Raw genomic sequence first — 57671 nt, 5'->3', positions numbered from 1 at the left:
TCGAAGGTTGCATCCCAAATTTGGGATGCAACCAAGAATTTTGATTCCTACACGTGTTTCCTATTCGCATGGCTAGAGATAGGAGGGGTACCTCAGGAGATTTTGATGACAACGAGATGGGCGTTGTTGAGATCGGAGGCGACGCCTCCCGTATTGATGATTTGCAACCGGCTTGGTTCACCTGGGGGTGTGTTGAAGACAGCTGGGATCGTAATATTTCCCAATCCTAGCCCCTCCACCACAGATTTTTCATTGAGGGTGATAGAGAAACCGAATCCGGCCAATGTCCAGCAGAGAGCGAGATAGGTATGATCAGGTTTTAGATGGATGATAGAAGAGTTTGGGGTAAAGGAAATAGCTTCCCCATTTTTCGTGATGATTTGGTCAAATACAATGGGCATTTTCACTAGTAAGGATTGCGAATGGGCCGAAACCAACAAATTATCCACCATGGTAGACAGCGCGTGGGTTCCTTGGGGTCCTGTAGGTCCTACATCTCCCTGTTCTCCCTTCGGGCCTGGCGGGCCGGGTGGACCGGTTTTCCCCCTAGGTCCCTGGGGGCCTACGGGTCCTGGATCTCCCCGTTCTCCCTTAGGACCTGGGGGTCCAGGGAGATCATTAGGTTTGGTTTTGAAATTTTGGAGTACTGTACGATTCCATTCCCCTTTGGTTTCCGACGGGTTCGTTGGTTTATACCCCGTCTGTTTTGTTGTTAGGACGAGGTGATCCTCTATTTTTTCCTCGCCTATTCTAGGGCTCATTGTTTCCCTAGATTCGACGGGCGTGGGTGTTGCTTGGTCCTTGGCTGTTCTTCTTCTTCCGATCCGTTGGCCTCCTGCTATGCCCCCGGGTCCGGGTAGTATAGTTGTTTCTGTCGTTTTCGTTGATTTGGTGGTTGGGGGTGGTATACCTAGGATTTTTTTGGATCGTCCAGGATTTGTATGGGTATTTCTGAATACAGTCTCCCTGGTAGAACCTTGGTCTCTTGGGGCCCTCCCTCTCCCTTGATGGAATTCGTTATGGAATTCGCTCAATCGTCCCTCCGAATGGGACGATATAGGGTTCCATCCGGAATTCTCGATTTTTTTGTTCGTTTCCCTGTGGGGTGATTTTTTCTCGGGAGATGGTATTGGAGGATCCATTCTCCGCAATGGATCCTCCAATGTACCCCTTGTAAGGGGGGGATTTTCGTGGGTTCCGATCGAAGAAGGGGTAAGGGGGCCGATGGTACTTGGGGTACTTTTTCCCTCCCCATGATAGGGGGGATTGCTTTTGTCTTCATGGGATGGGTTTGCCATGGTTTTTGGGGGCAACGGGTAGGTGTTTTCAGGGATGGTTTCCTTTTTTTCCCCAATATGTTCAGCGGAATCGCTATCCCCGGGGGGGTTCTCTTCTTTGCAATTTTCTTGATGGGCGGCGGTCTTGTGAATTACGACATCACTTAGGTTATTTTCTACAGGGGGGACGAATACGTTGGCCGTGGAATCTTTCTCTCTTTTTTTCTTATGAAATTCTATATAATTGATCAATTCTAATAAATAATCATCTGTAGAAGTATCAACATTATTTTTTTTGTTGCTTTGTTCCTCCTTCCTTTCTTCCCCCATGGATGGGTTTATGGATGTATTCGCTATTTTTCTGTCCCATGTGCGAATGGGTACGTCTTCCTCAATTATCTTTTTTTTTCTGTAGGTGGGGGGATGTCGTTGGGGGTCCCGGTGGGCTTGGCAGAGTGGGTGGAATTTTTCTTTTGGGATGGCGATGTCGATGTCGGGGTGGTGGAACGGTTGGTTGTTTCCTTGGTTTTCGGGTGTTTCAGTTCCGTTCGGGTAGGGTGTGGTGTGGATACTTTTGATGGTTTGGTTGTGTGGGAGGGGGTCTTTGGAAAGGGAATGGTTTTTTCTTGCAGGGTTTCGGTCGATGGTGGTTGATTCTGTTTTTTCTTTTGCAATGGTGAATCTGTTGTGGTACATTCCCCTCCATCTCCATCTACGATGAGCGTATCCTCCTCCTTTGCGGATAGATCATTTTTATATTTTGATATGATGTTATTTTCTGCTGATTGTTCGGTTTTTTTGGGGGTTATATTTCCTTTTTTCCCTCCGTGGTGTGGGGGTATGTCTGGGCTAGGTGGTTTTGGTTTGGGTTTCTTGTCCCTGGAACATCCGCATTCCTCCTCATATTCCTTGGATTTATGCAGATCAGTGGTGGGTTGATCTTCTCCAAACAAGGGTGTTTTTTTGGTTCTAGGGTGGTGGCTGTTTCTGTCGCCGCTGTCCCCCCTTTTTCCCGCAAGTGTTGGTTTAGTGGAGAGAGAGAGATTTTCTTCGGTTTCCCCAGCCTTGGATGATGGATCGGGACGATGATCATGAAGGCCCGCTGTTTTCTCACCTTCTGTTGTGTTCTTGGTACTGGTGGATTTTTTCTTATCTTTTGTAGTATGGGTGGAGGTTCTGTGTTTGGTTTTCCCTGTTGTGGCCCCTTCAGAATCCAATGGTACGGATCCTTCCCCGTATTCCTCTGTTTTTTTTCCATGTGAGGGATCTTCTTCCGCCCTCTTGGACTTTCCCCAGGTATTTTTTTCCATCTTCGCTTTGGTAGGAGGGGTTGAGTCTCCTGTGTCCAATATCAGGGATCCATTTTTAGATTCTTGTGAATTTTCTTTCTCGAAGGATAATTCGGTCCCCGTGTATTTTTTCGGGTTGGATTCCTTTGCCTCGGGATTGTGTTTTTGGGGTGTCTCTTCTCTCCTGTTTGGGTTGTCTTTGGTAAAGGATTTTGATTTGGATCCTGATTTCTTTGTGAGGGATTGCGCACCTTTTTCCTCTTCTGTGGATTCCTTTGTGGGATTGGATTTCCGTTTCATTTCTGAATGGTTTTCCAAAGGGTTCCCCTCTGTTTCCGTTTTGTATCCATGATCGACCGTTTTTTGAAAATCATCCTGGGTATGTTTTTCCCTAAAACTAGTATTTTTGTCTTTTTTATCAAAACGTTCAGATAGTATTCCCTTTTCCGACACCTTTTCTGTTGATTTTGCTTTTTTCGTGTTTCCCGTGGTTCCTTCTTCCCGTCCCCCTGGAGAATAGGTTCTCCTTTTTTCTCCCTCACGGGTGGGATCATGATCCGTATCACGCGTTTTTTTCACCGGGTGATCCTGATTTTCTGTTTCTCCGATTTCTTCCCGTTCGTTTGTTTTATCCTTGTTATTCGATTGTTTTACCGTTTTTTCTTCATTATAATCTGTTGTTTCATTTATTACATCCTTCTCATTCACCGAATGGGTGTGGGGCGTGGGGTACTTGCCTTTGAGGGTATCTAGGAGTTGACTCAGGCGTGTCCTGGCCTTCAATATGTCCTCCACTGTGATCGGTGTTTCGGTTATTTCTGAAAAAATATCCACCAATTTTTTTAGTTCCTGATTCTGGTTTTCCAGCATGCGTTTGGTCAAACCCAAATCCTCCATAATCAGGGGGGCAATGAGTAAGTTGACGGCTTCTTCACGGGAGAGAAAGGGGGGGTGTAATCCCGGTATTTCGTTTTTTTCCGAAGAACTCATAGGTGTACGCTCCTTAGTTTTATTGTGAACAATGCTAAAAAATATGGGAAGGGGGGACAGAATACGTGTGGGAATGTATTTTGATTGTTTGATTTATAAAAATCATTATTTTTAAAATTATGTATAAATATTTTTATTATTACAATAATTTTAACAATTGAAAAGGGGATTCAAATGGATTGCATGACATGGATGGGGGTACGGAATGGAGATAGAATATGGCATGGCTGCAACATTGGTACCGTATCATGGTCCTTTTTGGGGGAATGTACGACATTCCTAGGAATAGCGGGGGATGTTCCTATGTGGTTTGTTTTTTCCTTAGTACAATTTCTTCCCCCTGATCATGATAGCGTTCCTCCTCCAGAAGTTGATCATGGATTCTGGATATCTCCGTACGACTAGGCTGGGGTATGTTTTTGGGGGACCCATGGGGGTTCTTCTCATTCGGTTCCTGAGTCACGGGTTAGAATCCTAATATTTTAAATTATAATGATTATGTATATAGGGGAATGGCCTTAGAAATGGGAAGGGATCGTTACCCCGGTTCCCATGGATCGATGACCTGGTGATTTGGCCGTCAGCAATGCTGTTGGAGCTATGGTGGAACCATTTTCTTTTGTTTGATTTGGCGTCGTCTCTTGCGTTTACCAGGTTGTATTCCCAATGGTTTTTTCGTTTTCGTGTTCAGTTTTTTTTTATGTATCATAAAATAAGGCGAGTCTTTCTATCTATGGGAGGATGTTCTACATAGGGGGGAGGGCTTTGCGATACCAAAAAGGTGTCCATGCGGTGATCATAGGCGGGATGGCTCTTCTATTGCTTTCCCATCCCGAGCCGGCCATCCAGGGTTCTCTACACGGTATGAGGTTGTGGTGGCAGGTGATTATGCCCTCCCTTTTGCCCTTTATTGTGGTGGCGGAGATTTTATTCCACTCTGGGATTATAGAAAACCTAGGTCGGTGGGTTACCCCTATTTTTCGCCCCCTGTTGGGCATTCCTGGATCCGGATCCCTTGTGTTGCTTCTGGGGTGGATGTCGGGTAACCCCACAGGGGCTCTACTTGCAGCTCGTCTGCGGAGGGAGGGGTGGGTTACTCAGTCGGAGGGGGAGAGAATCCTTGTAGCTTCTTGTACTTCTGGTCCCCTATTTCTATGTGGTGCTGTGGCAGCGGGTTTTTTCCAGAGGCCTGAATTGGCTATTCATTTACTTGGTGGACATCATCTTGGAAATTTACTCCTTTTGTTTCTTCTCCGCTGTACCCTATGGCGGACTACTCGCAGGGAACCCTCGGTGTCGAATTGCGATAGGCAGGACGACGGTGTTATGGCTGTTCTTCGATCCCCTCAGCTCTCCCTTGGCGCTGTTCTCCGGGAAGCAGCCGAACGATCTATGCAAACCATGTTGGTTTTACTTGGTATACTCACCACATTTTCGGCTATTCTTCATCTTGTGAAATTCGTAGGTTTTTTCTCATGGATCCACCATGGGTTGGTTCAGCAAGATTCTGCCATGGCTTCTTTGGTAGTCCCTGTTCTTGTTGGGGGCGTGGAAATGACTTTGGGAATCCATGACATAGTGGCCCAGCCTGTTGATTTGTTGATTCGATTGGGGGCTGTAGCGGCGGTTGCTGCTTTTGGTGGGTTTTGTATCCATGCCCAAGTGGCTAGCTTATTGGTAGGTACGGATCTTCGTTATCGTGTTTATTGTCTAGCGCGTTTGGGACATGCTTTTCTTGCTATTTTGTCTACTGTGGGGCTGGCCCTTTGTTTCTCCCTTCCTCCCGTTGTCTTGCCTGTTTCTTCTCCCGTTCCAAGTACTGGGGTGGTGGAATTTCATGGGGCTCATTATTTATGGATTATGATTGGGATATTGTGGCTGATGGGTTTGCGGAGGCGGTATTCATGGGTAACCCGCTAGCGAGTGGTTCTGCGTTCTCATTGTTGAAATTTGCTTCGGAGCGCAGTTCCTACATGGGGGGGAACGAGGGCGTGGAGAGGTGCCCCATATTGGGCTACCTCCTTGACCATTCCTGAGCTTATATAAGAGTGCTGACTGTCACTCATCAAAAATAGGGTTTCGATGGTTCCGCCAATCTGACGGTTGAGGGAGGAGATTTGCAACTCATACTCAAAATCCGAGGTGGCTCTTAGACCGCGTAGGATGACTCGGGAGTTTTGTCTATGAACGTAGTCAACGAGAAGTCCTTCAAAGCTGTCCGTTTGGACACTAGTCCAGTTCTTGACAGCCTCCGTTAGCATTTCGAGACGTTCTGGTATGGAAAAAAGGGGTTCCTTTGCGCTGTTGACGGAAACGGCCACAATTAGTTTTTGAAAAATCCGGGAACCTCTCATGATAATATCCAGATGGCCGTATGTGATCGGATCAAAGCTACCAGGATAGATGGCAATATGCATGGGATCATTCCCCCTGGCGATCTATTTTTTTAGTTTCGGTACATGGTGAAAACAGAGGAACCGTATTTGTGTTGTGCTCGAGCATGCAGGGAATGGATTTGCTCCGGTAGGATCTGATCGTGTGCGTGTTCCGCGACAACTTGTCCCCTCGGGGAAAGTAGGGGGCCGGTTGCTATGGTTTGAAGTAGAATCCTGAGTAATGGGGAGTTGTAGGGGGGGTCCAGGAGAATGAGGGAGAAACGATGGGGTGCACGGGATAGTATACGTAGGGCCTTCCGTGCGTCATAGGGGAGAACCGTTGATCGATGTTGGAATCCTGTGGATTGGATATTGTGAAGTAGAATTTTACATGTGCCTGTATTGTGTTCAACAAAGATGGCTTTTTCTATACCCCGACTCAGCGCCTCTAGGCCAAGGGAACCGCTGCCGGCACAGAGGTCGAGTAGGGTACCACCGGAAAAAAAGGGCCTAGGATATGAAATAAGGCCTCCTTGACACGGTCACTAGTGGGACGCACATTCTTAGGAGGGCATTGTAGGCGCCTTCCTTTAGCGGTTCCCGCTATGATACGCATGAGTACATTCCCCCTATGCAGTTGGAGATAGGATATGAACCATACCCTCACTTAGCATAGAGTAAGGGGAAAGGAGGCACAAGGGATGGACGGAAGGATTCGCGGCTATCTACTCTGTCCCAGCGGCATGGGGTGTACAGGTAGGATAAACACAGGCTTTTCCTGTGCAACTGGGGAATCCGTCGTGAAGGTGCCTAGCGGCTGTTGATCGTCGCTAGGTCGTAAAGAGCCGAGAGATATCGAGGAGCCTTGCCACACAGGGGGGACTGGTTCGATCTGATTCATCTAAAAGACTTCTGTTCGTCTGCCGGTCACTGGTAGGCGGGGAGCAACACACGTAACATAGAAAAAATTTCCCTTTATTTACAAATTACAATAAATAAGGTAAAATATCGTCGAGTCATTTGTCATCATCCATTGTCTTATTCATAAAGTCTTAGATTCCCCTGAGAAAACCATAGTAAGAAGATAATGGATCTATTTTCACATCCTGAAACATGCATGGGAAGCAAACCCAGTGTCCCACACACATGCCGTGTAAACCAGGCATCTAAAGCATCAAGTTGCTGTTATCCTCGCATGCTGGAGAAGATTCGATTACTCAAACGAACTACTTGCAAGCATTACAATGTCAGTCATGTTACCCAAATAATGACGAATCATGACAGAACACTCGATATGCCAGCCAGGGCGGTCTATATCCCCAAGGCATTTCCCAATCCAATTCTTGAGCCTCTGCCCCCCAAAAGCAAAATCAAGCACGCTTTCTTTCTTACCCCCTGGCTCACCACTCCGCTCACAAGCTCCTCTAGGGGTGGTGAGCCAACTTACCATAAGCCCGGAAATATACATCCTCTTCGGAAAAATAGGCAACACTTTCCACCATCAATGCACAAACAATCTCTATCATGCCCTTACCATGAGCCGCGCTGGGGTGGTTTGGAACCTACCACCGATCGATCGGTTTTAGAGAGCCTGCTCCTTCATCCTTTCTGTACCCAGCCCAGCTTGGCACACAGTCTCTCAAGTTCTATACAAGGACCTAAATCGGGTCTATCTCGTCTATATACCGCGTGTCACCGAGGTAGTAAATAGGTCTCCTCCTTCGGTTGATCCCGAATCTAGATTGCTGACATCGGTTTTGACATGGGCTTGTGACTTTCAATGCGTCATCGAACGGTTTGCTTTCGCTGATCTCCCCGATTCTTACCGGACAGGGGTGCTACCCTACCTTTTCTTGACACACGTCAGCCGGTCATTTGGATATGCCCACTTCAGTTGACCCGACATCCCAATGGTGAGTTGTATGCTGAATATATGGAGGTAAGCAATGGTAAAATTATATAAAGATATAGATAGACAAAGGGAGCCCTTAAAACCGGATTGGGTAATACAAGAGATGGCCGTGAATACAACAATCGAAAACCAGGAGAAGGGACAACAACCGGCTTGGTGTGAGGATCATGTGCAGGAGCTCCGGCGGAGGGTATTGATTTCTTTACTAACTATTTCTATTATTTTTATTTCAATTTTATTATGTTCGCAGTCTATTTTACCAATATTTTTGGAGTTTGCCTACCCTAATTACAATATAATTACTCGTAATCCTATGGGGGGATTACAGTCTAGTTTGCACATTTCCTTCATCATAGCTTTTTTAGCTGCTTTACCTGTAGTGCTTTGTCAGACTTGGAGATTCATTGTACCAGGTTTAACGAAACGGGAAAGGAATTTGGCCCTTGTTTGGGTACCTACCGTGCTTGGTTTATTCTTCTTGGGTTGTTCTTTAGGGGTTTGGTTTGTCTTCCCATGGGCACGCAACTACTCTGGCGAGTACAATCGCTCCAGCGGTCTGCTCATGCAGTATGACATTGAACATGCTTTGCGTTTTTTTTTCATGGTTGTGGTGCCTTGTGGTCTTATTTTTGAAATTCCTGCCCTCGTATGGATTCTTGCCCGCTTGCGAGTTATCACAGCGGCAAAATTGAGGCGGATGAGAAAAATCGCATATTTTTTGTTGCTTATTTTTTCCGCGGTGCTATCACCTGGTGACTTTTCATGGTTTAATTGTATTTTTATGATGTTTTTATTCCTCTCCTATGAAGCCAGTATTGCCTGGTTGAATTGGATGGAATCAAGAGCCAAGAGAGATAGCTTGCCATGGGAAGAAAGAGAGAAGTGAGTGTGTAGTGCAGACAGGGGGAGGCTGGAACTATCCCAATTTTTCTGTATAACACTTTTGGGTTGCATCCCAAATTTGGTGTAGGGGCCTTTCCTGCGTCGTCTAATGATCCATTGGGTCTTGGCCGCAATCGGACCTGTGGGTTCGGTCTCGGGAGTGGGGGTTGAACCATTATTCGATAGATCGAATGTATCGTGATAGGATCCTATGTTTACATATGCCTAGATTTTAATTCTATCCTTGGTGCTGGTGCTGGAATTAAAAGTCAGTTGATTTGGTTTTTTCCGATATTAATTATATTTCAAAATGATATATATTGATTGCTATTAGTTAATGAATTACTTCTGTATAATATGTATGGATAATTTGTAATGTAAATAAAAAATTGAATAGTATGAATGTTTTGATCTAGATATGTGTGAAACGTAACGATTATGGTTGTATTTCTACTATAACCATGGAAACTCGGTTTTTGAACCCATGATCGCGGAAATGAATGCCTTATTCCGCACATCTTGGCACGCCAAATAGACCGGCCTATAGTTCCGATTATTTTATGAATTTTTTAAATTATTAGATATGCTCATCACGATATGGCTTCTCTCCTTCTTATTCTTATAAATTTTACTATATATTCGGAGACTTGAGATGTGTTATACGCTACACACTTTGCGAACATTGTCAACCTAGCTCTTCGTTCACCACGCACCTTAAGTCGGCGAGCTCCGTAAGCATTTTTTAGTGCGGAGCAAACGCCCTCAATGGCCGCACGACTGTTCCCTGCTTCCCTATATTTTGTCTCCTCCAATTGATCTCTTTGCTCCGCCGCCGAGTACGTTCGGTCGGTTAATCTTATGGTTCTTCCCCCTGTTTTGTTGAGTTTGCCAATGCACTGATCCGCAAAGGGGCACTTCTTGCAATCCTCCCCGTTGAAATAAGCCACACTGGTCCCGCTCCCTGGTTTTCTCCCTGGTTTGTACTGGCTGTTCTCGGGTTCCTTGTTTGCCACGCACCGTGTAATTTCCTTTGTTCTTTTGTCTCGCACAAACGTGCTTGCCCTCAATTTATCGGGGTTCCCCCTTCGGCCCGTCATATTGGTGAAGCATAGCGAAATACCCTTTGATTGGGCAAGTTCGCTTATCTCATGGCTGTAGTACCCCCCATCGGCACACAACCGCATTCCATCATGGGGAACCCATGTTTCTATGTACTCCTTCGCAAAGGCCGTATCTGGATGAAGGGAACCTTCCATATCAAAGAAGGAAATTAGGCTTACTCCCTTCTCTCCATCACGATCCTCTACGATTTGGCCGGAATATCCCCCTGTTTGTTCTTCTTCCTGTACTGAGCATCAGGATCATAAGGGCTTTGTAGACTACCAGAACGCACCTTGGAGAGCATCCTGAGATTTCCTTGTTCATCCTCCTCAGTTTGTTCCCAGATCACCCTTTCCAGCAATGCATACTCCTTGGTTGATCTGATGTTGTCATAGTGGGAGACCTGTTCCCTTACAGCCAAGCAAACCCCAATTAGCTCTGCAGTCCTATGATCCCTTGCTGTTGCCCCTTTTTTGGGGGGAAGGGGAGGCTGATAGCCCAATGATTGCCGACTATCGATGTCTGTTAGTTTACACCCCTTCTCCAGAAAAACCCCCCACTCCGCGGGGAGGGGAATCAGGAGTTCAGCCGAGATACAAACCACATTTTTCGCCACCAGATAGATCACGTCATTACGGGTCAATTTCCTTATGTTGCTGTTGATTAGCGTGCTATCCATTCTACGGCAGGTGGATGTCATACCTACTATTGACTTTTGGAAGGTGGTGAAGTGCTGAAAGGAGTCCTGTGTAACATTGCATTTTGTTTTCTCCTCGTATGCCAACAACCGTTTTCTGCCTTCGTATAATGTTCTCCTACCTATAAGGGGCTTTCCTTTTTTGCCCCCCAGAGCTTCAAAGAACACTCCTTCCCGTGGAATACGTTCGATCAATTCCCTGTCTGTCCACCCAAAGGTTTCTTTAATGGACTCCAGGATTATGGTAAAAAGGATATCCTTGCAGGGTTGACCGATAGTATTATGATAATCGGCATATGTTTCCTTGTACCATGAAGCATGTTTCTCATAATACTCGCAAAGGGTTGCAAGTTTAATTTCTTCCTTGGTGGAACACCAGCGCCACTTATTCGCGAAGCATTCAATCCATTCCTCTACCCCTTCCAAGTTCGACTGTTCTATGGTACAATACCCTGAGACCATCTGTTATCAACCTCCCTTTATAGTGGGTATAAAGAGGATTGTATAGGAATAACAGATGGTCTTCAAGTTTCTTTGAGGGTATTTTTCAGGTAATACATATAAAGTTGTTTCGAATGTACGTAAGGAAGGTAGGGTCATATCCTATTTTGACTATATATTCGGAATATTATTATAATATCGGTAACCTAACCATAATTAGGGAACCGAGCTTCTATAGATAGTATGATTTCATAAAATTTTATGTAGTTATTTTTATGAATCCGCAAAAGCCCACTTTCCATTTTTATTCGAACCTCAGGAAACAATTGTGAACCTTTTTAACGGCACCAGCACCATCCTTCTGTATTCCAAGGTATTCTAGAGGGAACATAGTAGGACATATACTTTATTTTTATAAACATTCAATCTTTATATGTTATAATCATGGGCAACCCACTCCCTATTAGGGAATAAATTATGTATCCAAAATTATTGAATGTATTTTTATTTTACTTTATGTGTATTAAACACTATATTAATCTTATGAAATATTCCAGCAATTTACCCCCTGATCGTTTTCCAGGTGGCTATTGCAACATACGATAGCAAGGTTCTCATAGTTCCTCCAAATCCAAACCCAAAAACATTGGCGAAAGTCAAGCTTGGTGGCACAGTTCTTTCCCTCTATAAGAGCATGGGTAGCCTTGTCTCCTCGATGGTAATTTGCAATGGACTGTTGCTCCTCTGTAGGCTTTCTGCACCTTTTCTAATGTTCTTGTGGTCGTGCTGTAATCCTACCCTGATGAGAGCGTGCAGATTTCCAACATCCTCTATAAACTCGTAGGCTTCCCCAAGTTTATGCTAATTTGCAAGATGAAATATTTTTTCCAGGAGTAGCCTCTTGGATTCAGCGGGTCAACCCCCTATTTTCAACCCACCATGGCAAAATAGCCCTACCATCCGTCTTGTGCGACACAAAGCAAGCCGATGCCCCATTTTCTTCGTAATGATTCCCAAATTTATAAACCATTTTTATGATATTACTTCATATAACCCCCGACTCTAGCCCCATTCGTTCTCATCAGGTCCGATTTTCTGAAAGTAATCCAAAGTAGGAAATTGCCCGCCGAAACCGTAGGCAAAATGTAATTTATAGTGCACCCCGAGCCAACTTTTCGATACACCCAAAACCGAAAAAAGCGATCCAAGGGGTAGGTGCTAGGTAAGCCCTCGGCCCCGCTGGGAAAAGCAGCCTATTTCAGGACGAAACAGACTTGTATTTATGGATTATCATTCAACCACTAATTTTTGATCGAAACCAATGACCCCATTTATTACCTGTTGTAAAAAACAAATCATAAATAATAAAACAAATCTCATTAACATTTATTACCTAAAATTAAGTATATAAATTATAAAAAATAGATGAAATTGGCCTGAAATCGGGATTTTTAAACGCAATTAAAGACACCATATACTAACATTATAAAATATAATAAAAAATGTATTATTATATTTATCAAAATTCGATCTTATTAGGGTAGATTATGCAATTGGAGTGAGAAATTTATATAACCTTAACAGTCCTGATTAGACCCTGGTTTCGGGGGTCCTTTATGATTTTCCTGTATTCGTGTGGTGTCAAATACCCCAAGCTTCCATGACAGTACTCCTCGTTGTAATGCCTTACGAACGCAACATGTTCCTTATGGAATTCCTCAAAATTGCGAAACTCAAACCTGTCATAGAGATCACTTTTTACAATACTATGGTAGGATTCAATATGCGCATTATGGTTGGGTGATTTATTAGGTATTCGTTCATGATGGATTTCTTCCGCCCCAACGAAACCATAGAATTCATGACTAATGAATTGGGAACCATTATCTGTTCGTATTACAGGCTTGTTCTCCCCTTTTCCAACATATTTGTTTAGAGCCATCTGAACCCCTTTCACTACATTCCTTGATTTACAGGACAGATAGCTATCAGAGAAGACAATACTTCTGTCAAAAACATCTATGATGCTAAAAACTTGAACCATGGTATGATCCGCAAGTCGTTTATACTGAATATCCATCTCCCAGAGTTGGTTGGAAGCCGTTATTTTCCGTTCATAAGCTTTGTTGGCTGGTAGGGAGGATCGACGCTTTTTTCCCCGGTAGCGAAGGATTCCTGTCTTTCCTCTTTAACCCACCTACTGATTGTACTGATAGCAACGTCGCATTGTCTGGACACTTGGGCAATATGTTGTTCACTTTTGACCTGATCAACCGCCTTTTGCTTGAATTCTAACGAGAACTTTTTTCGAGCTGCTTTCATGTTTACCCCCCATGGGGAACATGCTCCTGTTATGCCGCTCCAGGTCTATTATACCAGGGGGCCTAATAGTCAGGAAGTAACCCTCTGTGTTTTTTCTTCAGGGCGTCCTTTACGAACCCTTTTTTCGAGTTCCTTATACATACAGTCCACCCATTTCCAGTGCAGATGACAAGACAAATGCCAGCGGAAAACAAAGAAATCATGGGGGAAGAATTTCTCTTTTTTCTTGTAAAATGCTAACAAATATGTAATATATTCATACTTATTCTTTAATTTTTCCGAACAACTAAGTAATTCATTAAGAATATTCCTCTCTTGATCGGAAAGTTCTTCCCGATAATTTTTCCATAGTAGGTCAAGTAACAATTCCTTTATGGTGGGGGCAAATCGCTTATCCCTAAGAGTGACTCTCAGAGGAGGGTGTAAGGTAAGATCCCTTATATTCTTGATGATGTGAAAGCGATCCAACACAATAAGCGCGTTGGGGAATTCCGATAGAGCAAACTTAGTATAGATAGGGGCTCGGTCCATGGCAATAACCGCTGGATCAAGTTCATATAGGTGGTGATTTTGCCTCTGGTAGTCCATAAGTTCCTCATATTTTCGGCCTTTTATCACAGCCAATACAGACCCAAGTTTTGTATCATAGATAATAGCTTGTTCCTTGTCGATGTATCATCTATACTGATGGTCAAACAACGTCCCTGTTCCCTGGCCTGCCTAATGGCCTTTTCCTCGAGTTCTTTTCTCTTTCTAGGAAGAAATTCATCAAAAAATAGGGTATAATCTGTTCTCACCGGTATTCCATGTAACCTTGCTGCTTTCGCTGCTGAAGATAGTACTGCCGTTGACGAGAACATTTCCCCACAAAAATCTGCATATTTTTTCCCTTTCCCAACAAATGCATACACATGATTGAATTTGTTCTCGCAGTAGGTACATCTCCATCGTTGGGGTTTCATAACAGATTCAATTTCCCATAAGCCAAGGATGCCGTGTTTTATTTTCCGTTTCTTGTCGAATCCCGCTCTTACAAATTTTTGTCCCAAATTTCCCGAATCCTCACAGGAACACCTGATTCCCGGGGATGGACGGTTGACAATGGACTTTAGGATATAACGAATTCTCATTTTATCTGATCCTGTGGGTCCTAATTTCTCTATTTTCATGATTTTCACTTCGTCCGAAAAAGGGGGCCTTGGGAAATCTAGTTCTGTTTTCATCTCGACAACCCCTTATTCCCTGATAGAGGGTGAGTTGCCAATTATTATAACATATAAAACTTAAATTTTATAAAAATAACGCATATGTACTACTGTGTTCCCACAAGAATACCTTGGAATACAGTGGGGGAGAATCCGAATCTAGGCAGATGTAGACACAGAAACCTACCACGATACATTTGAGCTATCGAACCATGGTCCAGCCCCCACTCCTGAGACTGAACCCCCAGGTCCGAAGTTTGGCCAAGAGCCCTTTTTCCGACAATGAATCGTCAGGTTCGGTATACGGCCAAGATCCGATCGTTTGTGCGAATGGCTGTTCTGGGGCTAGAAATTATGTATGTATTTTTAATTATTTATTGCTATTTTTTAAAAAAACGATAGATAGGTATCATTAGTTAATACATAATAATACAAATAAATTGTTCATCACGAAATATCATGCCGATTTATTTCCTGCAGAAGGGATTGAAATGAAAAAAACAAGTACTATCAAATAACATTGATATATTTATTGAATATTATTTTTATTTATTATATAATATGTTGTACGAACACATAAATTATATTTTTTAAAAAGAATAATTATTTTATTGTAAATTTATTGATTTAATTTACAATAAAAAATGCAACGGGGGGGTATTAATATATGAATTCAATCCAGAACAAGAAAAATGCCAAAATCCTAGCTCTCATTATGAGTCTTTCTCTAGCAACCCCTATTACTGTTATTCTACCCGCTAGGGCCTCACAACCATTATCTAAAGGCTTATCAACACCTACGGTCAGTAAAGGGAGTACTGTTGGAATATCAGGAGGAAACGAAGATAGTTCATATAAAAATATACAAAATTATAGTATAAATTCAAACCAGAAAAACGAAGTGAATAAATGGAATACAGAACCTGCTAACGCTAGGGAACTGTACTCCTATGGAGAACACATGGCAGAAAGTCAAAAATCAGAAAACACCAGGGAAGGTTTTACTGGGATATCAAGGGAAAACAGAAACAGTTCATCTAAAGATACACAAAATTACTTTATAGACCCAAATCAGCAAAACAGAGGAAATGAGGGGGTTGTGAAGCCCGCTAATACTGGAGAGTTATATTCCAGTAGGGAATTCACAAAAGAAAGGGAGGAAGTACAAAGGTTCACGGATCGTATTGTTAGAATATCGAAGGAAAATGGAAATAATTTACCCGAATCAGAAAAAAATTTATCAAAAATAGATACAGAATTAAGTAAATTATCTGATGTAATATTTGGTAATGAATTGAAAAGTTATCCAGAAAACACTGGGGAGGAATACACGGAAAGAACACGTATAACAGAAATAAAGGAAAAATTTAAAGATAGAATAAGGAAAATTTATATAAACAATCCATCGGAACTGCAGAATCAACTTACAGTAAGGAAGGAAGTTAGCAAGGTCCTATCCGAATGTAAACGAATTCAACAGGGCAATGCACACGAGACGAACCAAGAAGGCACGAATGAAAAGGGGGCAACCAACCCACAAAAGGAAGAAAATGCATCTGACCAGCAGAAATCGGGGGAGAGTACTGCGACAGGGAACACTAAGTCGGTAGAAATTGCCAAGGGGGCAGCTAAAAATATCAACGATTATCGCATAAAGAATGGACTCCCCAAACTTGAAATTATTACGGAAGGTCCTGGACAAGAGAAGGCAGGTTCTATGGCAAAAGCAAGGAACATGAGCCACGATGTGGGAGGATCAGGTGGGGACATCCTAAGAAAAAATGGTAAATCCTCTAATCCATGGGGAGAAAATATAGCCCAAGGACAAAATTCTGCTGATGCCCTAGCCAATACGTGGATCAACAGCCCCCCTCACAGGAAAAATATATTGAATCCATCCTTTAAAAAATTATATATAGGGGGTAACGGTGGATATTATGCCAATATATTCTCAGGTTAATGGACAGGAGGGGGCAGCATCCCATTGGGGGTGTGAATTGGGGACGGTCAGATCTTTCTGTACAGAACCTCTGTACGTCAAAAACCCTGCTCCAGCAAGGAGCAGGGTTTTATTTGTTTAAAAATGTTAATTGGGAATCCAACCCAAATCCTGTATCTATCTATTCAGGACCTGTTTATAGTAATTTTATATCTATATTAAACGATGATATTGTTTGTTTATTATAAAATTTCATAATTTTTTTGTATAAATAACATCGAATTACGAAAACCATAATATTCAACCCTTGTCAAGGTAGATCTTTGCAATTATCCGTGAGGCCAAATTCATATAGAAATACGTCTTGCAAAATATAATCTTACAGTGTATATTGTAGCAAATGTTCGCTGTTATTACCGAAATGATGGTAAAGGGAATGGGAAAAAACATGGTTCGCAAGAAATCGCACACAAAAGAGTGCCCAAATACTTCACACCCTATTGTCTAAGATATTCAAACCCACCAAAGTCTAAACATACTTTCGAAAGGGGAGGAAGAAATGAGCACTCCACGTCATTGTACCACAATTTCCCGAAAAGACAACCCGTCAAGCCAGCCCCTTTTTCATGTTTCACCTCTGCAGTACAGCTATGGGGACTTCATAGCCAGCGGGGATCCAACGCAATTGAAATATATTGTTGAAGAGGCAAGAGAAATAGAGAATTCCCCGCTTACTCCTGTTGAACAAAGGGATAGGGTTAGGAAAGTAAGAGAATCCCTCTGCGCGTTGTCAGAGGAATTCGAACGTGAGGGAGCACCCCCCTCCCGGCCCAATGATCGTAAACAGGGTTTTGAACAGCAACAGTCGAAAGAGGGGGAGGACCCTATTGCTGAAAAATGGTGTCCAAAGCCCAACAATGAGTCATTGAAAGAACAAAAGGAGGAAAACAACGCTAAGAAGGGGGGATCCAAAGCCCAGGGGGAGAGAGCAGCGGTAATCTGGAAGAGAGACCAAAAGCTCTTAAGGATATTATCTACAGATGCAATCTACGGATCAGACGACATAACAGTGTCTAAGGAGGAACGTGAGATAGCTTCCCACCTGGCAAAAGCCGCTAAAATTTGTTTAGGGGATAACGACATGGCTGTTCGAATGCACCAGTTTATTACTACATATCCCAAACAATCAACAAGGATGTTTCTCTCTACGTTCATCAGAACCCCACTAACGAATCATAGGGTGGATGATATTGAAGAGGAGTTTTGTACAAACGGTTTAAAGCACGCTATAGAGCTAGGTTTGTGCTTTGAGCAATGGTATAACCATGGAATGATGCCCGGAAACTCTCGTAATGGGTTCACCATTCGTGAACGAAACGGGTTGAAAATACGCATTCCTCAATTGCGTGAGGCCGTTACCACTCAAATGATTGGCGATTCGGGTATTTTGGGATATCGTGATCTCAAATTAGTGGAAGGTTCTTGGATAAGAGGCATATCATTTCAGAGTATATCCGAACTCTTGTATGAGGCAAGGGGTATCGAGATCTCGCCATCCACTCTAAAATCCCATATCCAACCTCTTTATAACAGGCTAGATTCTTTTGGTAACCAGGATTTGAGCGGTTATAAATGTTTTGGCATCATGTTGGATGCCTCCTATGATCACACTGACATCATCACCCATAAGGGTAAGAGGAAAAAGAAGCGTAAACGGGGAAAACCCGTACTTACAGCCCTCGGGATCTTCATAGATGACGAGGGCATCAAGCTGGTATATTTGGGTTGTAAGAGCGTGGACAGTGAATCTACCGACAATTATGCCCTGCTTGTTGGGGAACTGGTGAAGTGGGGTTTCTCTACAAAGAATGTGGAGTTAATGTTGAGCGACCGTCATCGGTCGTTCGCCGGTTTACGAGATAAGATATTTCCGCAAGCCAAGCTGCATTACTGCGGTGTCCACCTCACTCGTAACCTAGGAAAAAAGATCCCGAAATGTTTGAAAGGACCATTGGGATCGGTGTTTTTGAAGGCAGCTTACTGGGTCTTAAAAGGCACCACCAAGGAAGAGGTTTGGGAAAGATTTGGGCTTCTCAAGTCCGCCCCCGAGTCCACCTACGGTAGTGAAATGAAAGACGCTATAGAATACTTATGTGTAAATATAGAATCACATACGAATGTTGTCAAGTTTTTTAGTAATCCAGAAATTATTAGGGTTTTATTGAATACTAATAGGATTGAGAGTATGAATAGGCTCATAAGCCGCTGGGCTGATTGGAAAGGTGGATTTCGCAGCACAGAGGACCAAGAGAGAGCAGCCCACATAGCTGGACTGAGGATGGAAAAATCCCCCTTTATTTTCCCATTCAAGGAAGGGGATCTAATCTTTGATGAAGAAATTTCTGATAAGGAAAAATGTTTTGAGTTTAGAATAGGGCGTGTCGAGAAAAACTGTCGGAGTCTTATGGAGATATGTATAAAGGGATGGAAAGGAGATTGCCAAGAATTGGGGAACATCCTTGCCTCGTTGGCAAAACAAACTATTGAATGTTGCAATGGGATATTATGGATACGGCATAATCAGCTTTTGTTATAGAAAATGGCTACAATGGTTTGATACGTCCTGGTGGTATCCGGCTTACCACCGTACCAGATTCCCCGGTGTCCTCTTAGCCCACATTCCTGATCCCCTCGGGGGAAGAATCTAGGGGATCCCGTAGGTGATGTACGGAATTCCTGAATGTAGGTTCGATTAGATTCCGGGGGCGTCACTGTGGGTACCCCTGTTGGTCCCCCGGTTTATCAAGGTCCCATGAGTATACAAGGATCTCCGAAAACAGGTGCCACTGCCTCCCTGGGTTTCGGATTCCCCGCGCAAGGGTCTGTACAATTTAGGCCCAGTCCTGATCCGGATACCGCAGCTGTTAGCGATTTCCCGCTAGTCTCTCCCTAGGTTCCACAAGGTCTGATACACCACCGGGGTATGATATGGGTGCCAGTGGAACTTCCCAATCCCCTGGGTCTAATGGAAGGGACGGAATCCCTAACACTGCAATGCAAGTGTGCAAGTGTTACCGGGCCTTTGGGAACCCCCAACAAGGTTTTACAGGCCTCACAAGTACACATTATGGGGATCATCATCATCTGAATCTGACACGATAGGGGCAATCCTTGTATCATATTCATAATTATAAAATAAAAATAACAATATAAATGCATTTATGAATATATATTAAATCATACCCAATGAGGCCTGAAAGGTATAGAGAAAGATAGATACAAGGGTTCGGGTTGGATTCCCAATTAACATTTTTAAAAAAATAAAACCCTGCTCCTTACTGGAGCGGGTTTTTTGACGTATGGAGGTTCCGTACAGAAAGATCTGACCGTCCCCGTTTTTTAATCTAAGGGCATGGTACGAAATGGCTCTGCCCCCAACTCACCCAATCCCCATTGTTACGGCGTTTTTTAGGGGGTTCCCCTCTTTTCCCCACGCTGGTTCGAATTCATGGTGGAAAAAGGGAAGGAAACTCTATGACTATAGGTAGTAGCCTGGAAGGCATAAACTAGGAACAGATAATAAATTATGTTGTTCATTATTTTGTCCAGAGGTGTGACTGGATTTATAGAGGAGGTATGTTCCACACAGGAAATCGTACGGTTCTTCAGGGGGATGGTTGGCCCCCCTAGGAGAGGAACTTTGAGAGCATGTCTTTGCATAATTTCGCTATTTCGGGTGAAATACTACCCAGGGTGTGATCTATGATTATGCTCCCCTCACTTTTCATCAGATCCCCAAAATATCCAGCGAATAAATGATCCTGTGGTAGGATACTAAGCGATAGTGTACTTACAACAGTTATACCCAAAATTTTTATATTATATTTAAATTTATTTTTTTTCATACCAGATCTGCCCCCCTGTGAACGTCTTCTAAATGTCTTCCAGGTGAGTTTAGATATGTTACTACCAAATTATATACTACGTGTTTTTAAAAATAATAATCCTCTCATCCTTTTGTTTTGGAGCAATACCAAAGTCCTATGCCCCTATATGCCAATAAATCCTCGCAAGTATACGGGATCCAGTTACGTTCTCGATGGGAGCCAGAGTTTCCGTGAGGGGTAGGGATCATCGCAAAGGAAGGGTGTTCCACCGCCATGGATAAGAGGACCTTCTGTTCTTTATTGTTACTGCGGTTGTTGTGATTGCTGTTGTGATTGCTGTTGCGGTTGTTGTTCGAACATTCCTGAGATAAGTCCCATAATCTTTTCTTTGACCCAGTCCGTTATATGGGTTACAGATATGTTGCTCCCGGTTAGTACCATGTCTCGGAGCAGTCCCTCTGCAAATAGATGATCCTGTGGCAGGAGGCAGAGCGATAATGTACTTACAACAGTTATACCTAAAATTTTTATATTATATTTAAATTTATTTTTTTTCATATCAATTATTCCACCTCCGGGAGAGAATTTTAATAAATACTTGTCCTTATTTATCTCCCTTATCATTTGATATATGATAATGATAGCAAGGTTATAATTATAAGATGATCGGATGATCGTTTATTATAAAAATATAATTTTATTATATAATAAATAATATAAATAAATTGTAATATACATCTTGATGTTTTTGCAAGTATACAAATTAAGGTTTTTTATCATTGGATGGGCGTGGTACTATCATTTAGTAGGTCCCTGGGGGTCGGAATCCCCCCAACGGGATCCTTTTTGTAGGACTTTCCACTTGATCCTTCCGGAACCAATCTGGCGGGCTGTTCTTCTTTGCTCCATTTCCATTACGAATTTTCATAGCTACACGATCCAGTCTGTTCCTGTGTGCGAGAATCTCCGGTATCTCTTGTTTTTTTCACGATACGGGGACGATCGGCCTGCTAGACGTTTGTGTGGCTGCGTCCCCCTATTGTATGGAAGAGAGCCTGGATTCATTCCGACCGTATACCATGTGCCACTAGCTAGGATAGTAGATAGGTTTTCTTCCATTCCATGACGTAGTAAAATGTGTGGACGATTGTTGTTAGGCGCAGGGGAACCAAGGGGGGATACCGGGTACCTCTGTATATAGAGGACAAGATGGTTCTTGGTCGCGTATGCTGTAGTGGGGGGGTTAGGGGTTCCGCCCACCTGATCTATATTTGGAAAGCCCCATTCATTGGGCACCTTAGGTAGAACATGCCAAGATACTGAGTGGAAGGGAAAAGAATTGGTTTTAACTCCTATATTTATAAAAAATAACTATATTTTATTGATTTAGGTTCAGAGGGGATCTCCTTTGGGTACGGTGAACCTCTAAAAATCCCCGGAGGGACTTCCCTGGGGATTTTACGTACGTGATCGAATGCAATCTATCGGGCGATGGGAGAGAGTGGTTCGATGATTCAACAGATATTCGTTTGTGGAAGAGATAACTAGGATCTATTGGGAGGGCATTCCCCATGAAAAATGATACGGTTCCGAGGGGTTCTTTTTATATTTTTTTATATGTAATAATCATAGTTTTAAAATACATATAAATAGAAGAAATGTACCCCTGGGGGATTCCTTTCGAGAATCCACACACGAACCCGGGGGCCATCGGTCCTAGTAGACTCATAGAGGGGCTAACAGCCCCCTTATGGGTAATAAAATTATGATCGATTCGGTACGAGAAGGGGAATGTTTATATTTTCTCTTGATCTTTCATTCCCGAATGAAATGGAAAATTCCCCTTGTGCTACTACCAATAAATCGTAGTTATTCAGTAGCAAAGGGGGCGGATGATAGGGACAGTGTTTAGATAATGGATAATTTTTTATAAATTAGCCCGTCGTCGTCGAGTACTGGTTCGTCGTCTAGCCAGGGTAGGGGGTTGTTTGTTGATGCGGGGGGATTTGGGTGTATAAGGTTCTGGGTTGTTTTCTGGCAACGTTTGGGGTTGCTCGGTAACAGGTGAAAATGAATTTGGGTTACGATAGGTAAAGTTAGCACCTGGTTCATTTCCTTGATTAGAAGGTCCCTCACCCTCCCAAGGAGGAGTCCATGCGCTCTCGGTTCGTTTTGCTCCCTTGTTGTACCCACTAAAGGGTGTTACAACACCGTGTCGCTGTAATTGTGATTCTACCTCCTCGCGGATCCAGCGGCGGAGTCGTGCCGTCGTTGTTTCGGTTACCAATCGTTGTTTCACTCTGGGCATTCCTGAGGCCTCTCTTTCTCCGTGTACCGCTTCCCCATATAATCCATCATGAAGCTGGGCCCCCAACAGCAGCGGGTGAAAAGGGGTACACGGGTGACGTGTATAAAAATTACCAACGCATTCTTCGTTTTCCATTGGCTTTCTTGCCGGTATGTGAGGTAAGCATTTTTTGTAACATACGGGCCTCCCGCGTATTGATGATTCCCTCCCCCATGGCGATACGAATAACGTTATTGGCTATTTCCGGAAAACGCACGTCATATTGTAATTTCTCTATTTCTGCAGGGGACATGAAACGACTTGGTATCCCCTGTGCAAAGCGCATCAATTCCAATTGACCGTACGTCCTTCGTACATGCAAACATTCCTGTGATAGGGTTTGGAGGGCGGATACAGTGACAACGGGTCTCCCGATGATACCATTCACAGACCTCGCAACGGATTGGTACATATGTTCACGTGACAATGCCTTCACCTCCCCTGTTGTGGGGAATGGTTTACTATATGCATAGGGTATGGGGTTTGTTCTCTCGCCCCTTACGTATCCTAAGGGGGTATGGAGGTGTTTCCCTCGTGGTATGTCCGCTCGCATTGTGTATTTAGAATACTACAATAAATTTTTAATTATTTTTTTATTATTCCTAACGGTTTGTCTTATCTCTAACAGTACGGTGAATGGTTTCTGGTATGAGCAGGGTGTGTCTCATTCGGACCTATAGGGTTATGGTTTTGATCCTATGTGTGGATGGTGTGGAATCATAAATCTTATAAACCATGTAGCTCAGGCGTGGCCCGGGGGAAATGGCTTGATACAAATCCTATGGTACGGGATGGTATGAGCCTCCCGTTCCTATGCATAGGGGTTTTCCAAAATCTTATGGGAATATGATTTGTGTTTGCAACGGTGGATGGGGGGTACGTTGAATTTTTGTGTGTATGCGGCTACAATGAGTCTGTTGGCTACCCAATAACTCCGGTTTCGCATGCTACCTTTTCCATGGAAAGGAAATTTTTAGATAGCAGTTTGTCCATACGCGCTTTTTCTGAACAAGAGGAGGGAGTAGGGCATGCGGATCGTCCTCCCGGATGGGTCAATGAGTGCCCCACAGAAGCATCAGGGTGTAGTGACGTTGGATGCCCTGGTGGATGATGTCCTAGAATTGGTGTCGCTGCAACCTATTACCGTAAGGGCGGTGGGTGTTCGATGCAGGGACCGCTTTCGTGTGGATGCGAAGCAGGAAACAGTTGCTGAACTTTCCTGTGCACGTTGCCTTGGTACATTTGCAAGGCCACTGTGTTCTACCTGGTCGGAGTCTTTCCCTGGGGATGAGAAGGGGGTTGATTTGACGTCGCGGGTTCAGGAGGCGTTGCTGCTAGAGTTGCCCATGATCGCAATTTGTCACAAGGATTGTCCGGGACTTTGCATCGCATGTGGGGAACGTGTCACGCGTTGTTCGTGTTCAGGGGAGGAGGAGGGACCGGATCCCCGCTGGAGGGATTTATCCTCATGGGAGGGGGTCTGAGTCCCCCGTTGGACCGGGTGGTTCCTCGACTATGGGAGGGAAGGAGGTGAGTGATGATGGCTGTACCTAAGCAGAAGCTATCACGTAGTAAACAACGCAAGCGCCGTACGCATTGGAAATTGAGCCCACCTGCCTTGCGAGCCTGTCCGAATTGCGGAGAACTGACTCCCCCGCACCGTATTTGTCGCGGATGTAGGGTTTATCGTGGCCGGAATTATGGTAAGCAGAAGAGGGCGGGAGCTTAGGGGAAACTCTGAAGGAGAGGGGGTCTGTTGTGGCATGCGTTTGCTTGTAGATGCCCATGGGGGGGATCGGACCCCTGAGGTAATTTTGTCTAGCGTGGAGAGGATGGCTAGAGAGTTGCCAGGGGTTACCCTGTTGGTTGTTGGGTTACCGGATCTTCCTACTCCTAAAATCCCTAACGTGCAGCATATCGTAGCACGTTCTGTTATTGAGAATACGGAGAGCCCTGTTCAAGCTGTGCGCGGTAAGCCGGAGTCCTCTCTGGTTCTATCTTGTTCTCTTTTACAGAAGGGGAAAGCGGATGTTTTGTTGAGTGCCGGTAATACGGGGGCTCTTTTGGTTGCTGGTTCGCGTCTTGTGGGCCGTATCCGAGGGGTATCTCGACCGGCGCTCTCTCTGTGGTATCCCTCTCTTATGGCAGACAATGCTCCCCCGAAGTTGTTGCTTGATGTGGGTGCTAATCCTGATGCCAGACCGGACCATTTGTTCCAGTATGCCCTTCTGGGCAGTTTTTACGTTTCCCATGTCACGGGTTGTAGAAATCCCCGTGTTGCCCTCTTGAATTTGGGTACGGAGTCTAACAAAGGTCCGGAAAGAATTCGTGAATCCCATCGTTTGTTGGCGGCGGAGCCTCGAATCCGTTTTGTGGGCAACATTGAGGCGCGGGACGCAATGGAGGACGTTTGTGACGTATTGGTGGCGGATGGCATGAACGGCAATGTCCTGCTTAAGACTACCGAAGGTGTAGCCCGTGTGGCGGTGCAGCGTTTGCAGAGGGAATTGTTGGGTCACAGTACCCTATGGAGTCGTTTAGCCGTTTTCTCTCTGCGGAATCGTCTGCGTGCCCTACAAGAGGTTATGAATTACCATCAGTACGGTGGAGCTCCCCTGTTAGGGTTATCCGCGCTGATCATCAAGGTTCATGGTTCTGCCAATGAGCAGGCTTGGACAGCGGCTTTTCAGCAGGCTTCTCTTCTGGCTGAGAGGGATGTAATGCGGGGTATGGCCGATGTCCTCGCGACGGCGGGGGCTGTTTCATTGGGTGGGTCGTGAGGTTGAATGTAGCGTGGATGCAGAATTCCATGCGAAAGGGAGCGAGCTATGCGAGCGGTTGGGATATGGGGGACAGGTTCTTATCTACCTGAAAAAGTTCTTACGAATAAGGACCTAGAGAAGTGTGTTGATACTTCCCATGAGTGGATTGTTTCTCGTACGGGCATTCATGAGCGGCGTGTGGCTGCACCGGATCAGGCCTCTTCTGATTTAGCGGTGCCGGCAGCCCAGAGAGCAATGGCTGAGGCCGGAGTGGAGCCCGACGAGATTGAGCTGGTCATCGTTTCTACAGTGACGCCCGATATGATTTGTCCAGCGACCTCCTGCCTTGTACAGCATCAGTTGGGGATTTCTAGGGCAGCTACTTTTGATTTGTCTGCTGCATGCGCTGGGTTCCTTTACGGCATGGCTACGGCTTCCCAGTTTATCATTACGGGTATGTATCGGAATGCACTCGTGATCGGTGTCGATTGCTTATCCCGGATTACTGATTACACGGATCGTAGTACTTGTGTATTGTTTGGTGATGGTGCGGGTGCCGCTGTATTGGGTCCTGTAGAGGATCAGTATGGTTTTCTCGCGCATACCCTGCATGGTGATGGATCCGGTGGACATTTTCTTCAAGTTCCCGCGGGTGGTTCTAGGCAACCTCCTTCGTTGACAACGGTGGAGAGGGGCCTGCATTTCCTTAAAATGGATGGTCGTGAGGTCTTTCGTTTTGCCGTGCGTTCCATTGGACCCATGATAGAAGAGGCGTTGGAGAAGGCCTCCCTACGGCAGGATCAGGTTGACTTTCTTGTTCCCCATCAGGCTAATATTCGTATCATCGAATCTGCTTTGCATCGATTTGGTTGGACGGAGGATCAGGTTGTGGTCAATTTGGATCGTTACGGTAATATTTCCTCTGCTTCGATTCCAGTTGCATTGGACGAGCTAGTAAGGAGCGGTCGTTTGCACAGGGGTCATCATGTTATCTTATGTGGGTTTGGTGCTGGTTTGACGTGGGGGGCGAGCGCTATGCGTTGGGTGGATGTGAAGAGGGGGCGGGTAGATTAGTATGGGTAATTGGCTTGCCTGGCTTTTCCCAGGGCAGGGTGCACAGTGTGTGGGAATGGGAATAGAGGCTGCTTCTGTTTTTTCTGAGGCGAGACTTATTTTTGAGGAAGCCGATGATATTTTGGGTGAGCCCCTATACCAGTTGGTGAGGGAGGGTCCCGCAGAGAAATTGACATGGACGGTTCATGCGCAGCCGGCGATTTTGACGGCCAGTTACGCATTGGCAGTGGCTTTACTACGACGCCTACCGAAGCCACCATCATGGCTAGCAGGTCATAGTTTAGGGGAATATACGGCGTTAGTTGTGGCCCGGTCCCTCACCTTTGCGGATGCTTTGCGGATTGTTCGCGCGCGGGGTGCTTTTATGGACGAAGCGGTTCCGTCCGGATTGGGATCCATGAGTGCGATTTTGGGGCTGAGTCGCAATAAAATCATTGCTCTTTGTGAAGCCGTGAGTCGTGAGGGCTATGTGGTGGAGGTGGCTAATTACAACAGCCCCACACAGATTGTGATCTCAGGTCATGCAGCGGCAGTGGCCGCAACAGGGGAGCGGGCACTAGTAGAGGGTGCTAAGAGGGTGGTTCCCCTTCCCGTAAGTGGTCCCTTCCATACCACACTGATGCGGGAGTCCTGTCGTCGATTGGCTGATTTTGTGCGTGGTGTGCGTGTAAGCAGTGCCGTAATACCTGTGGTCTCGAACGTTACGGGAAAGCCGATGCGTGGGGCGCGTACGATTCAGGATTATATGGTGCGGCAGGTGGCCTCACCTGTTCTTTGGGAACAAAGTATGCGCTATCTCCTCCAGCGCGGGGTGCGTTGTTTTACGGAAATAGGTCCACAGTCCATTCTTCTACCGTTGATACGACGATTGGATAAGGGAGTGACAGTTTACCCGGTAACAGATTCCACAACACTGCTGCAAACAGCGGACGCGTTGTATGACCCTCTCAGGAAGGAGGAAATGATGCAAAGAACCATCACTCAGAGCAAGAATGAACAGAAGCGTCAGGCCGTTTTCGATACTATCTCGGGGGCGTGGAAGGAGGATAGAGGTAAGGAGGGAAAGAAGAGGGGGGGAAATCCCTAGAAAGTTTGTTTTTTAGTGACGCGCCTTTTTTCAAGGTACCTTATAGGACCGTTGTATCCCTCCTTTCTTAGGGGGTCGGCTATTCCCTTTTGTGTTTTATCTATTTTATAGAAATAATATTATTAATATTTAAAAATTTTGGGACCGTGCAATTTCTTGTGGGGAATGCCCTATCTATGAATCTAGCCTCACCTTTTTTGGTAAAGCAATTGAGTAACATAATAACATTTTGTAGTAACACTGTTCCTGTTTTTGTATCTCCGAGGTATTTATCTTATTTCATATGAATTTTTACAAAATTTTTACTAGGTCCTTGCGCGGAAGACGAACATTGTGTTGTAGTAAGATCTATTCTGTTTATGGTACGTACAAAAACAACAAAAAACCCGTAATGTTGACAACATTACGGATAAGATGGAACCTTGTTCCATTACCATTATTGTCTTTATCTTCCGGGCTTCTCCTTGCGAAATAGTAGCGAACTCCTGAAGGAAAGGTTCAATCTTTGGACGTCCCCGGAAACGCTTTCGCAGTGGCTGCAACCCTATTACAACGATGCTATACAATATTTCGAAAGGGATCTTAGCACGACAGTATATACAGCCGTAGGCATGGATACCCTCTTTGTTCCCATTCGGGAGGAGGGTCGTTATGTTTCGAAGGCGATCGCAGTCAGCACGGGTATCACGGCAGGGGGGAAGGCGGGATATAGTAGGGATCACCCCCTCGCCTGATGAGAATGTTGAATCCTATGATCAGCATATAGGGAAACTAAAGGAACGGGGCCTGAATGTCAACGATATACGTATCGTTACCACAGATGGGCATAGGGCTTTTCCCTTAGTTGTACGCAAGCATTTTCCTCACCATACGGTTCACCAACGATGTTACGTTCACGCGATTCGTAACATCATGAATGCAGCTCCTAAAAGTATGAAGAGGGAAATGGCTAAGGACGCTTCTTACGGTCTGGGGATATGGGACAGGCACTAGAACGGTGGTCCGAGTGTGCAGAGAAGTATCGGTTTGGAAATAAGGCAACATGCGAAGCATGGGAAAGGCTCAGAGTCCTAAAAAAATCTCCCTGAGCTTACAAGCGGCATTCATTACTCAAAACCCCATACTTCTGCCCTATATACTGTTCACGAACTACACGGAATTGCTGAATGCTTTGTTTTGTGAGAGAACGAATAGCAAAAAATGTGGATTCGTTGGTCTTGAGGTAGCGATGAAGGAATTGATGCTTACCACTTTCTATTGGGTGGGGAAACAAAAAGAAAACCCCAACCCATTGCCTGTCGGGGATCTCCTTTCGATCCCTGCTGACTACGAGTCCGAAATTTCGAACGGAGAACCTCTCCCCACCACGGCTTATGACTTTCATCCCCTCTTATGCACGGAACAAGGGAAGGGGGGTTGTGTGGACAATATCCATACCCTTGATTTCTAGCTAGCACCTTTCGGGAAAAATCCGTCTAAGACGCCACGACGATTTTTCCCCGGGAAACTCCATCCGACGAGTTTTCTCACGGAACGGGGATTCTGTATTCCCTCTCAAGAATCCCACTGCCTAGTTCCGTGGTAACCTCGATCCCCCCAGCATCGGACTGGGTATCCGCCCCATCTCAATATCCATTACACCCCTGAATCCCGCAGTGGTAGAGTTCTGTCCTGCCCATTATTTTTTGAATTTACAATAAATTAATGATTAAAGGAACCTTTATAAATATAAGATAAATCTCCCGGGGATACAAAAACAGGAACAGTGTCATGACAAAATGTTATTATGTTGCTCAATTGCTTTACCAAAAGGTGAGACTAGATTCATAGATAGGGCATTCCCCACAGGAAGTTGCACGGTCCCGGGATCTGGGTAGGCCCTCGCGGATTCGGGAGCCCCACTAGGGGCTTTTGACCCGACATCCATTGAAAAATGGATGGGTTATTTGACATTGTGTATCAAAAAAACTATAATTTGGTGAGGGTGTCAACCCCTACTAGGGGGTAGAAGTATGTACATCCTAAAAAAAACAAGAAGGAGAGTGTAGGTAGTTATGATAAGAACAGTAAAAATGAGCATTCTATTCGCCTCTACCAGTCTACTGACCTTAACAGGGGGGAACAGTATCATTGCCAAGTCGATAGGGTCTGGGGAAAACATAGCATCAAGTAGAGATGTTAATTCATTTACAAAAAATTCATTTACAAAGAAAGAAGAAGAAATATTGTTAGCATGGAAGAAAATGGATAGTAAATATGAATTATTACTGGAAAAGTCGATACAGAATCCGAGTGGAATCTCTGAGGGGGAGTTGAAGGGGCTCGTAGATGAATTTAATAAAACTTTTTATGAAATTAGTGATAAATACGGACATCAGGATGACAAGATGACTCAGGATGATGAAATGACCACGGAGAAATTGCGTTCGATGCTGATGAAGGATGTAGAGGATGCCCGCAGAAACCCATCGAAGCGTTCGGATATGAGAGGACTCAAGAACCAATATCAGCTATTGCTTGAAAAAGCAATACGAAATCCAAGAGAAATAACTGAGGAGGATTTGAAGGGGTATGTAGATGAATCTAATAAACTTGATAATAAATACGGATCCCGATACGGATCTTCATCTGAACTGACTCAAGAGAAATTGCGTTCGAGACTGATGAAGGACGTAGAAGATGCTCGCAGAAACCCATCGTTGTATAATAAATTACAAGAAGCATGACGAAAAAGGAATTGAAATAAAGAGATTACTGAGCCGACATAATAAATTTAGGGAGGGTTCGAGCAGCCCTCTCTCATTTATATTTATTAAGTAATGGTGCTACCGCAATAAAATTCAATAAATATAGCTAAGGTTATTGGGTAATACTTTTCCTTTCGTCCAATGTCTCCTCAGAAATATAAACCAGCACGGTATTTTATAACAAACAGTTTATTTGTATTATTATGTATTAATCCATGATAATTACATTTTATTTATTTAAAAATGGTAAAATGTAGTGGAAAATTTCTTCTCCATTCATTTCATCCAAAGAACAACAGAATAAAATGGCAAAGGGTCATCGTTGTGCGACACCATGGAGGGGATTGGTTCTTCTATTAAGGAATCCCCGTTTTTAGGCTGCTAAGGGGAAGGTGTGTGGTGGAGATGGGGGTGGCACAGGCCCATGCCGGCAAAGGGATCGGCTCATCATGGATCCTAGGTCGTTCGTTATCTTCAAAAAGAGATCCAAAGGGGTAGAAGAGGGTCATCCATAACTACATATTATATAATAAAATTATTTTTATGTCGGGTTGACTTGGATGTGCACAAAAGGGATGAGATGGGAACCAGCTTCTGTGATCCCTCAGTGATTTCGTGGTTTTCAATAGAAAATCTGATTGTACTAAATTTCCATGTGCACTTCTACAAAAAGGGGTACCTATCAATCATAAATGAATTACGCTGGAAACACTTACAAGGACTGTTTTTATAATTATTAAAAATATAAACATCTTCTCAATATATTATTTAATTTTACGAAAATATTCTAATAAGTTCGATCTTCTTTTCGGGGGAAGCACCAACAATAAGAAAAAACATACTGCTTACAAAAATAAAATTTACTTGTTATAATATAAATAATAAAGCAATTAAGACTGCATGCAAACGATACGAAACGGATCGGAAGGGAATCTTTCACCATGTCAATAAACAAGGTTTGGGGTAGTACTACTTGTAGACGTAAAGGAGAGAGGGTTGTTTATCTCCCTTGTTGTCTAGGGCCAGCTTTCCTGTTTGTTCTTCTATAGTCCATCGATACTGGTTGAGTTCCCACTCTCCCTCATCCACTAGGATATTACGGATACAGCAGCAGGGAGAACATAAACTTTCTGGTTCTCTCTGCTCGTATTAGGAAGTCAGCAGAAAGCAACGGGAAAAAAGCCATGCGAAGGGCGGGTTGATTACCTTATAATGTTCTGAATAATAATATTATATATGTTTTATTATATTGTTCGTTATAATAAATAATATTAAAAAAATATAAAAAAGAGCTTCTTAGATGATGCTGGAAATGGGTATATCGGGTTCGTTGTTCTATATAATTCATAAATATTTATATAGTAATAAATTATGGGAAACCGTAGAATCCATGAATTTCACTGTTTGTATTCTTTGCGAACAAGCTAGGACGGGTTAGAAAATACCCTAGGGGGCGGTTTGCGAGCAAGGATAAGGACCCTAATATTACCTATTTTGGGGTACATTGTGTTTAGAATACAATCCATTCTATATAGTAGAACACAATATCCATCCCCCATCAAAAATTATATGATCTAGGTAGCAATCCCCGGGGATACAAAGTCAGGAATAGTTTTATAATAAAATGCTATGTTTATAATTTATAAATTTTACCATAAATATGCAACTAGGTTCATAGGGGGGGTTCTTCCCCGCAGGAAATTGCACGATTCCAACATGGGGTGAGAGGAGTGCGATGGTGTAATGATGGGGAAATTGATTCGGTGGTTACCCCAATGGGGAACGAAGACGTTGCAGATTTGCTTGGGATTCGTAGTAGGTATTGGTATTGGGGGAGGCATTGAATATAACCCCTATTTAGGGAATCACACCTATGCTCAGGGGGTCTATGGTGGGGGAGAGTTGACTCCTTGTGAGACGGGGCCTGTCCCTGTTTATGAAATTGCTGGTACCTATGAGCCGGAACAACGGGATCTAAAAGGTCACATGCAACTTCATGTACCGGCCAATCTCCTCGAGGCCCAAGGGGATTCTGTTTTTCTACGTCTCTATCCTAATGTATTTTATCATTGGAAGTATGAAAACTCTCTACGACCTGCAACCCCCGGTTTTTTGACCCCCCACAATGTGAAAATCAATGGGCAAAATGCTGCTATAAAATTATATCAGGATGGAACAATCCTGCAAGTCCACTTGCCACAGCAAATAAGGGGAACCACGTTGAATATAGAAATGGATTATCACCTCCGCATCCCTGAACGAGGAGTACGGTTGAGCCAGGATGGGAAAACTGCCATTTTATCTGAATGGTATCCTATGCTAGCTGTCCGTGATCAAAATGGTTGGCACCTGGATCCCTATAAACCTGAGAGTGAATTCTATACCCGAGCAGCCGATTATCATGTTTCCCTCAAGGTTCCCTCCGGATACCGTGTCATTTCCACTGGTAGGAACCCGGAACCTAGTGAAAACGCAGCACGGATCTCATCCTACCGAACGCGCGATTTTATAGCAGTGATTACTTCAGAGTACCAGGCACTTACTAGTCAGGAGGATGGCGTACGCGTCCATCTATGGTATCAACCCAAATATCGGGAATTAGCACAATCATTGCAACATACTGTTGTTTCCAGCTTGTGTTTCTTTAGCGAAAAATTCGGGGCATACCGTGATGAAATAACCGATGAATTGGACATTGTGCTTGACTCGTCGAGGACCAATCCTGGCAACGCTGGGGGTATAGAACATCCGGGATTGAGCACCGTTCACACCCGGGTCAAACCAGAAGGCCCTCTATCCGATGTAAAAACTGTGCTTTCGACGAACGCAGCTCACGAGGTAGCCCACCAGTGGTGGTATGGATTTGTGGGCAATGATCAGATACGGGAGGCATGGCTTGATGAGGGATTAACCAGATTTTCTGAGGCCCTTTACATGAAGAACGTGGAAGGTAAAGAAAATACTCTAGATTTTATACGACAAATGGTCTCCCTCGCCGATGAAAAAGGAGCCGGCAAAGAGGAAGCACCCACCGGGGATCCGTCTTTCGATAAATTAACCAAAGAAATCATGGAATATGACAGACCTGCGATGATGATGTTTGATTTGGCTACTGCAGTGGGGGGTATGGATGAATTATTGGGTATATTAAAAAAATATCACATACAATACCGCCATAAGATTGCAACGGGTTGCGACTTCATTCGATTTGTAGAATACAAATCAGGAAAAGATTTAAAATATATTTTCAAGAAATGGTTATATCGTTTACCCAAGGGTTGTTCATTAGAGAACGAAAAACAGTAGCAAAATAGGAGAAATAAGTTTCCGAGAACAGCAGCTCATCCAGCGACCTGTATAGCCTTTTCCTACAGAAGCTATAGTGGCATCCGATGCCTAGCCCGAAGCTATGTGGGAATAACGCGAGCAATGGGGCCATAGGATGGGCTCCCTCCTTTCTGGGGGAGTGCACCTGAAAATTTCGCACGATCCCGGTTATTTTTTGTTGAATTTCCTGATGGTCCCATTGTTCCGCCGTTGAATAGGACGGCTCCGTGGTGCACAGGACCCTTTCCTCTTCAGGGGTTTGGCAGTGCATGACTTGGCCAATTTACATCCCTCGCGGGTCCCCCTCATGGAAGTGGACTACCATCTTCTTACCCCTGCCCTTCTCCCCGGGTTGGTATACGGAGAGGTTGGGGGTCTTGCCACCAGGAGGGCACTGATGGATCTTTCTATCCTCTCCCCTCTTGAACCAACTTACCCTTCTTCTACTGGGATTTTTCTTTTTTTCCCATCCTATCCGGCGGGGTGTATATCGATAGTACGTTTCTTAGCCGCCCCTCTTACTTCATGACAGTTGTACCCTCCGTCGAAATACAAGGTCTTGTCGTCCTTTGGTGCATGGTTGGATATGTAGTGGACCCTTGGGTATTCACGCGGGTGATCCTACTCAATTCCTTCTCCTCATCACAGGCTTCGACAAGGTTACCAACGTACCTTCACACAATTGCTTACCCTTGGACTTGGGCGTCTGGATCGATTGGTAGACCGCCAGATGGTAGGCACCATAAGTTTCTTTTGCCCTTCCTGTTCAACACCCTTGGTTTGCTTTCCTACTATCCTTTGCAAAATAGTATATGGGCTGGGGTGGATCGAAACTCCTTATACTGGTTCCCAAAGTGTTCGGGAGGGCTTTAGGCAAGTTTCTAGCAACATTGCCCTCCGCTTCATCTTGTCCGTTAGGTGATCCCGCCGGAAGAAGGGAAAGGGGTATCTATGAGAACGGGCCTGGGCTCTGTTCCCATCTGCCATCCTGCCATCAGGTTGCAAGAAGATCTCCCTCTTCGGAAGAAAGAGGGCACATCGTACGAACCGCAATCCCAATCACCGGGAAAATCAACATATTGCGGTTTCGTTTCCTGATACGGCTGTTGATAAGGGTTGAATCCACTCTCTGAAAACTGGGGCTTATATCCACAATTCCCATCACAAATTGGGTGAAGTCGGAGCAGACCTGTTCCTTGACCCTATAAGCCTGTGGTTTCCCCATAGACATTGAGGAGATTTTGACTCTCAATAGTGTTCTTTCGCCTACGAGTGGTCTGCCTTTTGTATCACCCAATGCCTCAAGGAGGGGGTCTTCGCGTGGAAGTTGATTGATCAGTATACGGTTTCTACATCGTAAAACCTATCTAATTATGTCGAAAATAAATTTTATAAGTGTATGTACGCATGAACTCCCTATGGTATTGTGGTAACCAGCGTGTCTCTCCATGTATGAGGATGCATATTCGGTGAAGAACAGGCCAGGGAGGATGTAAACCAATTCCACATCGGAAGGATGATTCGGATCCACCGTGGATCATAGACGATTTCGCAAGGAAGTTTCCTCTTTTTCTATTTCCCCTGTTTCGTAGTTATGGGGTATTGTGTTACAATCTTTGGGGATCATCGGTCCTCTTGTCTCCTTATATTTTTTTATAGGGGATAAGGAAGATTATATAACAAGGATAGATGGCTTTTCCATTATTCCTTACCATGTTCTTTAACCGAAAATATGTAATTACCATAGGTTAATACATAATAATATAAATAAACTGTTTATTATGAAATATAGTACTGATCTTCTTCTTCTGGAGAGGCATTGAATGAAAAGGCAAGTACTATCATATAACTTTACTATATTTATTAAATTTTGTTATAGGTCGAGGAGAGAATCAAATTTTGGGAACCAATGTTCTGGGCAGTAATTGTCGGATCGTTCCTTTCCACGATAGCACCATTATTCTTAAAAAATTTGGCGGGAGGATCCTTCTCTTTTGGGGACTTGTGATCCTACGCATCCTAAGTTTTAGGAAGGCCAACTAAAGGTTGCTTTTGCTTTTCTGTGGAAATGGGGCCATATTTGCTTTATAATTAGGTCTGGTCGGGGAAAATTAGGTGGAGGTTATTCGATAAAATCTAGTTTTACGGTTGCAACCATCAACTCCCCCTCATTGCACTATTATGACATCGATATATGATGGGTTATGTGCAGGTGTTTTTTCGTTTATGATATGCCTGAACAGGGGGCTTGCCTCCCCGTTGTTTGATTTTCAGGGGGATGATGGGTGGTTGGTCCGGTAGGGGAGAGACTAAGGGGGAATGAACGGTGAGTTCATTTTCATCTTCAATCAAACGTGAAATTGTACAATCCATTGGGGGGCGAGCCTGTTGTCAGCGTGCCCTGCTTAGCGCCCTGGTAAAAATGAACGGGGACATAGTTTCAGAGGGGGGGTCTACACTTAGAATCAGTACGGAAAATGCAGCTGTTGCTCGTTACCTCTTCCGATCGTTTAAGGATAGATATGGCGTGGCCCCGGAAGTCGTTGTTCGTCGTAGGATGCGTTTACGAAAGAATCGAATTTATCAGTTGCAATGGAAACAAAATGTAGAACATGTTCTCCGTGATTTGGCCCTCTGTGGACGCGGAACATCCCTACAGTTTGGGGGTGGGGTGAGTGTGGTTCGGGGGTTGGTGAAGAAAGGTTGTTGTTGTCGCGCCCACATACGGGGGGCTTTTCTAGCGGGTGGGTCCGTGAGTGATCCTGAAAAGGGTTCTTATCACTTGGAGATCATCGTATCGGGGTCCCAGTATAGCCGATTCCTCTGTGAATTGATGGTGAGACTGCATCTTCATCCCAAACAAATCCGGAGGAAAAATGCTAGGGTTGTCTACCTTAAAGAGGGTGAGAAGATTGGGACCTTTTTACGCTTGGTGGGTGCGCATCCTTCCCTGTTGACCTTTGAAAATGTCCGTATTCTTAAAGGGGTGCGCAATTCTGTCAACCGCACGGTCAATTGCGAAACCGCTAACCTTAATAGGACGGTGCGGGCCGCCATGCGTCAGATTGACAGTATTGGTAGGTTGGATCAGATGATAGGTTTGGAGAAGTTACCGGTACATCTACGCGAGGTGGCTGAATTGCGACGGGAACATCCTGAATTGAGCCTCGAGGAAATTGGTAAATTGTTACCAAGTGGCCAGGTAAGTAAATCGTCCGTCAATTATCGGTTGCGAAGGTTGGAGGGTATGGCGAGTCAACTGTAAGATGGTTGGTGGTGGGAAATGGGGATGGCTATTCCATTTGCGGTTTCCTCCGTTGATCGTAGGGTATGCACCTGAAATCGAAGGGATGGAGGGACGAATGATTCCGATATCATCATGAGTAGTTTCGTATTTCCGTTTCCCATTATGGATATGGTACACTGATTCCGGTGGATGGGGGAATGGGTTGGTTGGGTCTGTGGCGATGTTCCAAAGGACGAGAGGGAGTATGTCCCCCGTGTTAGGAGGGACTGTGCCCACCACTGACGGGAATGTATAAGCTATGCGAAGGTGAGGTACCCTAGCGACAGTATAGGGGGGTTCACTGATGAAGCATGCTTTTCCTACATGGAGCACAATAGGGGTAGGATGTTCACTCCTGATGTTAGCCGGGGCCGGGTGTACTATGAGGAGGCCATCCGATTTTCGTGGTAGCGACAATATTACCGGCAACCTTTCCGATATGAAGCGCTTGGTTAGTCTTGGAAAGGCTGCAAAGGCCGTAGATGGGGTTGAGGATGTTGCTATATCCATGTTTTCCGGTGGTACATCCGACAAAATGGGACAGGGGACCAAGAAGCTATACATTGTTCCTGAGAGAACGTTGGATTCAGAGGTTTACGACCAACTTAAGTCCACTGTGACAAAAAGAATCCGTACGGCCGCCCCTGATATACCCCTGATGGTAGAGGTAGCGCAGGTGAAGCGTACGGACGATGCCCTGGATCGATCGGGCCAGAGTGATACTTCTAAGGAGGATTCCCAGGATTCCCAAGATTCCCAAGATTCATCTGGATCATGAGGACATGGTACAAACCCTGCAGAACCCGGGATGGGGCCTTACTGAACTTTGATGTCAGAGAGATACACCAGGGCAATCCACGAAGGCTACCGCGGGGGGCCCTTGGATCTCATACAACATAAACATTGGCCACAATGTTTTTCAGTAGGGGTCATCCGGTTCGTTTTGTAGGAGAGAGTACATTTCCTCCACACAGGACTTGCTGACGACCTTATCGCGATAACGAATCGTTTCTTCGATTGTACCTGTGAAAATGCAAGTGGGTTCGTATTTTTTCAACACGATGTGTTCCGCTTCAACGTAGATTTCCAGCGCGTCTTTCTCACTGATGCATAGTGTTCGTCTCAGTTCGATTGGAATGACAACCCTTCCCAATTCGTCCACTTTACGGACAATCCCCGTGGACTTGAGCATACCTAACCCCCTTCCAACTGGGCACTCAGAAAACCTTTCCCGATGAGGAGGAATATCCGTGTAAAACGGTAGGTATTCCTCCCTTTGGTGTGCCATCAACCGATTGCAACCATCAAAACGACCGCGGTGATCGGGCTGCAATCCCCAAGGGATATAAGTGGGTGGTGTAGTTGCTGATGTCAATATAACGGGATGTGGGGGTAGCGCGAATGCAACTGGGAGGGATGCGAAAGCGGATGCACTCTCAGGGCAGAAGAAAACCCATCCTACCAGTGTAGACAAAAGAACCATCGTAGGATATCGTATCAAACATTCCTATACCGATCAACTACTTCCCGCAGGGTAAATCAATGGAATGGTATTTCTATTGTAATTTTTTTTATAATTTATTTTAAACTTTGAGGACCCCCGTTCCCAGAGTTGCAAAATGTACAAACATAGACCCCCACGAATGTAAGATATCATACCAAGTATTGCTATATCTGTCAACTATTTCCCATTCGTTCGATGGAAAATGGCGATAATTATCTTAATTTTATAACTGATAATTTATTTTATGAAGCTGGTTTTTCTTTGTTTATGGGTATAAAATTTACGATAAAGGGTCAATGTAAACATTTGCATACGTTTGCATACATTTTTTGGGATTGTGTTCAGGGAGGGTGATAGGGTCATGTCGTTTCGTCCATCAGTATCCCCATTTACAGAGGATTTCTCTTCTCCCCCCTCGCTGTCCAACCAGTTGCGGGAGATCAATCAATATTTGCTGCAGGAGCAAAAGAGGGTGAGGATGGCTGATATCAGGGTTCGTCTTCAGGAAATGGGGGGATTGTTTCCTCTCGTCCGTATTTCATCCCCCGTCTATCGGGAATGGTTTCAGGATCGCGGCTTGGTTGCTGTGGATGGTTCCTTCAACACCATCCCTAGTTCCTCGAATAAAAAAATTTTTTTATTTCAAGCTCTATCCAAATTCACGAAAGGTGGGGAGATCTGGCGCAGGGAGGTGGTGATGAAGGGTATGGAAGAAGGTGATGAGGATTTCAATCCTAGTTCCTACATGTTGGATATGGAATTGCAGGTTGCCCGAGAATCGGTTCATAAATGGGCACCCAGGGTTGTTATGATGGACGGAACTCTATTATATTTTCATCGTCATGCAAAACAGGCAACGGCCTCCCTCTGTAGGATGGCGGAGGAGCGGCAAACCTACCTCCTGGGCGTTGGCGAGGAGATAGCGAGTCAGCAATTGGCGCAATTGTGGCCCGATCTGGGTTGTTTTGAGGACAGGGTACTACTCTATGGTGCGCTCCGACAGGGGGAAGCTTGGAGATTTCCCTATAGTGATCGTTGCAACGACCTTTTCTGGCGGACGGCGGTTCGTCTTTCCTCCCATCCTCAGCCTGTAGTGGTTGATGGTTTGCGGGGGCAGGAGGAGGAGCGGGGCTTTTTGCTTAATTTTTTGCAGAATAGTACACCGGAGCAGGGAAGGGGTATTCCCTATTGGTTGGATATTGTGGATTACCGTGTTCGTTTGACCCATTGTTTCCTGAAAATGTTAGCTCATTCCTTTCTTGATCCCGATGTATGTCGTCGGTTTCTATATCCTAAGCGTGCGGATCGTTTTTTGTAATTTTTCCTGTAAAACTGTCCATCCAGTTGATCGGTATCGATGCTTTTCGATAGGGAAGTCGTTGGTTTTTATTCCCCGATAGGCATTCGTGTACGTTGGTGGGGGAGGGTAGATGGACATAGACCTCTGTGAACCATCGTGACCGGTGTTTTTCTCAATATGGTACGATTGAGTGTTTCTGTCCTGCTTTTCAGCTTATCTCTTTTATAAATTATATTATTTCATTATATGAATTTAGGATACCATGGATAGTGATAGAAAATGGGTAGGGGTGGACGATAAAGAGGATCTTGCCCATCGGGATCCTATAAGAGGTATAAAGGCCCTATTGGGTGAAGATGTACATAATCCTAGTAAGGGAGCAAGATTTATGGGGCTTGGGAGAGGAAGGTTTCCCAATTCCCAGGTAGAGGGGTGGATTCGGGAGGGTTCCCTTGTCCAGTGCGAGCGAATGGGGGGGTGTTTTTTTGCAAGTAGTTGGGATTACAACGCCCTTTGAGGCGCATGTTGTTTCTCGTCAGCATCGTTTTCATATTCAGGAATTCTTAATCCTGGAGGATCCACGTTTGGATCATCCTTGCGGGGAGGTGATAGAGGCCTTTTCCTATAATCCATTATTACCTATGGATTGGGATAAGCCGGTGATGGACAAGCAAGTTTTAGAATCATTGCTTCATCTGGGGTATGACGTAGGTTCTGATGAGGTTCATGTAGCCAAGGTACGACTACTGGTTGCAGCACCCCGACCGATTCAGACGGGTTGTTCTGTTCGTCATCCCGCTTTCCCGGAGGTGAGGTCCCTTCTGGTTACAGCTCTTCCGTCGGATGGGATGGTGTTAGGGGAGATACAGGGGACACAGTTTCTCAATTCTTCCCTCTCGGAGGAATGGAAGCAGCAGCTGATGATCCGTGAGCCGGCAGGTGATTTACGGGAACAGTGTGGGGTGCCCTTTATTTTCGATGCGCGGACGTTGTCACAATATCCCCACGTAGGTATTTTTGGCGGTTCCGGATCGGGGAAATCCTTTGCCACTAAGGTAATGTTAGAGGAGTTTATGAAGCTATCCATTCCCTGTGTGGTTCTGGATCCCCATTTTGAGATGATTTTTTTGGGGGAGGAGGGGGTTCCTATGACGGGTTCCATTTCTGATTCCTCTATGTACGCCACCCAGTGTCGACATTGGATCGCGGGTAAGGATGTCGGGGTTGACTTTACTTCGCTTTGTGCGGGTGATTTGTCGCAGCTGTTACAGGCCGCTGGGGGGTCTTTCTCGGAGGCTATGGTGCACGTGGTTCAGGCGTTGCACCGCAGGGGGGATTCGTTAACGTCCTTTTCGGATCGGCTTGCAAATCTAGTACAGGCATTGGAGGAGGGTAGACAAGGCCTGGAACGTTCCTTGGGGAGTAGTGACCCGATGGAAGCCGCACGTGCCCGTGATTTATACGCCCTGTGGCAACAACATTCCTCCCTTCCTCTAGCCTCTATCCACGGTGTCCATTGGCGATTACGGAGACTGGAGAGAGCGGGTCTGTTTCAATCAGGTGTTGGGCCAATCGTGGAGGGCTTGGAACAATGCCAAATGGTTGTACTACAAGGTAGTAGTTGGTTATTGCAGGTTTTTGCTGCGTATCTTTCGGGAATGCTTTACAAAAAACGTCGTGATTACAGGGATGCTCCGGGAGAAAAACCTTTTTTCCCTCCTTTTGTGATTGTAACGGATGAAGCCCATCGTTTTGCGCCCAAGGGGTGGGAGTCCCCCTCCAAGAGCACGTTCCGTGAGATAGCGCAGGAAGGTAGGAAATATGGTGTTTTTCTTGTTCTAGCCACGCAGCGTCCGACGTTATTGGATGAAACGATAACGGCCCAGTTGAATACGAAATTCATTTTTCGGACGGTCCGGGGGAGTGATATCGCCACCCTACGGGAGGAAACAGATCTGACAACGGAGGAGGCGCGACGGTTACCCTATTTACGTTCGGGTGATGCCTTTGTTTCCTCCGCCGTGCTGGGGAGGACCGTTTCTATTCGAATCCGTTGTGCCCACACACAGTCTCCCCATGCCACAGATCCCTTTGCTGAGCTTAGGGAGAGGAAAGCGCTAGCGGGGGAAAAATATTGGAAACGTGTGGTGCCCTTGTTACCCCTGCGTGATGCCCATTTATTAGGGGTGTTACAAACTGTGGATCCCAGTTGGAGCGTAGATCGTTTGCGCCAACAGTTGGACCAATGGGTGGCAGATGGACGTTTGCAAAAGAAAACTACACCACTCGACTGTCTTTATACATTGGTTTCTTCATCCCAATAGGGGGGTAGGAATGGGGTGGTCAGTTGCATGGGACTACCAGAAGATGGTACAATGGACGACGAGCTTAGTGTGCGATGCGGGTGGCCCTGTGAGGGTCCGGGCGATTGATTGGTTTCCTGTAGCTAGGGATGCGGCACAGGGAATTTCCCATGATGTGGGGTGTGTGCTGGGTAAACGGGAGAGGTTGTTCTTTCCATCTCCGTGGATGCGGCAGTTTTTGTATACCAAGGATGGGGGTGGTTGGCTCTGTGGGGGGAAAAGGGACCTACTATATAACCACGCCGGTTTATTATCCCAATGCTCAACTGCATATAGGCCATGCGTATACAACCATAGCGGGTGATGTGCTAGCTCGATTCAAGCGTGCACAAGGATACGATGTGTTCTATTTGACAGGCACGGATGAGCATGGGCAGAAAATTGCTAAGCAGGCGGCCACCGTAGGTGAGGATCCGCAGATCTTTGTGGATGAAATGGTGCGCGGGATCCAGTCCACATGGGAGATGCTGGATATCCAATATGACGATTTCATTCGTACGACGCAGGAGCGGCATCGAAATGTGGTGCAGGAGGTATTTGCTTACCTAAAGGAGAAAGGCGATATTTATCTGGGCGTTTATGAGGGTCGTTATTGCATTTATTGCGAATCTTTTTTTCCTGATCGATCGGGCTTGGAGGGGCGTTGCCCTGATTGCCATCGTCCGGGGGAACTCATTCGGGAGCCGAGTTATTTCTTTCGCCTGAAGCGTTATGAGGATCGGTTGCGCGATTACTATCGTGAGAATCCCGATTTTCTTCAGCCTAGGTCGCGGCGAAATGAAGTTGTTGCCAATTTTCTCAATCCCGGTCTTACGGATATCAGTATTTCCCGGATTGCTCTCTCGTGGGGCGTTCCCGTACCTGATGATCCCAAGCATGTGGTTTATGTTTGGTTGGATGCCCTGTTCAATTATCTGAGTGTGCTTGGATACAGGGTAGGAGGGTCGAGGGAAGCTGGGAGGATGCGGTATTGGCCAGCTGATGTACAGTTGGTTGGGAAGGACATTGCCCGCTTTCACGGTGTCTACTGGCCCATTTTCCTCATGGCGCTCGATTTCCCCTTGCCGCGCCGGGTTTTCGCCCATGGATTTTTTGAGGTGGCTGGGGAGAAAATGTCAAAGTCCAAGGGAAATGTGGTTCGACCTAGAGCTCTGGTGCGGCGTTATGGTTGTGATTCCCTGCGGTACTATTTGCTTCGTGAGGTCCCCTTTGGTGATGATGGTGTTTTTTCCCCCCAACGTTTTTTGATGCGGATCAATACGGATTTGGTGAATGATTTTAGTAATCTGTGTCATCGTACGATCACCATGGTGGATCGTTATTGTGAAGGATGTTCGCCCGATGCCCCTGAGCAGACGGAGGGGCCGTTACGGCGGGAGGCGGATCGGGTAACGAAGGCCGTGGAGGTGTCTCTGGACAGCCTCCAGTTTTCGGTGGCTCTGGTTTCCATTTGGGATTTGATCAAGGCGGCCAATCGATTCATTGAGGTGCAGCAGCCCTGGAATCAGGTGAAAACGGGGGGGCGGGACCTTGTTGCTGGTACGTTGTGGTTCTTGTTAGCCGTTTTGCGCCGACTTAGTCTATTGATTCAGCCCTTTTTGCCAGGTACGGCTCGGAAAATCCGTCAGCGGTTGGGGTTGACAGAGGTAGCTAGTTGGGAGGAATCAGATCAATTTGTGGCTCCCCCCGTGGGAACCAAGTTGCTTTGTGTAGAGCCTTTGTTTCTTCGCCTGAGTTTACAGGAAGAGTCGGAGTATCTTGTGCAAAATTTATCCCAGGACGGTTGAGGAGATGTCGTCCCTCATGATGGGGCTCGGGGTGTGTGGTATGTTCAATCGTTGGTTTTTACAGGCTTCCCCATGAAGAAGAGTTGATTTTGGTGGATGGGATGTTTTTTTCACCGTTCGTGCTGATGATCTCTGGTGGGGTTGTTTTTGTTACTTACCGATCTGGGTATGTGGGACCAGTTTCGTTCCTTCTGTTTCTATACCCTGGGATAGTGTGAGCCGATCTGGAATGTCTTTAGGGGGTGCAGTTGATTGATGGATGTATTTTATGACTTTGTTGTAGTAAAAAAGTATGGTTGTTGCATACTAGGGATACCTGAGGAGCAGAGTAGGAATCACGGGGAGGATACCTGGGAGGGTATTTCGTATGGTAGGGGTATAAGGATCCCATGAAAGGGGGGAAACCTTTTCCCTTTCTCCTCCTTGCGATCGTCGGTGTGTCCATCGTTGTGATTCGGCTTTATGTAGTTAGTTTATTTGTCGTGGATGGTCGATCTATGTTTCCCACTCTGACGGGCGGTGAACCAGAGGGGGCGTCCTCCTTCGGCATCGTACGATTTTTTGAGGGTATTTTTCATCCCAGTAAGGAGAGGGTCCTGGTTAGTCGTCTGTCGGATCCTGAGCGCTGTGACGTGGTGGTTTTTCATCCCCCAGGGTCAGCGGGTGATTTGAGGGACGAGGATTATGAAAAGATGGATTTCGTTTCAAATCTCTACTATAAGCTCCCCTTTATCGAAAACCACCGCTTTTTTATCAAGCGTGTTCTGGCAGTGGGAGGGGACAGGGTTGCGATCCGGGATAGTAAGGTGATAGTGAATGGGATTGAGCAGGATGATTCCTATACAATGCCGACGCGGAAGCGGGAGAACGCCCCGGAACGCGAGGTTCCTCAGGGGCATGTGTTCCTGATGGGAGACAATCGTGGTAATAGCGTGGATAGCAGGCAGTTGGGTTTCATTCCCTTGGAAGAAGTGCAGGGTGTAGCACTTGCTGTCTTTTGGCCTTGGGATGATAGGTTTGGGAGTCTGAGATCCAGTTGTTCTCCTGGTTGATAAGGCTGTTGGAGTATAAGGGGGGGTGCTGAATGCAACCCTGGTTCGACAGTCACGCCCACATAGCGGATGAGAAATTTTCTACGGATCGGGAAGCAGTGATTCAACGGGCTCGTGCGGCAGGCATGATGGGGTGGCTGGAGATCGGCTATAGCCGTACCACAATCCCACATGTCCTGCGGATGGTACGGGAGGAAGGTGGTTGCTACGCGGCCCTGGGGTTTCATCCCTGTGAGGCAGATTGTACTACGCGGGATGATCTAGTTTTTTTGGATAAGAAATTAGACGAGCCCCGTGTTGTAGCCTTGGGGGAGATCGGTCTGGATGTGAAGGCGCGGGCCCCCATGCATAGGCAGGAGGAATTGTTACGGCAGCAGATTTCGGTAGCCAGGGAGCGTGCTCTTCCCGTTGTGTTCCATTGTCGCGGTGCCTATGATCGGCTTTTGTCCATTTTGAGGGAGGAGGATATAGGACAAGTTGGTGGGGTGTTGCATTGTTTTTGTGGGGGAGAGGAGGATTTGAAGGAGGGACTTTCTCTGGGGTTGATGATAGGGATTGGTGGTATCGTTACCTTTCGTAATGCCAAGGGAATGCATGGGATTGCCTGTAGGGTGCCGTTGGATTCCCTGTTGTTGGAAACGGATTCCCCCTATTTAGCCCCTCATCCCCATCGGGGGAAACGCAACGAACCCTCGTTTCTACCGTGGGTGGCCCAATGGATAGCGCAATTGCGTGGGCTGGAAGTGGATGAGGTGTTGCAGTGTTCCACGCGCAATGTTTGCAGTCTGTTGAGGGGAATTCAGGGGGAGGCTATGGATGGGGAGTGTCGATGATAGGTGAAATTATTGTGGTAGAGGGGATTCGTGATGCTGCGGCTGTACGGCGTGCTATAGGTGCGGATACGTTGGTCGTCCGTGGTGTGAGGATCCATGGCTCCACCCTGTCATCGATTCGTCGGGCGCAGACGGTTCGCGGTGCGATTGTTCTTACCGATCCCGATCACGCGGGCAGGTCCATTCGGCGGAGGATTGCTGATTGCGTAGAGGGTGTCCTCCATGCCTATCTTTCACAGGATGAGGCGCGCCGCGGGCATAAATTTGGTGTTGAGTACGCTTCCCCTGAGGTCATACGTTCTGCCGTGTTGCGGGCCCGTTCGGAATCGGGAACGACGTCGGTTAGGGTAGCTACGCTTAGTTGGGAGGCCTACCGTGGGTTAGGTTTTGTGGGTTCCCCCCGTTCCCGTCGTCTACGGGAGAAGGTAGCCGAGCTATTGCGGATCGGTTATGGTAATGGAAAACAGTTCTATGGGCAATTGTGTTTCTTGCGCGTGAGTCGGGAAGAATTGATGCTAGCTTGGGAGAAGGCGAATTCATGTGTTCTCTAGCGAGACGAACACGTGCATGGTTACAGGTATTGGATGCACCACGGAAGTCATTGGGGCAGAATTTCCTTATACAGGGAAATACAGCGGACCGTATTGTGGATGCGGCGGAGTTAACGTCTTCTGCGGCGGTGTTGGAGATAGGACCTGGTTTGGGTGCTTTGACAGACCGTTTGGCACAGAAAGCGGGTTGGGTGGTGGCTGTGGAGCATGACCGTCAGTTTATACCCATGCTAGAGAGGTTGTTGGCACCGTTTCCCCATGCGGTAGTGGTTCATGGTGACGCCCTACGGATTGATTTGTCCTGTTTACTGGTTCGACATGTGCCAGTAGATACCGTCCATACGCGTGTAGTTGCCAATCTGCCCTACAATATTGCTGGGCCTCTGCTTGTGCGTTTGTTGGCCTTACAACGTTGTGATACATGGGTTGTAATGCTACAGAAGGAGATGGCCCAGCGCTTGATGGCAGCACCCCGAAGTAAGGCCTATGGTTCCCTGACAGTGCTGGTGCAGTGTGTAGCTTCTATAGAGAGAATTGCCCAGGTCAATCCAGGTAACTTCCTTCCTCAACCGCGCGTGGTTTCTATGGTGTTGAGGTTACGAAGAAGGTTGCAGCCATTGTTTACCCTACCCGATGAGGTATGGGGGAATCGCGTGGTGCGGACTGTATTCGCCCAGCGCCGGAAGCTGTTGTTGAATGCTCTGTCGAATGCCTTGCCCGATTTATCCCGGGATGAATTGATACGGGGTTGTATGATGGCGGGCTTGGGAAGAGGAGAGCGCCGACGTGCGGAAGAGTTGGATGTGCCTACCTGGGGGCGTCTGTTGGAGGCACTTTATTCGATTCTCTGATGGTTTGATTGTTTCGGTGTGGTTGTAGGCAGATGGGGGGAGGGGCGTGGCCATCCTTTGTTCCTTCTCTATTTGTCATCCTCTATTAGGTGATGAGAGGTGGTTAGGACCCATGGGGAAGCATACACTCTCTGACATTAAATTGACATTGGATAGCTATGTTGGCCAGAAAATTCGCTTGAAGGCAAACAGTGGTCGCCGCAAAACGATTGAACGAATCGGGGTGTTGGAGGAGACATATCCTTCTGTTTTTGTTATCAAGTTGGACGAGGATCAAAGTGCCTTCGATCGGGTTTCTTACAGTTATGCTGATGTTTTGACAGAGTCGGTGGAATTGGCCCTTTATGATGCGGAGGGTGATTCAGTTCCTATGATGGTAATGAAAACTCCAGGCTAGGGGTGTGTACGGGGATATGGTTTTTGCAGGTATGGTGACTGGAGTGGACTGTCGTCTGGAAATACCCTCGTTTCTGTCCAAAAATGGGACAAGGTGGGGTATTTTTTTGTTTGTTTTATACATAGGGTGTTATCCCGGAAAGGAACAGCTCGATCAATTCCCTCTCATAGCATCCGTTCTTGGGATTTGGTTATCCTCTTGACTTTCAATGAGGGGCCGTGCAGTTTCTTGTGGGGAATGCCCTATCTATGAATCTAGTCTCACTTTTTGGCAAAGCAATTGGGTAACATAATAACATTTTGTCATGACACTGTTCCTGTTTTTGTATCCCCGGGGGATTTATTTTATATTTATAAAGGTTCCTTTGATCATTAATTTATTGTAAATTCAGAAAATAATGGGTTGGACAGGGCGCTACCACTGCGTGATTTAGAGGTGTAATGAAATAGGTTATCTCGGAATTAGGCAGTGGGATTCTTGAGAGGGAATACAGAATCCCCGTTCCGTGGGAAAACTCGTCGGATAGAGGGAGTTTCCCGGGACCGTGCAATTTCTTGTGGGGAATGCCCTATCTATGAATCTAGTCTCACCTTTTCGTAAAGCAATTGAGTGACATAATAACATTTTGTTATGACACTGTTCCTGTTTTGATATCCCAGGGGTATTTATCTTATATTTATAAGGTGTTTCCTTTAATCACTAATTTATTGTAAATTCAGAAAATTATGGGCTGGATAGGCCGTTGCGAGATTTAGGGGTATAATGGATATTGAGATGGGCGGCGGATACCCAGTCTGATGCTGGAAGGATTGTACCACATAGGTTACCCCCAGAACTAGGCGGTGGGATTCTTGAGAAGGAATATGGTATCTCCGTTCCGTGAAAGAACTCATCGGATGGAGGGAGTTTCCCGGGGAAAAACCGTCGTGGCGCCTTAGACGGATTTTCCCCGAAAGGTGCTAGCTAGAAATCAAGGGTATGGACATCGTCCATACAATCCTGCCCTTGTTCCGTGCATAAGAAGGGATGAAAGTCATAAGCCGTGGTGGGGAGAGGTTCTTCGTTCGAAATTTCGGACTCGTAGTCAGCAGGGATCGAAAGAAGATCCTCGACAGGCAATGGGTTGGGGTTTTCTTTTTGTTTCCCCACCCAATAGAAAGCGGTAAGCATCAATTCCTTCATCGCTACCTCAAGACCAACGAATCCACCTTTTTTGCTATTCGTTCTCTCACGAAACAAAGCATTCAGCGATTCCGTGTAGTTCGTGGACAGTATATAGGGCAGAAGTATGGGGTTTTGGGTTATGGATGCCGCTTGTAAGCTCAGGGAGATTTTTTTAGGACTGAGCCTTTCCCATGCTTCGCACGTCGCCTTATTTCCAAACCGATACTTCCCTGCACACTCGGACCACCGTTCTAGTGCCTGTCCCATATCCCCAGACCGTAAGACGTAAGAAGCGTCCTTAGCCATTTCCTGGTGCTGGCGCGGTTAACAAGGTTCACAATTGTTTCTTGAGGTTCCAATAAAAATGGAGAATGATCCTTTGCGGATTCATAAAAATAATTATATATACTTTTAAGAAATCATATTATCCATAGCAGTTCGGTTTCTAAATTACGGCCGGGCCATCGATATTTATAATAATATTCTGAAATATATACACAAAACAAGATGTGATCCCTTTCTCCCATGTACATTCGAAACAACTTTTATGTTTCACCTGAAAATTACTGCCAAAGAAACTTGATAACCATCTGTTATTTCTATACAATCCTCTTTATACTATAAAAAAGGAGGTTGATAACAGATGATCCCAGGGCGTTGTACCATGGAACAGTCGAATTTGAAAGAGGTAGAGGAATGGATGGAATGCTTTGCGAATCAGTGGCACTGGTGTTCCACCAAAGAAGAAATTAAACTTGCAATCCTTTGCGAGTATTACAGGTAACATGCTTCATGGTACAGGCAAACATATGCCGATTATCATAATACGATTGGTCAACCGTGTAAGGATATCCTTTTTACCCTAACCATGGAGTTCGTTAAAGAGACCTTCGGGTGGACCGACAGGGAATTGATCGAACGTCTCCCACGGGAGGGACTATTTTTTGAAGCTCTGGGGGGGAAGAAAGGAAAGCCCCTTATAGGTAGAAGGACATTATATGACGGTAGGAAACGGTTGTTGGCATACGAGGAGAAAGTAAGATGCAATGTTACACAGGGTTCCTTTCAGCACTTCACCACCTTCCAAAAGTCAATAGTAGGTATGATATCCACCTGCCGTAGAATGGATAGCACACTAATCAACAGTAACATAAGGAAATTAACCCGTAATGAAGTGATCTATCTGGTGGCAAAAAATGTGGTTTGTATCTCGGCTGAACTTCAAATTCCCCTCCCCGCGGAGTGGGGGGTCTTTTTGGAAAAGGGATGCAAACAAACAGACATCGATTGTCAGCAATCATTGGGCCATCAGCCTCCTCTCCTCCCCCAAAAAGGAGTAACAGCAAGGGATCATAGGACTGCGGAGCTAGTTGGAGTTTGCTTGGCTATAAGGAACTACACCTCCGAATATGACGAAATCAGATCAACCAAGGAGTATGCATTGCTGGAAAGGGTGATCTGGGAACAGACGGAGGAGGATGAACAAGGAAATCTCAGGATGCTCCCCAAGGTGCGTTCTGGTAGTCTACAAAGCCCTTATGATCCTGATGCTCAGTACAGGAAGAAAAACAAACAGGAATGTTGGGGATATTCCGGCCAGATCGTAGAGGATCGTGATGGAGAGAAGGGAATAAGCCTGATTTCCTTCTTTGATCTGAGAGGTTCCCTGCATCCAGATACGACCTTTGCGAAGGAGTACATAGAAACATGGGTTCCCCATGATGGAATGCAGTTGTGTGCCGATGGAGGGTACTACAGCCATGAGATCAGCGAGCTGGCCCAATCAAAGGGTATTTCCCTATGTTTCACCAATATGACGGGCCAAAGGGAGAACCCCAATCAATTGAGGGCAAGCACGTTTGTGCGAGACAAAAGAACAAAGGAAATTACACGATGCGCGGCAAACAAGGAACCCGAGAACAGCCGGTACAAACCAGGGGGAAAACCAGGGAGCGGGACCAGTGTGGCTTATTTCAACAGGGAGGATTGCAAGAAGTGCCCCTTTGCGGATCAGTGCATTGGCAAACCCAACAAAACGGGGGGAAGAACCGTAAGATTGACCGACCGAACGTACTCAGCGGCAAAGCAAAGGGATCAATTGGAGCAACCCAAATACAGAGAAGCAGGGAATCGTCGTGCGGCCATTGAGGGCGTTTGCTCCGCACTCAAAAATGCCTATGGCGCCCGCCGACTTAAGGTGCGTGGTGAACGGAGAGCTAGGTTGACAATGTTCGCAAAGTGTGTAGCGTATAACACATCCCAAGTCTCCGAATATATAGTAAAATTTATAAGAATAAGAAGGAGGGATGCAATATAGTGATTAATATACCTCATAATTAAAAATATTCATAAAATAACCGGCACTATAGGCTGGTCTATTTGTCATGCTAAGATGTACGGAATAGGGCATTCCTTTCCACAAATATGGATTCAAAAACCAAGTTCCCATGGTTATAGTAGAAATCTAACCATAAGCGTTACGTTTCATTGTATCCGGCCCAAATCATTCATACTATTCAATTTATTATTTACATTAAAAATCGTCTATACATATTATACAGAATCAATTAATTTACTATTAGAAATAAATACATACTATTTTTAAATACAATTAATACCAGAAAAAACCAAATCAACTGATTTTTAATTCGCGCACCAGCACCATTTCCTTCTTCATACTTTTAGGAGCTGCATTCATGATGTTACGAATCGCATGAACGTAACATTGTTGGTGAACCGTATGGTGAGGAAAATGCTTGCGTACAACTAAGGGAAAAGCCCTATGCCCATCTGTGGTAACGATACGTATATCGTTGACATTCAGGCCCCGTTCCTTTAGTTTCCCTATATGCTGATCATAGGATTCCACATTCTCATCAGGCGAGGGGGTGATCCCTACTATGTCCCGCCTCCCCTCCGCTGTGATACCCGTGCTGACTGCGATCGCCTTCGAAACATAACGACCCTCCTCCCGAATGGGAACAAAGAGAGTATCCATGCCTATGGCCGTATATACTGTCGTGCTCAGATCCCTTTCGAAATATTGTATAGCATCGTTGTAATAAGGTTGCAACCATTGCGAAAGCGTTTCCGGGGACGTCCGAAGGTTGAATCCTTTCTCCAGTAGTTTACTACTATTTCGCAAGGAGAGGCCCGGAAGATAAAGACGATAAATGAAATCTTTGAGGGTATTCTTTGCACTCTGATAACGTGGTAACGAGTACGGTGAAAATTCCCATCTTGTCCTAGGAACCTCTAGATCTAGTTCCCCAAACAGTGTGCTATATCCGCGATGATAGACCCCATTCCCCTCATCCTGGGGATATTTCAGACAATGGAGGGTTCGATCTACACGCATGCGTAAGTTACATAGGTCCTCGACAACGGGTTTCCAATTCTTTGGGTCGGTTAAAGGGTCTATCTCTGGGATCCATGCGTTTTTTAACAATCCAATCAGCGCCTGCACCAAAATACTACCACCGTCGTGATGGAACATAAGGCTAGTAACGTCATTCAGGAGAAGGGAATCCTTCATTTTTTCCTTGTGATTCGATGGGCAACACAATAATAGCAGTTTCTCAATCAGATGCCTAGATTCCTCCCACTCCTTGGGACCCCATGAGGTAATTCCCTCCTTGAGATCATCGAAAAAACGTTGAGCACGTAAGAATCGATCCCGAGTTTTTGGATCGTGCAATTGATGATATCCATCCCCTTCGGATCGTGCATTCCCCGGACCTTTATCTTTTCCGTCACGCAAAGTTATGGATGGAGAATCCTCGATCAGTGGGTTGGGTTCCGTTTCTTGGGGGGCAGAGGAAGGATTCGTACTATGTAATTTCCCAATCTCACCGGCTACCGCAGACCATTTTGTGTCCTTATTCCCTGCTGCCATTGCCGTTGCCTTGTTGGCTAGGGCCAGCTTCTCGTTTGCCATTGCCATTGTCTCGTTGGCTAGGGCCAGCTTCTCGTTTGCCATTGCCATTGTCTCGTTGGCTAGGGCCAGCTTCTCGTTTGCCATTGCCATTATGGTCCTATCGGTTATAATCAGTTTCTCATCTATTAAGACATTATGGCTATGACAGAAGGGACACGTACTTTTCAGTGTTTTTCCACAATATGGGGAGTCAATGGACCGGTCGCCTGTCTTCATCGAATTTCTAGCTATCCATGACTCTTCTTTTTGGATATTGATTTTTCCTGATAATGTTGTATTATGGGTGTGGATGCTCATATTTTCCCTCCTCTGAGTTTATTGTTTGTTGGTGATCAATATTCTATCAGAGGTAGGGGGCGTGAGTCATCCCCTTTTTACATACATAACGCTTCATTCTTTTTCACTGCAGATCGTGCGATCGTGCCCTATTTGTTGATCAGATCGCTTTGTCCATGGTAATGGAACCTTGTTCCATCTTATCCGTAATGTTGACAACATTACGGATTTTTTGTTGTTTTGTACGTACCATAAACAGGATGGATCTTACTACAACACAATGTTCGTCTTCCGCGCAAGGACCTAGTAAAAATTTTATAAAAATTCATATGAAATAAGATAAATACCCCTGGGATACCAAAACAGGAACAGTGTCATAACAAAATGTTATTATGTTACTCAATTGCTTTACGAAAAGGTGAGACTAGATTCATAGATAGGGCATTCCCCACAAGAAACTGCACGGTCCCGCCACCCCCATCGGAGAGGATATTACTCATAGGAATGTATAGTTTCAGTAACGAACCAGTACTATTCGTATTTATGACCTATCATCCTGTGGTGCATATCTTCCATTTCTGTAGTAATGATATACTTTACTGTTTTCATATTAGGTATTAAGCTTGGTATACGGGGCGCCAAGGTTGATATGGGTATTCCCTCGTTATATATAGAAGAATGTTAACGCTTGAGATACTCATTGTCTCTGTTTTGTTCTTTGTATGGGCCCATCCTGATTCATGAGTAAGGAAGGGTACTCCCCCTTGAAAGATTTCCCCCATGGATGGGTTGATCTTGTCCCCCTCGCTGTAAGAATTGTGCAGAGCGGCCTTCCTTCATCTGTTGACCATGTTTGAAACATCATGGATACTTCATTCAATACCTATTACTATTTAGATACCAATATACCCCATAGGTTCCAGTTAAAGATAATATCATATTTTTTTATTGTATAGTAAAATATACATGTAGGATATCAATTGCAATTCTAATTTATAACTAACAGAGGGAGGAAAATGTAACAATGACTCATTGTTGCGGTGCCTGTATGACAGGTGCAAGGGTGGTTCTACGTCAGAAGGAAATTCTGATGCGTGATGTGCCCATACTTTGCTGTCCCGCCTGTCGTAGGGTTGAGGTACATCCCTTGGTAAAAAATATACTGGAGCAAGTCATAGAGAAACAGGGGGAGAATGAGGACCTGGTTACAGAGATGAATGTTAGTGAGGTAGTAGATAGTGAAACGGTAGAGGCCTGGCAGAACCACGGTGTGTCGTTTGGTGATGTGGTGGATGCAGTGGCGCTGCTGAAGGTACAAATTGATAGGTCGTTGGAGTTGTTGCATATTTCTAAATCGTTGCGTGATGCCCAGTGGACAGCGGAGTTGAATACGAGGTTAAGAGTTCTTTCTATTCATTTGCGTCGCGAGGTGGAGCATGCGGATGCCGCCTATGAGGGTGGATGAAGATTTTCTAACCTATTAGTACACAATGGGGGATATTTCAATGGGGCGCTGTATCTATATAATTAAAAATAATAATACTATTATTAAATAATCATTCATTGATCCAGAGAGATGATTGCATTTCTGGAGGCAAGGGGGATTTTCAGACCCTTTGCCGGTTTTGGATACCTAGGCACAAAGAAGACCCCACGCGACATTATGTACGCGGAGGTCCCACTCCAAGAATGTTCTCTGGTAGATTAGAAAATTTATCCATATGTTGGTGGAAACATTCTGCCAATTTTCGTGCTTGGATGGCATAGCTCTCCCTGTTGGGCCAGTTTTGTTGCGGTCGCAGGAAATTTTCCGGCACACCAGGACAGGAAACGGGCACGGATAGGTGAAAGAAAGGTTCCCTTGTGTGGGGGGAGTCGGCTAGTTTTCCCTGGATCGCGGCATGCACCATATTTCGGGTATGTTTCAGATCGACACGCTGACCTACCCCATAAGGTCCACCGATCCAGCCCGTATTTACGAGGTAGGTATGTGTTTTATGTTGGGCCATTTTTTCCCCTAGCAGTTGGGCATAGACGGTTGCGGCACGGGGTAGGAAGGGTGCGCCGAAACCGGGTGAAAATACGCTTTCCGGTTCAGCTATCCCTTGCTCTGTACCTGCTAGCTTACTTGTGTATCCAGCAAGGAAATAGTACATGGCCTGTTCTGGATTGAGCCGGGATATAGGTGGGAGAACACCAAAGGCATCTGCTGTGAGGAAGATAATGGTTTTAGGATGGTTTGTTACGCTGGGTAGGATTGCATCAGGGATGAAGGAGAGCGGATAGGCCGCACGTATATTCTCTGTGATGGATCCATTTTTGTAGTCAGGTATGCCTTGTTCGTCCAAAATTACATTTTCAAGTATTGCGCCGAAGCGGATGGCTTGGTAAATTTGTGGTTCCCTTTCCTTTTCTAGACGAATGCATTTTGCATAACAACCGCCTTCAAAGTTAAAAATTCCTTGTGATGACCAACCGTGCTCATCATCACCCACTAGGGACCAGGCGGGATCGGCGGACAACGTAGTTTTTCCGGTACCAGAGGAACCGAAGAATAGGGTAACTCCATGAGTGGGGTCTTTGCTGGCGGAACAGTGCATGGGTAGTACATTTCCCTCTGGGAGGAGGAAATTCAGGGCGGTGAATATCGATTTTTTTATTTCCCCTGCGTAGTGCGTGCCTGCGATAAGAACGACACGTTCGGCAAAATTCAGCACGACCACGGTTGGGGAATGAATGGGGATGGACCTCTTGTCAATTTGTAGCTTTGGTGCGGATAGGATGATGAAGGGGTCTCTTGAGGAGAGGGTGGACTTCCCGGTTTCATCAGCTTCCTGTGTTATAAAGACACAATGGGCAAAGAGTTGATGCCAGGCCAACTCCCCGAAAACGTGAACGGGTAGGGAATAGGCGGGGTCTGCGCCTGCATAACCTGCGAAATGAAAAATTTCTCGCTGGCACAGGTATGTTTCCACTTGTTTTAATAAATCTTCAAAGTACTCACCCTGAAGGGGTTGGTTGGTCTCCCCCCAAGCAACCGATCGTTTTGTCATGGGGTCGGAAACGATATAGCGATTTTTCGGCACACGTCCTGTGAAGGTACCTGTGTTAGCGCAGAAGGCCCCTGTGTTTGAGAGATGTCCCTCCGAGCGCTGTAGTGCTATTTCTACGAGTTTGGGTACAGCCAAATGTTCATGGATGCGTGTACCAAGCCGAAGGGATCGGCCGCTCGCTGTTTTGATGGTCGTATCCATGAAATTTCGTTCGCCTCGCTTCCGCCTTTTTGTCTGGGGGATTTGGATACTTTTCCCTCCAGGCCCACTTCTCATTCCCCATTTTACGAAAGAAAGGCTGAAAATGCAAGAAAAGGGGGGCGAATCGTTGGTTCTGGGCTATAGGGCGTAGTTCCTGTACTATTACCCGCCAGGGGATTCGTGTGGTGGTTTACATGTTGTGTACTATATCGTACAATGGAGCGTGGTTCCTTGTGTTTTGATTTTGTGGGGGGATCGCAGGATTTCCCCACCATGGGTTATGATTCCCGTGTATGGTTTTTTAGATGGAAGCCTTGTCCTCGGAAGTTGGCTTTCGAATGGGGTAAGGCGAGTTTTTCAAGAACGGTCGGTGAGTGGTGGATTGGCAAAACAAACAGAGAAAGGAAGAAGCTACGATAGGGTCAGGCCGGGTTGCCTGTTGTGTCTACAAATTCATAGGTTTCCTTCCTCTGAAAACGTAAGATTGTAGGGGCAATGGTGATACACCTGATTGGGGCGTAGTGAAGTTTTCATGAGTGAGTTGAAAAAAGGTGATGTTGTCCAGGGTACGGTAGTTTCGGCAAAGCCATTTGGGGCTTTTGTAACACTTACCTCTGGGGAAACAGGCCTTGTGCATATTTCACAGATATCTAGTAATTACGTAAAACAGGTCGGGGATGTGCTTCAGGTTGGGATGGAGGTAAAGGCCAAGGTACTCTCTGTAGAGCCTACCGGTCGGATTTCCCTGTCCATCAAGGCATTGCAGGCCCCGTCGTCGGATCGTCCTGAACGAGGGGGATGGGGGGGGGGTCGTGGCGATCGTGGCGATCGTGGCGATCGTGGTGGACGTCGGTCGTCTAAGTATGGCTCCACCGGAAATGACTTTGAGGATATGATGCGGCGGTTCATGAAGAGTAGTGAGGAACGTCTCAGTACATTGGCTGCTAAACAGAAAAGAAATCGTTGATGGTTTCATTTGCGTCGTATTCCTACCCATAGTGAGATCAGGAACAGATGGATGTAGAAGAGGAAAGCAGGGGGTTTCGGTAGCAATCGATCCCGCTGTTTTTTTAGCTTTGTTTTTTCTCTCCAACCGTGTATTGGGTCTTTCGGTTTCTTCTCAGTGGATGGGATGGTACGGACGCGGGGTAGCTATCCGAGTGAGTATGTGCATTTTTCCAGGGTGGTTTTTGATCCTAATTTTTGGCCCTTCGGTGTATTTCCTTGCACGTTACTTGCATGTTAACTATAATTTTATTTTTAATTTTTATAGATAGAAAAAAATACGTTCTTGTTTTTCATTCCTATCTTAAATCTGTTTTCAACATAAATATATTTATATTATCAGGGAAATACTATTTATTTTAATCATGCATTTAACATTCAGATCATCAAGCAACAAGTTATAAAAATATTGAAAATTTTAATTTTTCATAATGATCGAATACTATATTC

52 protein-coding genes and 4 pseudogenes are annotated in these 57671 nt (G+C 45.4%); 35 read left to right on the top strand and 21 right to left on the bottom strand.

Going from position 1 to position 57671, the window contains the following annotated elements; translation table 11 throughout:
* Positions 1-92: 92 nt before the first annotated feature.
* Positions 93-1142 (bottom strand): hypothetical protein, encoded by a 1050-nt coding sequence (locus PPRES148_RS10320; RefSeq protein ID WP_187820894.1) that lies wholly within the window; start codon positions 1140-1142, stop codon positions 93-95.
* Between the two features lie 48 nt (positions 1143-1190).
* Here PPRES148_RS10320 and PPRES148_RS00940 point away from each other — a divergent pair, with 48 nt between their 5' ends.
* Positions 1191-1445, top strand: a complete 255-nt coding sequence (locus PPRES148_RS00940) for a hypothetical protein (RefSeq protein WP_149452813.1) — start codon at positions 1191-1193, stop codon at positions 1443-1445.
* A gap of 227 nt (positions 1446-1672) precedes the next feature.
* Here the strand turns inward: PPRES148_RS00940 and PPRES148_RS00935 are convergent, their stop codons facing one another.
* Positions 1673-3556 carry a hypothetical protein gene (locus PPRES148_RS00935; protein ID WP_149452812.1) on the bottom strand — a complete coding sequence of 628 codons (1884 nt, stop codon included), beginning with the start codon at positions 3554-3556 and terminating at the stop codon, positions 1673-1675.
* 765 nt (positions 3557-4321) lie between these two features.
* Here PPRES148_RS00935 and PPRES148_RS00930 point away from each other — a divergent pair.
* On the top strand, positions 4322-5476 hold the full coding sequence (locus PPRES148_RS00930; RefSeq protein WP_187820309.1) for a nucleoside recognition domain-containing protein: 1155 nt from the start codon (positions 4322-4324) through the stop codon (positions 5474-5476).
* A 17-nt stretch (positions 5477-5493) separates the two neighbouring features.
* Here PPRES148_RS00930 and coaD read toward each other — a convergent pair whose 3' ends face one another.
* Positions 5494-5973 carry a pantetheine-phosphate adenylyltransferase gene (gene coaD, locus PPRES148_RS00925; RefSeq protein ID WP_149452810.1) on the bottom strand — a complete coding sequence of 160 codons (480 nt, stop codon included), beginning with the start codon at positions 5971-5973 and terminating at the stop codon, positions 5494-5496.
* A gap of 29 nt (positions 5974-6002) precedes the next feature.
* Positions 6003-6547 (bottom strand): annotated as a pseudogene (rsmD, locus tag PPRES148_RS13190) (16S rRNA (guanine(966)-N(2))-methyltransferase RsmD).
* An 85-nt stretch (positions 6548-6632) separates the two neighbouring features.
* On the opposite strand from rsmD, the gene PPRES148_RS12705 reads away from it, so the two are divergent.
* Positions 6633-6755, top strand: coding sequence for a hypothetical protein (locus PPRES148_RS12705; RefSeq protein ID WP_281289883.1), 123 nt, complete (start codon positions 6633-6635; stop codon positions 6753-6755).
* A 389-nt stretch (positions 6756-7144) separates the two neighbouring features.
* Here the strand turns inward: PPRES148_RS12705 and PPRES148_RS12475 are convergent, their stop codons facing one another.
* The gene (locus PPRES148_RS12475; RefSeq protein WP_246142868.1) at positions 7145-7399 is read right to left on the bottom strand and encodes a hypothetical protein; all 255 of its coding nucleotides are present in this window, start codon (positions 7397-7399) and stop codon (positions 7145-7147) included.
* A gap of 478 nt (positions 7400-7877) precedes the next feature.
* On the opposite strand from PPRES148_RS12475, the gene tatC reads away from it, so the two are divergent.
* Entirely contained in the window at positions 7878-8729 is an 852-nt protein-coding gene (gene tatC, locus PPRES148_RS00905) for a twin-arginine translocase subunit TatC (protein ID WP_149452808.1), read from the top strand.
* Positions 8730-9315: 586 nt separating this feature from the next.
* Here the strand turns inward: tatC and PPRES148_RS00900 are convergent.
* The 6 genes from PPRES148_RS00900 to PPRES148_RS00875 form a co-directional block, all read right to left on the bottom strand.
* Positions 9316-9981 (bottom strand): transposase, encoded by a 666-nt coding sequence (locus tag PPRES148_RS00900; protein ID WP_149452807.1) that lies wholly within the window; start codon positions 9979-9981, stop codon positions 9316-9318.
* A 47-nt stretch (positions 9982-10028) separates the two neighbouring features.
* Positions 10029-10985 carry a hypothetical protein gene (locus tag PPRES148_RS00895; RefSeq protein ID WP_149452806.1) on the bottom strand — a complete coding sequence of 319 codons (957 nt, stop codon included), beginning with the start codon at positions 10983-10985 and terminating at the stop codon, positions 10029-10031.
* 1546 nt (positions 10986-12531) lie between these two features.
* The gene (locus PPRES148_RS00890) at positions 12532-13071 is read right to left on the bottom strand and encodes an integrase core domain-containing protein (RefSeq protein WP_281289966.1); all 540 of its coding nucleotides are present in this window, start codon (positions 13069-13071) and stop codon (positions 12532-12534) included.
* Complete coding sequence (locus tag PPRES148_RS00885; RefSeq protein ID WP_149452804.1) at positions 13068-13286, bottom strand: transposase; 219 nt, start codon at positions 13284-13286, stop codon at positions 13068-13070. Before PPRES148_RS00885 ends, PPRES148_RS00890 begins: the two co-directional genes overlap by 4 nt.
* Before the next feature lie 69 nt (positions 13287-13355).
* Entirely contained in the window at positions 13356-13904 is a 549-nt protein-coding gene (locus PPRES148_RS00880) for a transposase (protein ID WP_246142940.1), read from the bottom strand.
* Complete coding sequence (locus PPRES148_RS00875) at positions 13901-14509, bottom strand: hypothetical protein (RefSeq protein WP_149452802.1); 609 nt, start codon at positions 14507-14509, stop codon at positions 13901-13903. Before PPRES148_RS00875 ends, PPRES148_RS00880 begins: the two co-directional genes overlap by 4 nt.
* Positions 14510-15158: 649 nt before the next feature.
* Between PPRES148_RS00875 and PPRES148_RS00870 the strand changes: the two genes are divergently transcribed.
* Together PPRES148_RS00870 and PPRES148_RS00865 are read left to right on the top strand one after the other, a co-directional pair.
* The gene (locus PPRES148_RS00870) at positions 15159-16451 is read left to right on the top strand and encodes a CAP domain-containing protein (protein ID WP_149452801.1); all 1293 of its coding nucleotides are present in this window, start codon (positions 15159-15161) and stop codon (positions 16449-16451) included.
* Positions 16452-16989: 538 nt separating this feature from the next.
* Positions 16990-19026 carry a transposase gene (locus PPRES148_RS00865; protein WP_149452800.1) on the top strand — a complete coding sequence of 679 codons (2037 nt, stop codon included), beginning with the start codon at positions 16990-16992 and terminating at the stop codon, positions 19024-19026.
* A 1090-nt stretch (positions 19027-20116) separates the two neighbouring features.
* Here PPRES148_RS00865 and PPRES148_RS00860 read toward each other — a convergent pair.
* From PPRES148_RS00860 to PPRES148_RS00850, 4 genes are all read right to left on the bottom strand, one after another.
* On the bottom strand, positions 20117-20335 hold the full coding sequence (locus PPRES148_RS00860; protein ID WP_149452799.1) for a hypothetical protein: 219 nt from the start codon (positions 20333-20335) through the stop codon (positions 20117-20119).
* Positions 20336-20620: 285 nt separating this feature from the next.
* Complete coding sequence (locus PPRES148_RS10310) at positions 20621-20758, bottom strand: hypothetical protein (RefSeq protein ID WP_187820306.1); 138 nt, start codon at positions 20756-20758, stop codon at positions 20621-20623.
* Positions 20759-22244: 1486 nt separating this feature from the next.
* Positions 22245-22625 carry a hypothetical protein gene (locus PPRES148_RS00855; RefSeq protein WP_149452798.1) on the bottom strand — a complete coding sequence of 127 codons (381 nt, stop codon included), beginning with the start codon at positions 22623-22625 and terminating at the stop codon, positions 22245-22247.
* Positions 22626-22734: 109 nt separating this feature from the next.
* Positions 22735-23091 (bottom strand): hypothetical protein, encoded by a 357-nt coding sequence (locus PPRES148_RS00850; RefSeq protein WP_149452797.1) that lies wholly within the window; start codon positions 23089-23091, stop codon positions 22735-22737.
* A gap of 601 nt (positions 23092-23692) precedes the next feature.
* Here PPRES148_RS00850 and PPRES148_RS00845 point away from each other — a divergent pair.
* From PPRES148_RS00845 to PPRES148_RS10300, 11 genes and pseudogenes are all read left to right on the top strand, one after another.
* The gene (locus tag PPRES148_RS00845) at positions 23693-24148 is read left to right on the top strand and encodes a YceD family protein (RefSeq protein WP_149452796.1); all 456 of its coding nucleotides are present in this window, start codon (positions 23693-23695) and stop codon (positions 24146-24148) included.
* 56 nt (positions 24149-24204) lie between these two features.
* Positions 24205-24393 carry a 50S ribosomal protein L32 gene (gene rpmF, locus PPRES148_RS00840; protein WP_149454170.1) on the top strand — a complete coding sequence of 63 codons (189 nt, stop codon included), beginning with the start codon at positions 24205-24207 and terminating at the stop codon, positions 24391-24393.
* Positions 24394-24427: 34 nt separating this feature from the next.
* Complete coding sequence (plsX, locus tag PPRES148_RS00835) at positions 24428-25444, top strand: phosphate acyltransferase PlsX (protein ID WP_223127892.1); 1017 nt, start codon at positions 24428-24430, stop codon at positions 25442-25444.
* A 48-nt stretch (positions 25445-25492) separates the two neighbouring features.
* Positions 25493-26500 (top strand): beta-ketoacyl-ACP synthase III, encoded by a 1008-nt coding sequence (locus PPRES148_RS00830; RefSeq protein WP_149452794.1) that lies wholly within the window; start codon positions 25493-25495, stop codon positions 26498-26500.
* A gap of 1 nt (position 26501) precedes the next feature.
* On the top strand, positions 26502-27587 hold the full coding sequence (gene fabD / locus PPRES148_RS00825) for an ACP S-malonyltransferase (RefSeq protein WP_149452793.1): 1086 nt from the start codon (positions 26502-26504) through the stop codon (positions 27585-27587).
* Between the two features lie 437 nt (positions 27588-28024).
* A pseudogene (locus PPRES148_RS13185) lies at positions 28025-28813 on the top strand (transposase); the annotation flags it as partial.
* A gap of 11 nt (positions 28814-28824) precedes the next feature.
* A complete protein-coding gene (locus PPRES148_RS13180) occupies positions 28825-29037 on the top strand; it encodes a hypothetical protein (protein ID WP_425468231.1) in 213 nt (70 codons plus the stop codon).
* 604 nt (positions 29038-29641) lie between these two features.
* Entirely contained in the window at positions 29642-30313 is a 672-nt protein-coding gene (locus tag PPRES148_RS00805; protein ID WP_149452789.1) for a hypothetical protein, read from the top strand.
* Positions 30314-32077: 1764 nt separating this feature from the next.
* Complete coding sequence (locus PPRES148_RS00800) at positions 32078-33640, top strand: M1 family metallopeptidase (RefSeq protein ID WP_149452788.1); 1563 nt, start codon at positions 32078-32080, stop codon at positions 33638-33640.
* Positions 33641-33920: 280 nt separating this feature from the next.
* Positions 33921-34190 (top strand): hypothetical protein, encoded by a 270-nt coding sequence (locus PPRES148_RS00795; RefSeq protein WP_149452787.1) that lies wholly within the window; start codon positions 33921-33923, stop codon positions 34188-34190.
* On the top strand, positions 34145-34534 hold the full coding sequence (locus PPRES148_RS10300) for a hypothetical protein (RefSeq protein ID WP_223127891.1): 390 nt from the start codon (positions 34145-34147) through the stop codon (positions 34532-34534). Before PPRES148_RS00795 ends, PPRES148_RS10300 begins: the two co-directional genes overlap by 46 nt.
* Before the next feature lie 121 nt (positions 34535-34655).
* On the opposite strand, the gene PPRES148_RS00790 is transcribed toward PPRES148_RS10300, so the two are convergent.
* The gene (locus tag PPRES148_RS00790) at positions 34656-34892 is read right to left on the bottom strand and encodes a hypothetical protein (RefSeq protein WP_149452786.1); all 237 of its coding nucleotides are present in this window, start codon (positions 34890-34892) and stop codon (positions 34656-34658) included.
* Between the two features lie 1095 nt (positions 34893-35987).
* Between PPRES148_RS00790 and whiA the strand changes: the two genes are divergently transcribed.
* Together whiA and PPRES148_RS00780 are read left to right on the top strand one after the other, a co-directional pair.
* Entirely contained in the window at positions 35988-36926 is a 939-nt protein-coding gene (gene whiA / locus PPRES148_RS00785) for a DNA-binding protein WhiA (RefSeq protein ID WP_149452785.1), read from the top strand.
* 325 nt (positions 36927-37251) lie between these two features.
* Positions 37252-37725 (top strand): hypothetical protein, encoded by a 474-nt coding sequence (locus tag PPRES148_RS00780; protein ID WP_149452784.1) that lies wholly within the window; start codon positions 37252-37254, stop codon positions 37723-37725.
* Between the two features lie 141 nt (positions 37726-37866).
* Here the strand turns inward: PPRES148_RS00780 and PPRES148_RS00775 are convergent, their stop codons facing one another.
* Positions 37867-38139, bottom strand: a complete 273-nt coding sequence (locus tag PPRES148_RS00775) for an AbrB/MazE/SpoVT family DNA-binding domain-containing protein (protein ID WP_149454169.1) — start codon at positions 38137-38139, stop codon at positions 37867-37869.
* A 673-nt stretch (positions 38140-38812) separates the two neighbouring features.
* Between PPRES148_RS00775 and PPRES148_RS00770 the strand changes: the two genes are divergently transcribed.
* The 11 genes from PPRES148_RS00770 to PPRES148_RS00730 all read left to right on the top strand — a co-directional run bounded on the left by PPRES148_RS00770 (position 38813) and on the right by PPRES148_RS00730 (position 47787).
* Positions 38813-39769, top strand: coding sequence for a DNA double-strand break repair nuclease NurA (locus PPRES148_RS00770; RefSeq protein WP_149452783.1), 957 nt, complete (start codon positions 38813-38815; stop codon positions 39767-39769).
* Positions 39770-40013: 244 nt separating this feature from the next.
* Positions 40014-40268, top strand: coding sequence for a hypothetical protein (locus tag PPRES148_RS10295; protein ID WP_187820301.1), 255 nt, complete (start codon positions 40014-40016; stop codon positions 40266-40268).
* Positions 40237-42075 (top strand): ATP-binding protein, encoded by a 1839-nt coding sequence (locus tag PPRES148_RS00765; RefSeq protein WP_149452782.1) that lies wholly within the window; start codon positions 40237-40239, stop codon positions 42073-42075. Before PPRES148_RS10295 ends, PPRES148_RS00765 begins: the two co-directional genes overlap by 32 nt.
* Before the next feature lie 248 nt (positions 42076-42323).
* Positions 42324-43901: a methionine--tRNA ligase gene (gene metG, locus PPRES148_RS00760; RefSeq protein ID WP_187820300.1), complete on the top strand. Its 1578-nt coding sequence runs from the start codon at positions 42324-42326 to the stop codon at positions 43899-43901.
* Positions 43902-44153: 252 nt separating this feature from the next.
* The gene (locus tag PPRES148_RS10290) at positions 44154-44294 is read left to right on the top strand and encodes a hypothetical protein (RefSeq protein WP_187820299.1); all 141 of its coding nucleotides are present in this window, start codon (positions 44154-44156) and stop codon (positions 44292-44294) included.
* Complete coding sequence (gene lepB / locus PPRES148_RS00755; protein ID WP_149452780.1) at positions 44291-44953, top strand: signal peptidase I; 663 nt, start codon at positions 44291-44293, stop codon at positions 44951-44953. Before PPRES148_RS10290 ends, lepB begins: the two co-directional genes overlap by 4 nt.
* Positions 44954-44985: 32 nt before the next feature.
* Complete coding sequence (locus PPRES148_RS00750; RefSeq protein WP_149452779.1) at positions 44986-45786, top strand: TatD family hydrolase; 801 nt, start codon at positions 44986-44988, stop codon at positions 45784-45786.
* Positions 45783-46337: a ribonuclease M5 gene (locus tag PPRES148_RS00745; protein WP_246142939.1), complete on the top strand. Its 555-nt coding sequence runs from the start codon at positions 45783-45785 to the stop codon at positions 46335-46337. Before PPRES148_RS00750 ends, PPRES148_RS00745 begins: the two co-directional genes overlap by 4 nt.
* The gene (gene rsmA / locus PPRES148_RS00740) at positions 46325-47188 is read left to right on the top strand and encodes a 16S rRNA (adenine(1518)-N(6)/adenine(1519)-N(6))-dimethyltransferase RsmA (RefSeq protein WP_149452777.1); all 864 of its coding nucleotides are present in this window, start codon (positions 46325-46327) and stop codon (positions 47186-47188) included. The genes PPRES148_RS00745 and rsmA overlap by 13 nt, the downstream gene beginning before the upstream one ends.
* A gap of 112 nt (positions 47189-47300) precedes the next feature.
* On the top strand, positions 47301-47585 hold the full coding sequence (veg, locus tag PPRES148_RS00735; RefSeq protein WP_149454168.1) for a biofilm formation stimulator Veg: 285 nt from the start codon (positions 47301-47303) through the stop codon (positions 47583-47585).
* Between the two features lie 16 nt (positions 47586-47601).
* Positions 47602-47787, top strand: a complete 186-nt coding sequence (locus tag PPRES148_RS00730) for a hypothetical protein (RefSeq protein ID WP_149452776.1) — start codon at positions 47602-47604, stop codon at positions 47785-47787.
* Positions 47788-48548: 761 nt separating this feature from the next.
* Here PPRES148_RS00730 and PPRES148_RS13175 read toward each other — a convergent pair.
* Both PPRES148_RS13175 and PPRES148_RS13170 read right to left on the bottom strand, forming a co-directional pair.
* Positions 48549-48767: a hypothetical protein gene (locus PPRES148_RS13175; RefSeq protein ID WP_425468230.1), complete on the bottom strand. Its 219-nt coding sequence runs from the start codon at positions 48765-48767 to the stop codon at positions 48549-48551.
* A gap of 2 nt (positions 48768-48769) precedes the next feature.
* Positions 48770-49061 (bottom strand): annotated as a pseudogene (locus PPRES148_RS13170) (IS256 family transposase); the annotation flags it as partial.
* 331 nt (positions 49062-49392) lie between these two features.
* Between PPRES148_RS13170 and PPRES148_RS10285 the strand changes: the two are divergent.
* Both PPRES148_RS10285 and PPRES148_RS00720 read left to right on the top strand, forming a co-directional pair.
* Positions 49393-49533: a hypothetical protein gene (locus PPRES148_RS10285; protein ID WP_187820297.1), complete on the top strand. Its 141-nt coding sequence runs from the start codon at positions 49393-49395 to the stop codon at positions 49531-49533.
* Positions 49534-49659: 126 nt separating this feature from the next.
* Positions 49660-51066, top strand: coding sequence for a transposase (locus PPRES148_RS00720; protein WP_223127890.1), 1407 nt, complete (start codon positions 49660-49662; stop codon positions 51064-51066).
* 345 nt (positions 51067-51411) lie between these two features.
* On the opposite strand, the pseudogene PPRES148_RS13165 reads toward PPRES148_RS00720, so the two are convergent.
* A pseudogene (locus PPRES148_RS13165) lies at positions 51412-52377 on the bottom strand (IS256 family transposase); the annotation flags it as partial.
* A gap of 1609 nt (positions 52378-53986) precedes the next feature.
* Here PPRES148_RS13165 and PPRES148_RS00710 point away from each other — a divergent pair.
* Entirely contained in the window at positions 53987-54427 is a 441-nt protein-coding gene (locus PPRES148_RS00710; RefSeq protein WP_149452772.1) for a hypothetical protein, read from the top strand.
* Between the two features lie 196 nt (positions 54428-54623).
* Here PPRES148_RS00710 and pckA read toward each other — a convergent pair whose 3' ends face one another.
* Positions 54624-56216 (bottom strand): phosphoenolpyruvate carboxykinase (ATP), encoded by a 1593-nt coding sequence (gene pckA / locus PPRES148_RS00705; RefSeq protein ID WP_149452771.1) that lies wholly within the window; start codon positions 56214-56216, stop codon positions 54624-54626.
* Positions 56217-56415: 199 nt separating this feature from the next.
* Here pckA and PPRES148_RS00700 point away from each other — a divergent pair, with 199 nt between their 5' ends.
* The gene (locus PPRES148_RS00700) at positions 56416-56706 is read left to right on the top strand and encodes a hypothetical protein (protein ID WP_149452770.1); all 291 of its coding nucleotides are present in this window, start codon (positions 56416-56418) and stop codon (positions 56704-56706) included.
* Positions 56707-56727: 21 nt separating this feature from the next.
* Positions 56728-57183, top strand: coding sequence for a S1 RNA-binding domain-containing protein (locus PPRES148_RS00695; protein ID WP_342779828.1), 456 nt, complete (start codon positions 56728-56730; stop codon positions 57181-57183).
* The last annotated feature ends 488 nt before the right edge of the window (positions 57184-57671 follow it).

This window comes from Pasteuria penetrans (genome assembly GCF_900538055.1).
Lineage (GTDB): Bacteria > Bacillota > Bacilli > Thermoactinomycetales > Thermoactinomycetaceae > Pasteuria > Pasteuria penetrans.
This window is presented reverse-complemented; position numbering and strand designations above follow the sequence as displayed.

Excerpts from the sequence above, each read along its gene's own strand:
- PPRES148_RS10320 (WP_187820894.1), bottom strand. The coding sequence starts at position 1,142 with ATGGATCCTCCAATACCATCTCCCGAGAAAAAATCACCCCACAGGGAA.
- PPRES148_RS00935 (WP_149452812.1), bottom strand. The coding sequence starts at position 3,556 with ATGAGTTCTTCGGAAAAAAACGAAATACCGGGATTACACCCCCCCTTT.
- coaD (WP_149452810.1), bottom strand. The coding sequence starts at position 5,973 with ATGCATATTGCCATCTATCCTGGTAGCTTTGATCCGATCACATACGGC.
- PPRES148_RS12705 (WP_281289883.1), top strand. The coding sequence starts at position 6,633 with ATGGACGGAAGGATTCGCGGCTATCTACTCTGTCCCAGCGGCATGGGG.
- PPRES148_RS12475 (WP_246142868.1), bottom strand. The coding sequence starts at position 7,399 with ATGTATATTTCCGGGCTTATGGTAAGTTGGCTCACCACCCCTAGAGGA.
- tatC (WP_149452808.1), top strand. The coding sequence starts at position 7,878 with ATGGTAAAATTATATAAAGATATAGATAGACAAAGGGAGCCCTTAAAA.
- PPRES148_RS00900 (WP_149452807.1), bottom strand. The coding sequence starts at position 9,981 with ATGGAAGGTTCCCTTCATCCAGATACGGCCTTTGCGAAGGAGTACATA.
- PPRES148_RS00895 (WP_149452806.1), bottom strand. The coding sequence starts at position 10,985 with ATGGTCTCAGGGTATTGTACCATAGAACAGTCGAACTTGGAAGGGGTA.
- PPRES148_RS00885 (WP_149452804.1), bottom strand. The coding sequence starts at position 13,286 with ATGAAAGCAGCTCGAAAAAAGTTCTCGTTAGAATTCAAGCAAAAGGCG.
- PPRES148_RS00875 (WP_149452802.1), bottom strand. The coding sequence starts at position 14,509 with ATGAAAACAGAACTAGATTTCCCAAGGCCCCCTTTTTCGGACGAAGTG.
- PPRES148_RS00870 (WP_149452801.1), top strand. The coding sequence starts at position 15,159 with ATGAATTCAATCCAGAACAAGAAAAATGCCAAAATCCTAGCTCTCATT.
- PPRES148_RS00865 (WP_149452800.1), top strand. The coding sequence starts at position 16,990 with ATGAGCACTCCACGTCATTGTACCACAATTTCCCGAAAAGACAACCCG.
- PPRES148_RS00860 (WP_149452799.1), bottom strand. The coding sequence starts at position 20,335 with ATGAAAAAAAATAAATTTAAATATAATATAAAAATTTTGGGTATAACT.
- PPRES148_RS10310 (WP_187820306.1), bottom strand. The coding sequence starts at position 20,758 with ATGGTACTAACCGGGAGCAACATATCTGTAACCCATATAACGGACTGG.
- PPRES148_RS00855 (WP_149452798.1), bottom strand. The coding sequence starts at position 22,625 with ATGCCCAGAGTGAAACAACGATTGGTAACCGAAACAACGACGGCACGA.
- PPRES148_RS00845 (WP_149452796.1), top strand. The coding sequence starts at position 23,693 with ATGCGGATCGTCCTCCCGGATGGGTCAATGAGTGCCCCACAGAAGCAT.
- rpmF (WP_149454170.1), top strand. The coding sequence starts at position 24,205 with ATGGCTGTACCTAAGCAGAAGCTATCACGTAGTAAACAACGCAAGCGC.
- plsX (WP_223127892.1), top strand. The coding sequence starts at position 24,428 with ATGCGTTTGCTTGTAGATGCCCATGGGGGGGATCGGACCCCTGAGGTA.
- PPRES148_RS00830 (WP_149452794.1), top strand. The coding sequence starts at position 25,493 with ATGCGAGCGGTTGGGATATGGGGGACAGGTTCTTATCTACCTGAAAAA.
- fabD (WP_149452793.1), top strand. The coding sequence starts at position 26,502 with ATGGGTAATTGGCTTGCCTGGCTTTTCCCAGGGCAGGGTGCACAGTGT.
- PPRES148_RS00805 (WP_149452789.1), top strand. The coding sequence starts at position 29,642 with ATGATAAGAACAGTAAAAATGAGCATTCTATTCGCCTCTACCAGTCTA.
- PPRES148_RS00800 (WP_149452788.1), top strand. The coding sequence starts at position 32,078 with ATGATGGGGAAATTGATTCGGTGGTTACCCCAATGGGGAACGAAGACG.
- PPRES148_RS00790 (WP_149452786.1), bottom strand. The coding sequence starts at position 34,892 with ATGTCTATGGGGAAACCACAGGCTTATAGGGTCAAGGAACAGGTCTGC.
- PPRES148_RS00780 (WP_149452784.1), top strand. The coding sequence starts at position 37,252 with ATGAAGCATGCTTTTCCTACATGGAGCACAATAGGGGTAGGATGTTCA.
- PPRES148_RS00775 (WP_149454169.1), bottom strand. The coding sequence starts at position 38,139 with ATGCTCAAGTCCACGGGGATTGTCCGTAAAGTGGACGAATTGGGAAGG.
- PPRES148_RS00770 (WP_149452783.1), top strand. The coding sequence starts at position 38,813 with ATGTCGTTTCGTCCATCAGTATCCCCATTTACAGAGGATTTCTCTTCT.
- PPRES148_RS10295 (WP_187820301.1), top strand. The coding sequence starts at position 40,014 with ATGGATAGTGATAGAAAATGGGTAGGGGTGGACGATAAAGAGGATCTT.
- lepB (WP_149452780.1), top strand. The coding sequence starts at position 44,291 with ATGAAAGGGGGGAAACCTTTTCCCTTTCTCCTCCTTGCGATCGTCGGT.
- PPRES148_RS00750 (WP_149452779.1), top strand. The coding sequence starts at position 44,986 with ATGCAACCCTGGTTCGACAGTCACGCCCACATAGCGGATGAGAAATTT.
- PPRES148_RS00745 (WP_246142939.1), top strand. The coding sequence starts at position 45,783 with ATGATAGGTGAAATTATTGTGGTAGAGGGGATTCGTGATGCTGCGGCT.
- rsmA (WP_149452777.1), top strand. The coding sequence starts at position 46,325 with ATGTGTTCTCTAGCGAGACGAACACGTGCATGGTTACAGGTATTGGAT.
- veg (WP_149454168.1), top strand. The coding sequence starts at position 47,301 with ATGGGGAAGCATACACTCTCTGACATTAAATTGACATTGGATAGCTAT.
- PPRES148_RS00730 (WP_149452776.1), top strand. The coding sequence starts at position 47,602 with ATGGTTTTTGCAGGTATGGTGACTGGAGTGGACTGTCGTCTGGAAATA.
- PPRES148_RS13175 (WP_425468230.1), bottom strand. The coding sequence starts at position 48,767 with ATGAAGGAATTGATGCTTACCGCTTTCTATTGGGTGGGGAAACAAAAA.
- PPRES148_RS10285 (WP_187820297.1), top strand. The coding sequence starts at position 49,393 with ATGATCCCAGGGCGTTGTACCATGGAACAGTCGAATTTGAAAGAGGTA.
- PPRES148_RS00710 (WP_149452772.1), top strand. The coding sequence starts at position 53,987 with ATGACTCATTGTTGCGGTGCCTGTATGACAGGTGCAAGGGTGGTTCTA.
- pckA (WP_149452771.1), bottom strand. The coding sequence starts at position 56,216 with ATGGATACGACCATCAAAACAGCGAGCGGCCGATCCCTTCGGCTTGGT.